This window comes from Desulfosporosinus cupriresistens (genome assembly GCF_001707885.1).
Lineage (GTDB): Bacteria > Bacillota > Desulfitobacteriia > Desulfitobacteriales > Desulfitobacteriaceae > Desulfosporosinus.
Map to the genome: position 1 here is coordinate 1 of NZ_MASS01000039.1, position 40458 is coordinate 40458.

Below are 40458 nucleotides of genomic sequence, written 5' to 3' on the forward strand. Positions count from 1 at the left end.
CTCCTTCATTGCTCTAACTTCGATTTAAAAAGCAGCTATCAGAGTGCGCTTTCTGATAGCTGCGCAAATAATATTTGTTAAATTTCTTCGGAGAAAATCTGATAAATCGGAGCCCCTTCACATTGTGCAGGGTACCGCAAACCGAGCAATACTGAAATTGAAGGTGCAACGTCAACTTGTCGGATAGTACGATCTGTTGTAAAGGCAGACTTGATGCCGCTACCTGCAGCTACAAAAATCGGCGAAACGGATGAATCAAAATATCCTTCTGAAGTTGAGATACTATCGCCATGCAAGCGATTGTAGCCTTCTTCAATCGAGAAGAAAATATCCCCACATTCCGGTCCATTAGCACCAATTAGCACAGCATCTTTGTTTCTAAGGCAGATGCCGACAACACGTTTACCTGTTCGATCATCTCTGTAATTATACAAATCAGAGATTAGTTGTTCTTCTAAATCGTATTGATCTTTTGGATCCACAATCCCATATTTGTCACGGCCCTTGAGATTGAGATAGATATAGTTACTGCGAATCTGAACAGCTCTTGTCTTTTCCCAATCGACTTCCCTTATAGAATTGCCATTTTCGTCTTTTTTCATGACCGTATAGCCCAGATCTTCCATGACCTTTGTATTGAGACCACCATATTCCCCTAAGATAGGAGGTACGTTTTCCCCAACAATAAGACCATGATCACTTACAACTAACACAGTCCAACCTTCGTCTAATAGATACAGGAATTCGCCAAGATAATCATCTGTTTGCAGATAGAATTTTTCAATAAACCCTTGGAACGTTTTTTCATCAGTATGATCCCATGGTGGCAGGGTCTTTCCTAGATGCCATAATTGATGACCTGCACAATCAATATTATGAAGATGAGAAAATACAACATCATAGCCTTTTTCTTTGATGCAATAATTCAGACAATCTGCTTGCCATTTGTCGTAAATTGCCCAAGACGGTTCAAAAATTTCATGTACCAATTCATCATCTTCCCCGCCGATTAAGCTGACCGGTGGGACCTCGCCAACATTATTAACAACATCTTTATAGAGAGATTTTTGATGCCATAATTGGTCATTAGCAATATCCAGAGCATTGCTGATCCATACTCTAACTTTATTGCCGGCTGGATCAAGTTCTAAAATCTTCATAGATCGGCAGCCAGGCTTAGTAACTTCTTTTTTGGTAACATCATCAATAATCCCTGTTACCATAAGATCTCTTTCTAAGGTAACGATCGGCGCTTCTGCTTTCTTGTTCTTATAAATAGCCACTCGATCATATTCTCCAGCTTCATTTTTGAGAATTAAAGCAGGGCGTCTCATCACACCACCAGAAGTGAGGATCGTGAATTCTTTAGCCCCTTCAGGAGCATTTGCCCAACCTGTAGCATCTTTGAGCGGGGAATTTACAATATCATAAGCTACCTTACTACCAATAACTACTTCTGTATCTTCATCATCCATAACGTAGGTGCGAATTTCGCCCCCTTCACGAGCTGTATCGCCCCACCAAAGTTCCATCATTTCATCATCGACTTCATTGTCCAAAGTGCCTTCCAGATCAGCGATGATGCAACCAACACCTGCCGGTTTATCCACTCGTGGTGCATATCGCACTTCTTTAATATCGGGTGTAGCCACGATAACCTTTTCCCAGTCAAGTTGTGCAACGCCCATATTAACCGAACCTGGTTGCGTTCCATCTACAACACTCAGATTTTCGCTATGAGAGGTTGGAGGCCAAGAACTCCCAGGCCAATGCCAAACGAGTGTCTTCAGGCCAGCTTCAGCGGTGATATTCCAGATTTGTTCGGCGGTGCAATTGCGAGAGTCCATATTATAAACTACTGCATCAAGACTTTCCGGCGATTGCCTCCAATAACACGTGATGCCATGGGTTCCTGGATAAGCGCCTGTAGCGAGCGTCGTCCAACAAGGCGGTGTGATCGTTGGGATTGCTCCGAGTAGATGCAAATCTTTTCTAGCAGATCCACGTTCAATAAATTTCTGTAAGTTAGGCATTTTCCCTTCAGCCAAGAATTTCTGACTGATTCTGGGGTCCATTCCGTCAACACCTAATACCAATAGTTTCTGGGTAAGCGCTGTTCTTTTCATAATATTCTATCCCCTCTTATCAATTTTGGATTTATAGCGATCTTAATCCTCTGCTTTATCAAGGGTACAAATTTCTCTTTTTCAAAGATTTGGGCCTTTAGTGTAAGGGGCATTTGCAATGCCTCTTACACTAAGCTGAGCAACATTCCTCGTCGGACATTAGACGCATACAATTATGATAGGTGTTTTAAGCACCAATTTCATCGAGTGAGCGACCAGCGGTCTTCTCACCCCAGATTCCAGTAACGACTGCTACCACTAAGAACATAGCACCAATAATAAAGAATAACGTTGTATAACCAAAACTTTTATAAATCATAGGAACTACGATCATGGCCCCGGCAGTTAGAAGCCTACCGGTACTGTAAATAAAGCCTGTCCCACTGTTTCGTATATGTGTGGGGTATGATTCTGCCAAGTAAGACCACATCACAACGAAAACGCCGTCCATAAGCACCCTGATAACAAAGCCTATCCCTACGATGACCATCGGGATTTTAAGAGTACCAAAAGCAATTGTCAAGACACCAACTAAGATGCTGTATATGACGATGGGGATCTTTCTACCGCCTTTGTCGGTTACGGTAGCTGCTAGATAGTTACCAATGGGACTTCCAAAGGACACTAGAGCTGACATCCACAGAGCATCTTCCAACGTGAAACCAAATTCATTCAGTAAGGTAGGCATCCAAGCGAAAAACATAAAGTACCCTACCGTGATACAACAAACCATCGTGATTAGCACGCCAGTTTTTCGAGCATACTTTTTACTGAAGACCTCTTTTAGTGCTGTTACGGTTCCTATCTCTTTTGGTTTGACAGCACCTTCTACAGGGATACTTGCTTCATCATTAATATCAACTTTAATTTCGGGCATAAATCTCTGGATAATGACTTCTGCCTCAGCATATCGCCCTCTAGAGATAAGCCAACGTGGAGATTCTTTTAACCACATCAGACCTAAGATTAAGATAATAAACCCTGTTCCACCAATGAAGAAAATATGTCTCCAGCCATCTGGGCTACTTGGAACAATTCGTTCGGCTACTTGTCCAATTAACGGTACACTCAGTAGACCCGTTGCTAGAGATATTGCCTGCCACTTTCCTCTCGAAACAGATGGTAATATTTCCGTGATATAGACCATTGCCACAACGACCATTGATAATATACCGAAACCAGTCAATGTTCTAAATACTATGAATAACGCTTTGTTAGGTGCCAAGCCATTTAATATTGAAAATGTAGAGAAAAATGCCACCGAATATAAAAATGCTTTTTTCCTGCCAATAACGTCCGATAGCCACCCACCAAACCAACATCCAAACAACATACCGACAAAAGTGCAAGAATTGACTATTCCGATCCACTCCATTGAAACACCCCAGTGTTTCGTAAGAGCAGGAGCAACGAAAGAAAACGTAAATAAATCCATTTGGTCAAAAGCATAGGCTAGAGCAAGAATAATTAAGAACTTATAATGTTCTGAACACATACGCGCATCATCAAGGTAGCGCTTCTTACCACTCGGAGTTGCATCTACATTCGCACTCTTCATTACTGCCATATATTTACCTCCCTATTTAGTAAAAATTAATATTAAACTGATAAGTTCTTAGATCTTTTACTTTATTACCCTCCTACTCTCCCGATAATTTAAAGTTCCGGTATTTTCTTGTGATTTCCCGCACTTACAAGCCAGATTATATGCAATTCATGTTTCCCTGTAAAATACTTAGTAATTATGCCCCGTATAACTGGTCAATTATAGGTTGATAAGTATTTTTTATCGCAAATATTCTGAATTAATTCTTTTTCCTTATAATGGATTATCGCTTTTCTCCTTCTTTAACTTAAATACTATTGTTATTTGAATTACTCATAGTATAATGAATTCTAAGAATTGCATTCTTGCCTTAGGCGTGGTCTGTATAAATATGCTATCAAGGACGGTTAAGAATATGCGTTTTGAACAATTAACTTATTTAGTTGCAGTCCATGAATCTAAGTCTATTTCTCTTGCAGCCGAGCGAACTCACATTTCACAGCCTGCTCTTAGTTCTGCCATCAGTAAACTTGAAGATGAACTTGGTGTAGTTCTGTTAAAAAGGACGAATTCCGGTGCCTATCTAACCGAAATTGGGGAACTAATTATCATAAAGGCCAAGGAAGTGCTCAATACTGTTGACGAGATCAAATCCATCGCCCACGGTGACTCCATAGAGTTAAATGGAAACATCTCAATTGCAGTAGAGCCAAGTATCAATATTACCGTAATGCCCGACATATTAACTACTTTTAAGCATAATCATCCTAAAGTAAATGCCCTGCTCAAAGTCGGAGAATCTAATAATATATTGCGGGATGTTGAATCTGGCAAGGCTGACTTTGGTATCATTTTAAAAACTGATGCGTTTTCTAAGTCGAAAGATCTTAACTATAAAGAACTATTTTCTGATGAATTTGTAATCATTACAGGAAATAACTGCGAAATTGCTAAGAGATCAACGAAGATGACTTTAGAGAAGGCGCTTTCTTTGCCAATACTTTTATACAACACTGAGTACATCACTAATTGTGGAGTATCTAGTGTGTTGCAAAAGTATGGTGAGATTAATGTTTCTTATAGAGTTGACAACTTAGAGATGATGGAGAAAATCTTATCTCAAGGCAAAACCCTTGCTTTTGTCCCTCAATTTATGGCTGATGAGTATGTAAAATCTAGTAGTATAAGAAAAGTTAGTATAAGTGATGCCCGCTTAGAGGTTTCAGTGATCTTAATTTGGTTAAATCGTCATCATCTTTCAATGGTCGAGAAAGAGTTCATCAAAGTTATCAAAACCGTATGTTCAAATTTTTCCACAACGAAGATGTAAAATGACTCATGGTACTTTTGCCGAGATAACATTCGTTATCTCGGCCTTTTTATGTCACCATGCGCGGAAAGCTGGACATAAGTTATGCTTATGCTTAGACACACAAATTATCTAAACTTCAAATTCTTTTGAACTTATAGGGGGCATATTTACTAAGTATTTTACTATCGCTAGTCATGATCTTATAATATAATCACTTGAGTAACATTAAACTACATGTTTCTGTTCAATTATATTAAATATTTCTTATAGGTGGAAATACATTGATAAACAGCAAATAAGGAGTTTAAAAGTAATGGATCAGAAAACACAATTACTTTTACAAAGGAAAGATCTAGCCTTTGCGAAAAAGGGTATAGGCCTAGGATTATTAACCGGTGCAGCTTGGGGCTTAGACGGGGTGTTGATGGGGATGGTGTTGGGTTTAGCACCATTCACTAACAATATGAGTATTTTCGCTGCACCTTTGGTCGGGGCATGTCTTCATGATGGATTTGCCGCACTATGGTTGTTTATTTATAATGTCATTAACGGTAAATGGCGTGATTATGCGCGCACCTTAAAAACTCGACCAGCCAAAATGATAATAATAGCAGCTATTTTAGGGGGCCCCATTGGAATGTCCGGTAATTTGCTGGGAATTTATTTTGCAGGTGCCTCCTATACTGCAGCAATCACAGCCGCTTATCCAGCGATTGGAGCTATTCTGGGATCTATTTTTCTTAAAGAAAAGGTATCACCCCGCGTATGGGTTGGCATAATATTCGCCATTATTGGCTCATTTATTGTTGGGTTTGTGCCACCGGAAGGGTCAAACTATCCCCACTTTTATCTCGGTCTTGGATTAGCCGCGGTTGCCGCTGTTGGTTGGGCAGTAGAAGGCGTTATGTCAACTTATGGAATGGATTTAGTCGATTCTGATATTGCCATTGGTATCAGGGAAGTGACTTCGTTTATTGTATATATCCTTGCCATATTACCTTTGTTTGGAGGAATCGCTTATCAGATTCTTTCCGTTAGTTTTACGACACCCTCTGGCTGGTACATTGCTGTTATCGGCTTGGTTGGTGGAACTTCCTTTTTATCCTGGTATCGGGCGATGAATATGACTGGAGTTAGCAGAGCTATGGGGTTAAACGTAACGTTTGCCTTATGGTCTGTATTTTTTGGGTGGTTGTTAAATAAATTACCAATAACACCGAACCTGATTATTGGAGTTGTGATCATTTCCATTGGCACCATCCTTACAATAGGCAATCCTAAAGATTTAGTTAATTTAAGAAGTCGATAGGGAGGTTTACCATGAATCAGATACCCGTTAAATTCAGAGTAGTACAAGTAATCTTCCTGAATGCGGGAGTCTCGGATCAAAAAATATTCGAAATGCTCAAACATGAATATCCTCTTGATCGGAGCGTTAATGAAAAAGGCATCGAGGACTACCTTCTTTCGTTAAAGGCTGCTGGCCTCATCGAGTTAACGACTGTAACTTTAAATAATAATAAGCTTAAACAGTGTTATAAAATCACTGACTATGGGACGAGCCGCATGAAATACATTAGCTAAAATAGATCATCGTCATATACATGATCCCACTGCCGATGAAGAAACGAAAGCAAAAGCCTTTACGTAATGCACACAAAGGCCTTTGCTTTCGCTAATATAATAACTAAAAAGTTCAAAGCTGCACTTCTTTCGTTTTCAACCTACCTGCTCACCCATTATTACGCAGTTGAAATTAAGATTCCGGGCATTGTCAACATTATTGACGGAATCATATTTCTTACAATTAAAGAACATGCTATGAGTGTAAGGAAATTGCAACCCGCTCAATGTATTAAGACAGTTATCTTATTTAATGAAAGGAAGCCTGAGCATGGACATTTCCCTTGAAAACATAATTAACGCTAGGGAGACACTAAAAGGAGTTACCTATAAAACGACGTTAGTAAACAATCCGCTTCTTAGTGACATGAGTAATAATCAGGTATATGTAAAGATGGAAAACCTTCAGCGTACGGGCTCTTTCAAGCTTAGAGGAGCGTACAATAAGATTGCCCATTTAACAGAGGCAGAAAAACACCTGGGCGTGATTGCCTCTTCTGCTGGCAATCACGCCCAAGGTGTCGCCGTTGCTGCGACCATTTATGGCATCAAGTCAACGATTGTCATGCCCAAGCACGCTCCCTTGTCCAAGGTAACAGCAACGCGACGATATGGTGCAGAGGTCATCCTTCACGGTGAAGTGTATGATGAAGCTTACGAAGAAGCCCTCCGAATTCAAAAGGAGACCAAAGCGACATTTATTCATCCCTTTAACGACCCGCTGGTGATTGCCGGTCAAGGAACCATCGCCTTGGAAATCCTTGAAGATTTGCCTAATGTTGAAGTCGTTGTTGCCCCGATTGGTGGCGGTGGTCTGATCTCGGGGATCGCCCTGGGACTGAAGACTTTAAAACCAGATGTTAAAATCATTGGTGTACAGAGTAAAAACATGCCTTCGATGGCGGTATCTTTTTCCCAACGTCAAATGGTGACAGTTAATGGCACCCCGACCATTGCCGATGGGATTGCAGTAAAAACACCTGGCAATCTGCCGTTTGAACTCATTAAGAAATATGTTGACGATATAGTAACCGTAGATGAGGATGAAATCGCCAGTGCTATGCTTTTTTTTCTAGAAAGTGCCAAAGTTGTTGCGGAAGGTGCGGGCGCTTCTCCGGCCGCAGCGATCATTCATCGTCTTGCCCATTACAAAAATCGCAAAATGGTTGCCATCCTGAGTGGTGGAAATGTTGATGTCAACATCCTCGCTCGTACGATCGACAAGGGGCTTGTGAAAAATGGACGGAAGTGTTTCCTGACAACCGTTATTTCTGATCGCCCTGGGGCTCTAGCTCAACTACTACAGTTCATTGCTCGTCTGGGGGCTAACGTCCTTGCGGTTTCACACCGACGAGAAACCTTAGATATTCCTATAAGTTATGCTAAGGTAGAACTCGAGTTAGAGACCACCGATGCTGCCCAAGTCCAAACAATTAAGAAACTTCTTGAGGAAAATTACTACCGCATTGAAATTCAATAATATGGTCACAAAAGCAAACGCCCTAGCCGATAGGTTAGAGCGTTTGCTTTTTGGAGCAACTTACCTCAGTAAGCGTAAGCCACTGATAATGACAATGATTGTACTTCCTTCGTGTCCGATCACACCGAGCGGTAGATTTATATTCCCGAAAAAATTAGATAATATAAGTAACAACATGACTGTAACTGCAAAAGTCACATTTTGTTTAACCACCCTAGTCGAGCGACGCCCTAAGGCAATGGCATAAGAAACCTTAGAAATATCATCAGCCATCAGGACCACATTAGCTGTCTCTAATGCTACATCAGTTCCGGCAGCGCCCATTGCGATACCCACGGAAGAAACCGCCAAAGCCGGAGCATCGTTTACACCGTCGCCGACCATGGCAACTTTGCCATATTCCCCTAACTTTTTTATTATATCTACTTTATCTTCTGGCAGAAGTTCGGAATATACTTGGTCGACACCCACCTGATCACCCATTATTTTGGCAGTTGAAGAGCTATCTCCCGTCAACATCACAACTTTGATTCCCATTTTTTTCAGTCTATTTATTGATTCTTTCGCTTGCGGTCGCAGAGTATCCTGAACCGCTAAGACGCCGATTCGTTCTTTTCCTACCTGAACAAAGATCACCGTATTCCCTTGTTTCTCCAGTTCCCGAACCGCCTTCATTTCCTCTTCGGATATTTCCCCTTCACTCAGATCTAATTTCCCGATTCGATGTTCCTGACCCTCCACTATTCCCTGTACTCCAAATCCGGGCACCGCTTCAAGTTTTGAGGCTGTACTCAGGTGGAGATCTTTTTCCTTCGCTTCGCGGATTATAGCCTTAGCAATAGGATGTTCTGACCACGTTTCCAAAGAAGCAGCGATTCTTAAGACCTCATTTTCAGTATAGTTTCCATAAGGTATCACATGAGTAATTCTTGGTATTCCCTCGGTGAGAGTTCCAGTTTTGTCAAAAGCCACCACACTCACATCACCGATAGCCTCCAGGTAGGCCCCTCCTTTGAATAAGATACCTTGGCGAGCTCCGTTCGAAATCCCGGATAATACGGCCGGCATTACCGAGGAAACCAGCGCACAAGGGGAGGCTACGACGAGAAAGATCATAGCCTTGTAAATTGCGTCACTCCAAGACAAGCCTAATACTAAAGGTGACAAGACCGAGATCAAAACTGCACCTGTGATCACAATTTTTGCGTAAATACCTTCAAAACGCTCCATGAATAATTGACTGGGGGGTTTTTCGCTTTGCGCTTCTTGAACCAGATGGATTATTTTAGCAAGCAAGGTTGCCTCAGCCGTTTTGGTCATTTCGATTACTAAGGCTCCTTGTCCATTCATAGTTCCAGCAAAAACCTCGTCCCCTGCCGACTTGTCTATGGGAATCGATTCCCCGGTTATCGATGATTGATTCACAGAGGAATATCCCTCGCGCACAATCCCATCTGTCGCGATCCTCTCTCCCGGCCTGACCAACAAGAGATCACCTTGTTGCAAGTCTTCGACTCGAATCCTCTTTTCCAGGTTTCCATGTAACACAATAGCCTCTTCCGGGCGTAGCTTCATGATAGACTTAATTTCGTCATTCGTTCTCTCCAGAGTATATCCTTCCAAGGCACCACTTAGGGAAAAAATTAAGATTAAAATAGCCCCATCTCTCCAAAATCCGATACTAGCCGCACCAATTGCCGCTACGACCATAAGCAAATCGACATCTAAATCTTTTTCCTTGAACAGGGTTTGCAACCCTTCCCAGGCTTTTTGGTATCCACCTATGATATAAGCTAACAGGTAACAAGGAATTTCCAACTCCGTATGATCATATTTGCCAGAAAACCAAGCCAGAATAAGAAATCCTAAACTAATAACTGTTACAATCAACCCTTTATGTCGTGACCAAACTATGTTACAAGACGTTTTCATTTAAATTCTCCTTCATATCCCTATATTAACATAAAAAGTAATTTTAAGTAAAAACAAGCACCTGCTTCTTGACACCATCAGTTCACTGACCGATGGTGTCATCATGAAAATTCCCAATGCCTAAAAAGTTTCTACATTGATTTTCTTTAAGGTGTTCAAAAACTGCTTGATTTCATCGTCACTTAAAATGGACGTCATTTGCTCTGTCAGATGCAAGTGGAAGTCATGATGTTCCTCAAAGGCCTTCTTACCTAGGTCAGTCAAACTGATTAAATTTACTCGCCTATCTTCTTTCGTCGATTCACGGCGAGCAAAATTCTTCTTTTCTAAGCGATCAACCGTTACCGTCGTTGTTCCTGTCGTAACCCCCAGCTTCTGAGCTAAACCTTTCATATTAATTTTTTCATGTTCACCAAGCACCTCTATAGCATGGGCCTCAGAAACCGTTAGTTCACTGGATCGCACAATTGAATTCTCCCAGGAAGAAAACCCATTAAAAAATGCCAAGAGTTCATGGGTCAACTCTTCATTGATAGTCATTAAAACTCCCCCTCCCTATTGGTAAGTTTCTCATAATGTCTTATGATAATAACTTATGATATTAATATTGTTTGATATTCAAGATATATGATAACAAAAATAATCTTCGCTGACAAGGGGATAAGCAAAGAGATGCTACATTCTCTGTCCCAGGCATCAATCTTTATCCGTTTAATCCAGCCAAAGGTCCTGGGTATGTGTGGCACTGTCATAGTCTTGACCATGAAGACAATGAAATGATGCGCCCCTATAAAGCAAGGAATCCGTTTGAAATTTGCTAACTGATTCAGTTAGAGACTGAGACGATTAAATAAAGACCTCCCGAACGTTAACTCAAGAGGTCTTTATTAGGTTAAATTATTCAATTGAATTATCCAATCATTATGGAAAACTCGCACCTTTTCTAATACAGAATCACCTCGATTCTTTTCGGTTTTACATTTTTACATATTGTAAATATTCATACGCCGTAGTGCCATTAATTTATTTAAAATGCGCTAGTAATATCCCAAAGGCAAGTGTCGCACCATCTGTAAATTTGAGGGCTTTTTTCATTCCATAGTTATGTACAGTAGACAGAATGACAATATTGGTTGGACCTGGTGTAAAAGGAACAATAATGCAATGGCAAAAACCGCTGTAATGTTCATAAAGCTTACTCCTTAACGATACTTTAGAGCATTATAGCGTTTTAATTCACCCTTCGTATAGGACATTATTGCAGGTCACATCGAAGCTGGTAGCGGTGAAGATAAACTTGCTAGCTTCTTTAATTTGCTCGCTAGATACATACCAAGACCGATTACGCTCTCCATATGTAACAGATGTTCAACGGACGGTTCGTAGAGGATCGTGGCATTGGCCCGAACATCTTCGTCCCCTTCCCATATAATCACACACAAGGGGATTTCGGGAAAGGCCTGAAAAGTTGCAGATGAACTGCCAAACGATGCGGGTTTTCCGCCTAAGGCGGCAGCACACTCCAATAATTGATTGGACTGATGTCCGAACGCCTTGATCAAACCCAGGATTGCGTTTTTATGAAACGCAGGATAAAATAACATCCCACCATTGGGTATTTCTTTGAGACTCACCCATTTTTTAGCGGTTTCTTGAGGCGGTCGCGCATAAGCCAGGTAATTCAGCATGATTATGGAAGCCATTATTTCCGGGACCTGTCCGTCTGTTTTTCTGTAGACCGTTTGGTCATTCCAATCCAATATATACTCAGAGTCAAAAAACGTCACGACAAATTGACGAGTTTCGCTACTGTAGGTCACATTAAGCTGGGTCGCAATTTCTTCCGGCGCCTTTCTCTTTAAATCCCTCCAGTATTTGTCATAAGCAATTCGGTAATTAGTTTCCATCTCAGATACCTCCACTTTCATTAAGTTCGCGAATACCTCCGAGAATCCTGTCTTTACCAGTCTGGCCTTAATTCTGCTTACAATAATTCTTCTCTAATTTCTTGCTTGACAGATTCAGATGTTTCCCTGCTGAGATTTTCCTCCAAAATTTGTTTAGCTGATCTGCCGCCTATTTTTCCTAAAGCCCAAGCGGCGTAACCACGTACTAACTCTTCAGGATCATTCATGGCAACTGCCAAATCAGGCACAAATGCAGGGTCGCCAAGATTGCCAAGAGCAATGGCAGCATTTCGCTGAAAGTATTTCCTCTCTTTTATATAGTTGTACATCAAAGGTTGTATCCTTGTTGAGTAAAACTCATCCGTCATAATGAGCATTTGAGACAGACTGAAATCTTGGGCTACTTTCACTAAAAACTCATCGTCCGGCAGCTTTGCTTGTAACTTTCTCTGATTGCGGGGACACACCTCTTGGCAAATGTCGCATCCATGAACTTGGGTTCCCATTTTTTCCCGAATTTCAGGTTCAATGTGGCTGCCAGCTATTCGCTCTTGCGTCATAAATGTATTGAATGCAATGCAACGGCGTGGATTTAACTTTAACGGTTCATATATAGCTTGCGTCGGACATGCTTTCATACAAGCGAAACATCCTTCTGGACAACCAATCTCCACCGTAGGACTATCATAATCAAGCTCTTGATCGACAACGAAAGACGTAAGGTAGATGAAGGAACCAATACCTTCGGCATAAGCGAAATTATTTCTACCGTAATTCACTATGCCTGCTTTGGCCGCGACCAATCGTTCAGGCAAACTAATCTTGTCGCCCACTTCACAGCCAAGTTTACGCAGAAATCCCCTCATTAATTCTGGTCTAGCGCCATTGATCCGTTCAGGCGGTGCGTTATAACACCTAGCTTGATAAACCCGGCCAATTTTATCTGTTAATTCCTTAGGAAAGCTTTTTTGGGAATAGTCATAAACTGTTGTAATGATCGATTTTGCCGTAGGCATCACTGAGCGAGGTTCTGCGGCAACCAACGGACGAGAAGGTCCCTTGAGATAAAATGAATACATTTCATGTCTATTGGTTAAATCGGTGATGTATTCAGGAAAGCCATCAGCAGGTATAATGCCGACCTTGCTATACCCAATGTCCAAGGCAAATTCTTTGATTTGGGTTGTAAGTGACATGCTCATTCCCCCTAGTTAGTTTAATCTTGATGTTTTAACAATGTTTACCGCCACCGTGCAATTTCAGCAAAACTTAAGATGCAATGCAAAACTTATGTGAAATATGTTCTGTTGTTCGAGTCAGTAATCATTTGATGACTCACAGTCACATATTAATATTAATATTAATATTAATCTTGCTCTCTCCTTTCGTTTCATTGATGTTTCAGTAATTGAAAGTTATTTGTGTATATACACGTAATTAGTCGCTATCTACTTCTCTAAATGCATTTCTACCCAAGGAAATTTATAAAATAAGTGCTTCCAGTTTGGAAAGTGATTTCTCAAGACTCTCCAACTCTTCTACCCCCAAATATTCCTCCAATGATGCTTGGGCTTCACTCCATAGCTCCAAAGCATTAAATAACACAGTTTTACCGACCTCTGTAAGGATCACCTGCCTAGAGCGTGAATCTTCTCCGGGATTAACCGCTATTAGACCGGCATTGATCAGTGGTTTCATATTTCTGTTCAAAGTAGTTCGGTCAATGCGCATTATTTTGGCCAACACACTCATATTAACTGACTCCAACCATTCGAGATTCCGCAATAACGAATACTGCGTAACTTTAAGTCCACTGGGTTCCAAGACTTTTTCATAAAATTGAGTTACCGCCCGAGAAGCCCGTCTTATATTCAAACAGTGACATGGACTAGAAGATTTTGGTTTGGATCCGATATGTTTCATCGACTTAACGCCTTTCTCTATGATCTATGCTAAAATTTAGTGTGTATATACACCTATTAGTTTTAATATATAACCTATTACTTGTTCTGTCAATATTTCCAGTCCATTGAACATATCACAATACTGTGCTCCGGCAATTTATTGAAGGAATTCCTAGGCCTGTTTATTGGAGGAGATACAACAATGAAATTTGTTAAATGTTACCAATTATTTTCTTATTGCATATACTACATTAAATATAGGAGGTGGTTTTCTGATGTATGGTTGTGTAAAACCGATTTGTTGTCCGCCACAATATTGCGTGCGAGACTATTACACTCAACGAGTTGTTCCTGTAATTCATCCAATAGTGACTATCAACCGCCAGAATATTGTTGATGTTCCCCAGCATTATTATCAACCAACGACAAGAAACGTTGTTGTCGACCGAGGTTTCCAAGGATATCCAGCTAACCAAGGTCTTGGTTATGGTGGCTTCTATAACCGCTTATTCTTTTAATAGATTGAAACTTCATCCAATGCCACGCTTGAGATAAGCGTGGCATTTAGATTTATCTTAACTTAGAGGCAACAATATCTCCACTCGAACCCCTCGCTCCCTCCGATTTGCAGCGACTATCTTCCCTCCATGTAGATCAAGGATACGGTGCACAACGGATAGCCCTAATCCGGTCCCTTTCTCCTTGGTCGTAAAAAACGGGTCATAAATATAAGGCATAGCGTCTGGCGAGATACCTGGTCCCTCGTCACTCACGGCGAAACCAACAAATCCCTCCCGATTAACCCCCTCGAGTTGAATAACACCACCTTCTCCCTGGGCATCGATAGCATTGAGTATGATATTCAGGATCACTTGCTTCATTTGATCTGGATCAAATTCAACCTCTTGCTTGTCCACTTGACCCCTCACTTGCTTCAAGACAATGCCGTGCTGCCTTAAGGCAGGATTGAGCAGATTGACACCTTCGTCCAAGAGTTTTCCCAAGGACATTCGTTTACGTGCTAATTCCTTGGGACGGGCAAAAGACAGAAAATCGCTGACCAAGCGATTTAGCCGTTCACACTCTTCCAGAAGCACTCGACAATATTCTGAAACCACTCCATCACCGACTTTATCCTGAGCGAGGAGTTGGATGCTCACCTTCATAATCCCTAAGGGATTGCGTATTTCATGAGCCAACCCAGAACTCATATGCCCCAGGGCCGTTAATCGTTCTGTTTGTCGGATCTCCTCCTCCAAGCGTTCACGCTCCAGGCCCTCTTTCTTTAACTTCTCCACCAATTCCTTTTGAACAGTTAAAGCGATTTGATATTTGCGTTTTGCCCTCCGCTCCTGCCCAGTAAGAAATCCTGTCAACCAGCCAATCACGTTGATCAAGCCAATTTCTACCCATTGAGTATAGATGGCAGATGGGTTCATGGCATGGAAATGCGTCATAAACGGTAAGATGAGGAGCGTAATGACCAAGCCGGATAGGATCCCCCCAGCAGGACCAAAGCGCATGGCAGCATAAATCACTGGAAGGTAGTACGCGAATTGCAAAAGGATGTGGTAATTCATTTCATAATGGTAATTTGTGTAGTGAACAGCCGTTAAAATGGCCATGACAAGCCCGATCGCGATGAGGTCAAAGAGGATGCGGGCTTGATTTTGATCAGGAGATTCATGTTTCAACAAACGGGCCTCCTCTCTACATACCCCTGTGAGGATCTATTCCGTATTTTTCTAAACGGTATAAAAAGGCATGCCTAGAAAGGCCTAACTGTTTTGCAGCCTGACTTTGGTTTCCCCCCGTGTGTTCCATAGCCTGCTTGAGAAACGATTTCTCAAACTCTTCGAGGGAAATCCCTTCTGTTGGCAGCACAAAACCTCCGATGTTCTTCTCCAATTTTGGTGGAATACCCAAGAAGGGCAAACTATCCATCCCAATCTCTGCCCTTGAGAAATAATTACCATACGTTCTACGACATTTTCTAGTTCGCGCACATTTCCCGGCCAAGTATAGGCCTTAAGTTGAGACAGGACTCCTGGACCAAGCGTCTTGCTTCCACCATAGGTCCTGAGTTTTTCCAAGAAATGTTCAGTCAGCTCAGAAATATCCTCTCGACGTTCCCGTAAAGGGGGCACGAAAATCGGAAATACATTGAGTCGATAATATAAATCCTCTCGAAAGCGTCCTTCTTGAGTCTCTTTAAGTAAATCTCGATTCGTAGCCGCGATGATCCTTACATCGACCTTAATGGTTTTTTCTCCACCAACTCGTTCGAACGTACGCTCCTGGAGTACCCGCAACAGTTTAGCCTGAACATTAAATGACAACTCGCCAATTTCATCAAGGAAAAGTGTCCCCCCATCCGCTAATTCAAATCGTCCTGTTTTTCGGACATGGGCCCCTGTAAACGCGCCTTTCTCGTGTCCAAACAATTCACTTTCCAATAGGGTCTCTGTCAGCGCTGCACAATTCACCCGGATATAAGGTCCGTCAAAGCGCGGGCTTAAGGTATGAATGGCATGAGCCACCAGTTCCTTTCCTGTGCCCGACTCCCCATGAATGAGAACTGTTGCTGGCGTCGGGGCAACTCGTTCGACCAAATGCTTAACAGCCTGCATCTCCGCGCTGTTGCCCACTAACTGCCAACCACCGTTCTGAACTTCCCCCTTCAAATAATCCACCTGCTCGCGCAAGCTTCCCACTTCAAAGGCCTTAGCCACGGTGATCAACAGTTCCTCTATATCAAAAGGTTTCATCAAATAATCCTGAGCTCCAGCCTTCATGGCTTCAACTGCTGTGGAGGTGCTTCCGTGGGCAGTCATCATGACCATCAGTAAATCTGGATAGCGCTCTTTCAACTTGTGCAATAAACTTAAGCCGTCCATCTTCGGCATTTTTAAATCCACAAGGACAAGATCAGGACGCTCCGCCAAAGCCCTATCTAAGGCGAATTGTCCATCCTCCACCGTTTCAACTTCGTAACCAGCTTTTGTTAAGGCCCGTTCTAGAACCCAGCGCATATTAGCCTCATCATCAGCCACTAAAATCCGACGCACTTTCTCCACTTCCTTTAAAATCATTACTATATTAAGGGTGTCCTTTTTTAGCCCTGGCTTAACTCCAAAAGCGCATAGTCAACGCAGCAGCAACAACCCATAGAATCTAATCTTACTGAATGCTTAATAGTCTTTTAATAGTATGTAGCTAAGAAGCCAGTGTGGGATAAGACACACTACACTGTGTTTTATCCCACATCAATGCTAATTATCCATCTAGTCTTAAGACTTTATAGTTTCTTTCAAGTTTATTAATGACTAAGAAAAATTTTTTGTAACTTACTTTAAAGTGTTACTAAATCTAGCCTGAAGCAGTTTCAAGATCCTGTTATATTGAATCATATTCATAAACAAAGCGCAACTTGGCATCACTTTTGCAATAAGATTGACCGTCAATATTTTTAAAGGAGCGTGTACCATGAATTACCTAACAAAACCAATGAAGAAAATCCTTCTTTCCCTATCCCTATTACTCTTAACTCTCTTGTTTGCTACTAATACTCTAGCTGCATCTGGCGAACTCGAACAAGACGCTGGACCCTATCATGTAACTATGCAGATCAATCCTGAAAATCTTTTGGTCAACCAAGCTGGAACCATGACAATAATCATAAAAGATAAGGTCACCGGGCAACCCGTGACAGGCGCCAAAGTAATGATGAGCAAATCAACAATGTTGTCCAGTAGCACTGGGGATAGTAGCATGGCTGGCATGAACATGTCCTCCAGCATGGATAAACAAGAGGGTACAGCCATGCAAGAGCAATCCTCAATGAGTGGCATGGCTATGGGCCTTGGTTCCTACATGGTAGAAGGAATGATGTTTAACCAACCCGGGCAATGGACCCAATCGATTACTATCACATCGTCTTTGGGCGAAAGCACTGTTAACTTTCCTATTACTATCAGTAAATCCGGACCTAACCTTGTCTTAATTGGTAGTGTCGCTGGTGTTGTCGTAATTGTTGGACTAGTTGCGGCACTATTGAAACGAAAGAAAAACTAGGAAAGTAGAGGCCATCAGTATGTCAACTAAAAAACAACCACTAAACCTCCTTAATTACTCATGGCTCAAACGTTTTCTGAAAAGCTCTTTATTCCCCAGGGTATTCCAATGGATTACCGTTTTAGTTTTTGCGGTTATCATGGTTGAAACCTTAGCAGGCCCCTCAGTTGCCCATGATAACTTTGGTACCGCCGCAACTTGGGTACTTTGGTGGCCATTAATCCCTTTTTTCTTTTTTCTCCTCGGTCGGTTTTGGTGTGGAATTTGCCCATTTGCCTGGGTAAGCGATCTAACTCAAAAATTATTTGGAGCCAATCTCAAGGTTCCCAAATTTATCCGTAAAAACGGTCTCTGGATCATCGATATTACCTTTATCTTTATCACCTGGTCTGATCACGTTTGGGGAATCGTTGAATCACCCCGAGGATCTGGAACCCTCCTTTTACTCATCTTAGGTGGAGTCATGGTCACTGCTCTGCTCTTCGAACGCCGTACTTGGTGTCGGTATCTCTGTTTTCTAGGTAGTTTGTCCGGTAACTATTCCCGCGCAGGTATGTTAGAACTCCGAGCAGACAAAGACACTTGTAAAACCTGCAAAACAAGAGATTGCTATAAAGGCAATGACAAAGCACCTGGTTGTCCGATGTTTGAATTTCCGATGGCCATGGAAAACAACGCCAACTGTAATCTCTGCGGAAGCTGTATCAAAAGCTGTCCCCATGACTCAATTCGCCTAACCCCCCGTATCCCTACCAGTGAGTTTTGGTCCATGACCAGAGCCCGTTTTGAAGAATCGTTCTTAGCGATTGTCATCGTAGGAATTGTTTTTGTTCAAAACGTCACGATGTTAGACTTTTACCCCTCCTTCTTAAAGTGGGTGGAACATACATTAGGTATCGCTAATCAAGACATTACCTTTACAATTCTCTTTATTTTAGCAATGGCGACACCCGTGTTGCTACTTTTCGCGGCTACTGCAGTTTCTAAACGTTTCACAGGTGAGACTTTACGTAATGCCTTTGCGCGTTTTGGATATGCCGTCATTCCACTGGACCTCGCTTCTCACATGGCCCACAACTTGTTCCATCTTCTGGCTGAAGGGAAGTCAATCTACTACACCTTCATGGGGCTCTTTGGTACGCATCTTGAGGGACCGACCGCCTTCGTTTCCGATCCAACGATTCAAATTATGCAATATTTCTTAGTAATCGCTGGAACTCTCGGTTCTCTTTACACTGCCTACAGAATTGCTAAAAAGAACTATGGTGTGAGTAAAGCCTTGTTCGTCTCAATGCCGTATCTAATTGTTATCTTGCTCTTCGGTATTTTGAACTTTCTTACCTTTACCGTAAGAATGGGAATGCGAATGTAATTCAAATCTTTAATTTAAATTTACCACAATATTCTTCTTTATAAATTGGATAAGTAAATGTATAATCAACTTGCTGTTTTCAATTTAGTTATGATTTAAAAGTTACTTTGATCAGAATCCGGTAAAATAACAACTTCTAATTAAAAAGATTGATTTAGCAACTATATTTTAGCAAGGAGGATATCAACCTGAAAAATAATCGCGAAGACAAAAAGCAGAAATTCACTCAACAAAAGAAAAGCAAAGCGGGTTTTTTCAGTATTGTGGGCATTGTAGCTGTTATGATTGTTATTGGTTCCTATTTTTTATTTAGCAATAGCAATAATTCAAGCGCCTCTACTAAGGCCGCTGCAGATACCGGACAAAAAATAGATTATAGCCCGAACGATAACCTAGAGCAAACGGTGATTGCCAGCAAGGTAGAAAATAGTAAAGAAATTGTAACTACCCTAAGTATGGTAAAAGAAAAGAAGTTCATACGGACAGAATACACTGCCAACGGCAAGACTGTTCCGTTGGCGGCCTTCATCCAACCCGATGGTAAAGTAATGGTGGCTGTAAGCTATTGTGAACCTTGTAAAGGAGATTCCTTTCATATTACTGGAAATCAAATAATTTGTAACACTTGTGGAACAACTTGGGATCTCCAGACATTTAAAGGAATAAGCGGCGGCTGCCAAGATTATCCGCCTCAAGCATTAACCTACTCTTTAAACGGCGATAACCTTGAGATTCCCCAAGCTGTCCTAGATACCTGGTCACCCAGAGTATGATCTAAAAACACTCCTCATAGCAAATATAATGATTATGCTATAACGCACTCGTTCTTACGAGTGCGTTCACTCTAATAATTGTAGGATCATGAAAGATTTGCTTTAGCACTACTGCTTACTTATAATAATGTAACGTTCCTAAATATATCTTGTGATTTGGGAGGAAATAACCAAATGTCTTTAATAAGGGTCTGTGAAGCCACCAAGACCTATCGAGGTGGAGACGGTGTTGTCGAAGCCTTAAAAAATGTTAATTTAGAGATTGCAGAAGGCGAATTTTTGGCTTTAATGGGTCCGTCAGGTTCTGGGAAAAGCACTTTACTAAGTATTCTTGGAGGATTAAATCCGCCCACCTCTGGTAAACTCATCATCGACGATATTGATGTTTATGCTTTAGCACCAGAACGATTAGCCGATTTCCGGCACGAATACGTCGGTTTTGTTTTTCAACAATATCAGTTGATTCCCTATCTCACTGCTCTAGAAAACGTTATGCTCCCTCTGGCTATCTCCTCTAGACCAGGAAAAGAACAAAGGGAAATGGCTCAGGCAGTTCTAAATAAAGTCGGCTTAACTTCAAAATCCCTGCGTCTCCCCAGTCAGTTGTCCGGCGGTGAGCAAAATCGGGTGGCTATTGCTCGAGCCATTGTCAATCAACCAGCAATTATTTTTGCCGATGAACCTACCGGAAGTCTGGACTCGAAAACGGCAGTGGATCTGTTGGAATTATTCCAAACCCTTAATCGCGACGGTCTAACCATTATTATGGTAACTCATAACAAAGAAAACTTAGAATGGGTCTCCCGCACAGTTTATATCCGTGATGGTGTTTTAGCTTCAATGCCTCAAGAGACCTAAGGGGGAAACTCAATGCGTTTAACAGATATAGCGTTTCAAAACCTGCGCCGCCGTAAAATGCGCTCCACTTTACTAGTGCTCAGTGTAATTATTGGGGTTGCTTCAATTATCTTCCTCTTCACGACAACCCAAGCCATGAAAGAAGATGTGGCTAACAAACTGGATCAATTCGGTTCAAATATCCTTATTCTTCCTGATACTGGACAAGCCCTGACTTTTGGCGGTATAACCGTCGAGGCTCCGACTCAAGTCAAAGCACTCGACATGTCCCTCATTCCACTTATGAAAACGATTAAAAACAAGGAAACCTTGGCTACCATTGCCCCCAAGCTTTTAGTCGACACGACTATCAAAGGACAAACCGTTCTATTACTGGGCGTAGATTTCCTACAGGAATTACACCTTAAAAAATGGTGGACAGTAAACGGCCTCACTAAAGACCAAATTCCATCTGCCAACGAAGTTATATTAGGAAGTGACGTGGCTCGTTCGTTGAGTTTGAGCATCAACCAAACCATCACGATCAAAGGACAAGATTTTAGAGTAGCAGGAGTCATCCAACCTACAGGTTCTGCAGATAATGACCAAGCTGTGTTTATCGACTTGGCTGTACTCCAAAAACTGGCCAACCGGCCAAATGCTATCAGTCTTATAGAAGCCGCTGCTTTTTGTTATTCTTGTCCCATCGATGAGGTAACCAAACAATTAACCGCTATATTACCTGGCACCCAGGTAACTGCTTTAAGATCAACCCTTGAATCTCGTAATGATACGCTCAATAAGTTCAACTTATTCGCCAGAAGCGTATCCATTATTCTCTTCCTAGCTAGCAGTCTAGTTATTACTTTGACTATGAAGTCCTCTGTTGAGGAACGGACCCGAGAGATAGGAATTTTGCGGTCGATCGGTTTCCGCAAACGCCACATTATCCAAATTGTTCTTACTGAAGCAGGTCTTTTAAGTATTTTAGGTGGGCTTTTAGGTTACCTTCTTGGGATGGGTGCGGCAGTGAACTTTGGATCCGTTTTGGTCAAATCTCAAGTAGCAATCCCATGGCAATCTAATTTGCTCCTCTATGCTTTAGGGGCATCTCTTCTAATTGGCCTAGTAGCAAGTCTTTATCCAGCTTGGAAAGCAGCAAGACTTGACCCTACTGAATCTTTGCGTTATATATGATTTTGGAGGTACTATATGACACTTACTGACATAGCAATCCAAAACTTACGTCGGCGTAAAGGGAAAACTGCCTTTTTACTTCTAACCTTCATATTGGTGATTGGCATCACGGTTACTCTGAATACGCTGGCAAAAGGCATGCAAGATAATTTACAAAAAAGTTTAACCCAATATGGTGCCAACGTCGAAATTACTCCCAAGTCTGAACATTTTACACTCAGCTACGGCGGTCTCTCCATTCCGGGAGTTAATTACGAGATTAAAAGCTTGAATAATAACATTTTGGCTAAAATCAAAACGAGCACAGATCTCATGATCAATGGAATCGCCCCCAAAATTATTGGCTCGGCAGTGAGCGTCAGTAATCATTTTCTGGTCATAGGAGTGGACTTTCCCAGTGAATTAAAGATGAAGCCGTGGTGGCATATTCAAGGACGACAACCCGCTGACGGAGAAGTCATTATCGGTTCGAACCTTGCTCGTCAAGAAAATCTAGTTGTTGGGAGCACTCTAGAGCTCAACCACCAAACATATCCAGTCGTCGGAGTAATGCAGGAAACTGGCGGCTCAGAGGACAATGGTGTTTTTACAAATTTCGATACATCTCGAGCCATTACCGGAATTGATTCTTGGTCCATGATTGAGCTCAACACCTCTGACCCAGATAAAACGACGGTCAGCTTAGCTAAACTCTTACCAGAAGCCAACGTCGCCGAAGTATCTCAATTAGTTCAGGGTACCAAAGAAAGTGTTGACCGCTTTTCAAATTTTTCCTTAATAGTTTCTTCTTTATTAGGGATTATCGGGGTTTTGATTGTATTCGTTACGACGACAGGAAACATCAATGACCGAATTGCCGAACTTGGGATCCTTCGAGCCATCGGTTTTCGCCGTCGCCATATTCTTTCCATCCTGATCCAAGAAATTTCCTTGGTTAGTCTCTCTGGGGGTGTCCTGGGATTTTTCTTGGGCTTGCTTACCCCCACTTTACTCGGCCCTATAGCTTTTCAAAAAGCTGTTACTTTTCAATTACACCCCTTAATGGCTTTGCTCTCTATAGGCGCTTCGGTCTTAATCGGTATAGTCTCCATTGTCCTTCCAGCTAGACGAGCGATTCTGTTAGATCCTTTAGCAGCACTCTCCTATATCTAACAGAACTAGTCTCCGTAAGGCTTTTATAAGCCTAAGGGGACTAGTTCTGTTAGCAGTGTACTCCCAATTGTAGATTATTGCCGAAACCTGCCTTTCCCTTATATAATGGGTCTTTGAAAGGAGTTGCATAATGAGAATTTTACTCGTTGATGACGAAAAAAAAATTACGACCGTGCTCAAGGCTTACCTTCAACAAGAGGGCTTTCAGGTCAGCACGGCTATTAACGGGCTTGTTGCCCTGACCATGTTTAAAGAAAATAAGTTCGACCTCCTCATCCTTGATCTAATGCTCCCCGGCATGTCTGGAACAGAAATTTGCAGTGAAATTCGCAAAATATCCTCTGTCCCCATCATCATGCTCACGGCAAAAGTTGAAGAAGAGGACCGCCTTAATGGATTGAGCATTGGCGCTGACGATTACATCACCAAACCATTTAGCCCCCGCGAAGTGGTTGCCCGTGTTCGAGCTGTTTTACGTCGAACCAATAATGAAACTGCACCTCTGGCTGATGTAATCTCCTATGATAACGGTCTTACCATTGATAATATTCAACATGAAATTCGGCTTCATGAGCAAGAGGTCTTTCTTACTCCAACTGAGTTCAAAATCCTAGGGGCCTTAGCGAAACACCCCGGTCGAGTATATTCACGCGGACAATTGGTAGAAATAGTTCAGGGGCACAACTTTGAGGGCGATGACCGCGTGATTGACGCTCATATTAAAAAGATCCGTCAAAAGATAGAAACTACCCCAAGTGATCCTCAACTTATTCTGACGGTCTACGGCGTCGGGTACAAGTTTAATCCCAGCAAAGGGGCATAAAATGCTTAAAAAACTTTTCCTCTCCACGCTAATCATTGTACTTTTTACCTTGATTCTCAGCATGCTTTCTGTAAATCTGGTCTTTCATCAACAGTTCAGCAATTATCTAACTAAGACGAACGAAACCACTTTAGAACAATTACCTACTCGTCTCAGTGTTCTTTATCAGAGCAAAGGAGCTTGGGATCTTGCGTCTCTGAGTGAAATCAGCAATTCCCTGCCTGTTGGCACGAGTGTCACCTTAACCGATCCTAGCGGCAAACTCATAGCTACGTTGAACAACCCGATGGAAGGCATGATGCACACTCAAGGCAGTATGGGGATGAGTATGATGTCCTCTTCTTCTATCACAAGTTGGAAAACGATGACCTTAACGGTGTCCGGACCTCTCGGGACAATAGCTACCGCCCTCATCCGTTATCCGGCTACCGCCCAAATTCTGAATCCCCAAGATGTCCTCTTCCAGTCCTCAGTCTTTCGTTCTCTCCTCCTTGCTGGAGGGTTAGCACTTCTGTTCGGGATAATCCTCAGTTACTTCACAAGCCGTCGTCTCGTCGCGCCGCTGAAACGTTTAACTCAAGCCGCCGATCGCATCGGTCAAGGGCACCTGGATGGGCGCGTGACTATTCAAGCCAAAGACGAGGTGGGACAATTAGCCACCGCTTTTAACGCAATGGTGGACAATCTAAATCGCCAAGAAACTCTGCGCAAACAGTTTGCTGCAGCTATAGCTCACGAACTACGTACACCCTTAACCTCCATTAAAAGCTATATTGAAGCCTTTCAAGACGATGTCCTTCCTGCTGATCAAGAAAACCTCTCCTCCATTCATGAGGAGATTGACCGCTTAGTTGACCTGTCCAGCGACCTCAAGGATTTAAATGTAGCGGAAATGGGTGCTTTAACTCTAATCCTCGAACCTGTGAATCTGGGCCATCTTCTGGAGAAAGTGATTCATAGTCTTCATCCTCTTATCCAGGAAAAGCAATTAGCCCTGATATGGAATGCCCCAGCAGAGCTCGTGACCACGTCGGGGGATGCGCGCCTCCTAACAAGGCTCTTCTACAATCTCGTTCACAACGCCTATCGGTACTCAGATATTGGCGGTCAACTCACCGTTGCTCTTACACAAACATCCGATTTCGCTGAAATCAAAATCAAAAACACAGGTCTAGGCATCTCAGAAGACGATCTTCCATTTATCTTCGAGCGTTTTTATCGTGCTGATAAATCCCGGACCCGTGAAACTGGGGGAACCGGAATTGGTCTAGCGCTGGTTCAACAAATCACGGACCTCCATCATGGAACAATCTCTGTGCAGAGTGATGTCGGCAAAGAGACAGAATTCACCGTCAAGCTTCCGAAAGGCCTAAAGGTGGCTGAGGGTTAAACACCCACAGCCACCTTTAATTTCATTTAACATCAATAGTATTTAGAATCGGTCCTTGCCAGTTTTCAAACCAAACTTGACCCGTGTATCCGTTAACGTCAAGCTCTGAGTAATCCTTGCCATCTTTTTGAATCATAAATTCATAATAGCCTGGAGCTAGTTCCGCTTTTCCAATTGAATATCCTTGGCCCATTTTAGTTACAGCCTCTTGCGCATTCTTCGTGGCCTGCTCTTCAGTTACCGTAACATCCCCAGTGTTACTCCAATTCATAGCTCCGTATTTGGTGTTCCACATGATATTCGGGCCCATCTCAGGAATGACCTGTCCACCATTCTTATAAACTATAACTTCATAGGCTTCAGCTCCCGTCTTCGCCTCTTTGAGCTCTACTTCATAACCATTGGAAAATTCATGAAGTTCTGCTACAACCACATCTGGGTTAAGTTTTTGAGTATAAGCTTTGGTAATAGCTATAGCTTGATCCGATGTAGCGACTTGACCATTAGTGAGGCTAACACCTAAACTTTGGGCGTTATAACCTCCCCCCATCATACCGTTATAACCTCCACCGTATCCATTTGTACCTGAGCCACCCATCATACCATAGCCCCCATTATAACTATTTCCACCTAGGCCGCCCATCATGCCGTAACCCCCACTATAACCATTTTCACCTAGGCCACCCATCATACCATAGCCCCCACTATAACCATCTTCACCTAGGCCACCACCCATCATACCGTAACCTCCATTATAACCATTGTACTCTGGAGTAGTTACGCCATTAGAATTATTGTTCGTGGAAGACGATGTTGTGTTTACAGGTTGCCTTGTTACAGCATAACGAACATTAGGTGTGCTGCTTCCGTCGGTAACGGTTCCTTGATTTGGAGTTGTAGCAACTCTGAGAGCTAGACCAAGTGGTTTTCCAACTGATTGAGCAACTACCGACCCAGGGTTTAGGACAAATGCTCCACCTAAAAGGGCCATCATACTTGCAATTGAGAGTCCAACAATCCATTTTTTCTTTTTCACCATAATTCCTCCTTTAATTTCACTCGAAGAGATTTAACCGCCACTCTGTCTTTATGTTCCCTAGTATATCGAATCAATTCGAGTATGCTGTGAATGAGTTGTGAATTTCTCATGAATGAGGTCTCCCAAGGCTGAACGATTCACGCATAAATGCGGCGGCCTCTCCGTCTCGACGTTTGTTCAAAGCGCTGACTGCTTCCAAGCTTATATAAATCAGAAATACATGGTAAAGTAATGAGAGAATACCTTATAGTCGCTAAAAGTGTAACGAGAGGGGTGACGCATCAAGATGAAGATGAAGAATAGAGTGCTGATTTTAATAACCGTTGCCGTTTTATCTATCATGGCTCTGGTTATACCTAGATTTACTGGTCAATCAGAATTTCAGGTAACCAACCAACCGTTGGTTGCTTTCCAAGCAGTGCAGAAATCCGACACGCCAATCTTCCTGGAGTTTTATGCCAAGTGGTGACCCACCTGTAAGAGCATGGAGCCCGTGGTGCTGGCTCTAGAGAAAAAATATAATCATAATATTGATTTTATAATCGTTGATATTGATGATCCTCAAGGACAAGTTCTCTCTAAGCAATTTAACATCTATTATATCCCCGCCTATTTTGTGATTGATCAACAGGGGGATATAACTTACAGTGCTACTGGTCCTCAAAGTGAAAATACTTTAGAGAATGCCATAACTTCAGGAAATCCGACCAATAACTGGTCAGAATCCTTCTTTTACGAAACGATTCCTAATGCTTTGACTACCGGCGGATTATCCATTTTAATTCTAATTTTCTTAGGGGGATTACTAACTAGCCTAAGTCCCTGTATGTTATCAATGTTACCAGTCATGTTGGGATATATTGGTGGTTTGGAAAAGCCTTCCAAATTTAAAGGCTTTAGAGCTTCAACCTCTTTTGTCTTAGGTTTAGCCGTTACATTTGCTATGTTGGGTGTAATAGCCTCGCTGTTAGGTAAAGCTTTCGGTCAAATCGGTTCTGTATGGCTTTATATTATGGGCTTCTTTGCTATCTTCATGGGATTGCAACTAATAGGGATTATTAATTTCAATTTACCAGGTTTAAAAACTATGCCAAAACAAAACGGTAGATTTTTAGGATCTTTTGGAGTTGGTTTATTGTTTGGTCTAGTTGCTTCGCCCTGTGCTACTCCAGTGTTGGCAGTCTTGATGACTTATGTTGCTGGTCAAGGCGTACTATGGTATGGTGCTTTATTGCTCTTTATTTATGGTCTAGGTCACGGGTTACCATTGATTGTTGTGGGTACCTTTACAGCTGTTTTGAAGAGTCTACCTCGTTTACAGAAGTGGGGCCACTATATTAGTTATCTAAGTGGCGCCTTATTAATAATCCTGGGCTTATATCTTTTCTTACGAACAGGTTGGTGAAAAACAGAAGGAAACAGCAGCCATCATGATTACCGGCAACTGTTTCCTTCCTTAAGACCCATCGGCGTAATGAAAGCAGAGTGGGAGACAAAATTTATCGTCGAATCTCCTTAAAATCCGATTCCTAAACCGAGTCGCTTAATCTGATCTGTCATATAATCAACTGTGACACCATCCGTAGAAAAAATCATTTCGATTACTTGTGGGCGACTTAAGTTTTTATCTTCACAAAGTTTGTCCAATCTCTTCAAAACCTCAGAATCTAAGCTAAGAGTGATTCTGACTTTTCTTTTCATTTTCATTTTGTTCGCTCCTTTTAGTATTAATTGCTATAACCACTATTCTACCTACAATACTGACTGACAACAACCATTATTTCAACGATGATTGTTCATTGTTAATAATCTTCGAGCCTCATTACATTTAATAATGCATAAAAGAGACTGAAGCTCAGTCTCTTAGTGCATTATTTCTATTCAGTTGCACCCACATACTTGAATGAAATTGAGAGTTCCTATGTTAAACAATTTTAACCGTATTTCTAGTCTCTGTGTTCAAATTCCTGCACAGGAATTTCGGACATTAAATTTGCTTTCTTTAATAACGTGAAAGTCATTCTTTGCAGTTCATCTGTCTTAAGTTTGTAAATCAGCTCCCGACATTTAATGTATTTATCAAAGGAGAGAAGCGCAAGATTATCTATTTTTGATTCAAACTCCAGCAAGTCATCAGAAAGCTGGCTTTGTTTGATTTCCTTTTCTAATTCTTCCCGGACCACCTTTTTGAGAAGAAAAACAAAGGACATAGCCTTCGAAGGGGAAAAATCCTGAACTGCCCTTACCTTGATTATGTCATCGAGAAATGGTAACTCCTCATTAAACTCATTCCCTTCCATAAGGGCTTCCAGCATACTCTCTATCCCCAGGGAAACAGTATATCCAACTGGATTAGCAAACTGATCCTTCTGCTTTTTCAAGAAACCAGAGGTATCAATAGGATAAGTCTCGATTATCGCCTCAAACCACCTTTTCAAAATAGATGCTTTCTTTTGTTCGAGAAGATCTCTTAGCCTCGTATCCATTTATCACCACTCCAAACATCGGTTTTTTGATATTATTTCTAAAATAAATCCTATTATGTAACCCTAGTACGTTCAGCAGATCAATCATAAGAAAAGAGACTGAAGTTACTTCAATCTCGTGGTAATCAATCTACCTATTTCCCCTCTAGATCCTGTTTCCGGCTATGATATTCGGCTGAATCTATCTCGCCACGCGCATAGCGTTCTCTGAGGATATCTAAACCACTATGATTAGCCTGTGCCCCTGTATGAAGCTGCGCTGCGTTGCGACGAAATACATAAACACCTAATATAATAATCCCAATTCCTAAGATAAACGGTATGAACATTCCCATACCCATCCACCTAAAACCACTGTATCCATAACCGCCATTTCCCCATCCACCCATCATATAACCCCAACCACCTAACATCTGAATTACTCCCTTCTAATAACTTTAAAAATCCAGAATTTTGACCTCCAAATACCTAAGTAAAGCTATCTTTTTTAATGGTTATTAGCTGTTTTTGCCCGATAATTCTTGTTGCCGCTCAAGATATTCCTCTCTATTAATCTCACCGCGCGCATATCGTTCATTTAACAAATTTAGTGAACTATCTCCGTGCGGGTGATGGTTCATGCAGCATGCCCGTCCAAAACCTGACGAATTAAACATGCAGTAAGCAACGATGAGCAATAGAATAAAACCAAACATCATCTAAGATTCCCCCTTTAGTTATTTCTCTGAAAAACGATGATTTACCCGATCACAATCTTCCCATTATTTATGATTCAACACCCGCTAGAGCCTTGGCTCAGCAATTCCATTACCTTTGTATCTTGCCCAATTTATATTTTTTCTGCTGATTTTTTCTAAATTAATATTCCTCCCATGTAATTCTCGTTTGATGGTTGTCTCTTATCGATTTACTAATCTTCTATGTCCTTAGTATAACTCCCTAATACGCTAAACCCATGAAAAAGTTATGAATTTCTCATGAACAAGAGAACCAGATAATAAATAAAACTTGGCTGTCACCCACGAAGACACTGTCTTCGCACGTGTTAGCATTCTTGTTAGCCTTGGCGCAGGCCGGCCGCCTTAGTTGCGCTTATGCTACAGAAAGAATGTAACGAAGTTACTGATAAGTATTAAAAAAGAAACAAGGACCCCGATAATTAATCGGAACCCCTGTTTCTTTCTGAGCATTATCATAAACTTACCCTATAACTGGCACATCTTTAAAAACTTTGATGCACCATCTTAAGCTGTTGCCGACGAGCCAAAATCGAAAGCGAATAGTTCAGTACGAAATAGGTTAAAGCAATCATCCCAAAAACCGTAAACACTTGGCCAGTTGAACCGTATTGCCCTAAAATAATCATACCTTTACCCGTAAGATCTTCTATGCCTACACCCCAGACAAACGATGTATCCTTGATAACCGTTATAAACTGGGATACTAAAGGAGGAATCATCTTGTGCATAGCTTGAGGCAAAATAATATGCAGCAAAGTTTGGCGATAGGAAAATCCCTGTGACTTTGCGGCTTCCCACTGTCCTTTATCAATGGAGTTTAAACCTCCTCGAACAATTTCAGCAATGATGGCCGAAGTAAAAACCGCGATTGCTACGATCCCGGCATTAACCGGTTTCAATGTAGTCATAAAGCGAAAAACCAAAATGAACAGAAGCATAGGAATATTTCGGACACTTTCAATATACACTACAGCGATTCTTCCCAGCACTGCTTGTTTGGAATACCGCGCAATACCCAGAAGAGTTCCAAAGAAAAAACTAAGTAGAATAGCCATGATGGCAATGTAAAGTGTCGTCAGGAGCCCCTGCCCCAGAAAACGAAATATTTCAGGCTTAAGGACGTCTTGAATCATGCCGACACCCCCGTTTTACCTTCTAAACGACGTGTTAAGGTGGCTAAAGGCAGGCACAAAATAAGATACAGTAATCCAATGATAACATAAGCAGGTCCATAGTATAGGGTGTCGCTGGACCAAGAGTCCGCATGATACATCAGATCACCGCCAGCAATCATGGCAAGCACTGACGTGTTTTTAATCAAGTTAACCGCTTGATTGGTAAGGGGCGGTAAAACCAGTCGCGCTGCTTGCGGCAAGATAACATAACGCATAGCCCCCCAGAAACTAAACCCTTGCGATAAGGCGGCTTCCATTTGTCCTCTGTGAATCGAGTTAATTCCTGCCCTAACCACTTCAGCAATATATGCACCGTGATATACACCAACACCTAAAACACCTACCGCGAAAACAGGCAGCATTATGCCCAAGTGAGGCAACCCATGATAAAGGAAGAACACCTGAATTACAAGAGGTGTGTTTTGAATAAATTCAACATATATTCGATTGATTACCTTAGCTAATGTCCACTGAGAGGTTCCTAGAACCCCAAAGACAACCCCAAGTATAAGAGCCAAAGCCAGGGCCAGGAGTGCTGAAAGGATTGTGTTTTTAAACCCTTCAGCAAATACCGACCAGTCACTAAAAAGTGCTACCCATTTAAACCATGCAAAAGGTGAGACCACTATTTAAGACCCCATTTTTGGATCATTTTATCGAGTTCTCCGGATTTCTTTAAGTCAGATATTGTTTCATTGACCACTTTAGCTATTCCATCATTTCCCTTTTTAGAGGCAACTCCATATTCTTGAGGACTAAAACTTTCCGGCAATATAGTCGTTGAATCATCCAAATATCCAAAGAGAATAGAGCCATCTACGGAGAAACAATCCACCCGGCCAGAATCCAGTGCTGTTTTAATTTCAGGATAAGTTCCAAATTCCAAGAAAGTGACTTTGGCTCCCACCTTATCTGCTTCAGCTTGCACGGCTTTCTTACTGGTGGCGCTTTGTGCTACACCAATCTTTTTCCCGTCCAAATCTTTTAAACTGCTAATACCTGAATTCTTTTTAACCAACAATCTTACTCCATCGGTAAAATACGCATCAGAGAAGTTATAACTTTTCTTACGCTCTTCTGTAATGGTAAATGTCGATATATCCATATCAACGTCCCCGCTATCTAGAACAGGTCCACGTGTTTTTGCTGTAACAGCCGTGGTCTCGATCTTCTCTGTTCCTAAAATTTTCTTGGCTATGGCGTTAGCTAAATCAATTTCAAATCCATCGACCTGTCCCGTCTTAGGGTCTTTATATCCGAACTTTGGAACATCAACTTTAACCCCAACTTTAAGTACACCTCGGTCTTGGATGGCCTTGACATCAGCAGCTACAGCACTGTCACTGCTTGGAGTCGTAGAGGCAGTCGCCCCACATCCTGTTACCAAACCCAACATTAATAACAAACTTGTTAAAATTATTCCAGCTTTCTTCATTCTTGAATCCCCCTCTAATCTAGTTGCAGCCAAACTGCACTTTCTCTAGAACCTCTAAATAGGTCCCGTCTATGAGGACGTCTGAGTATAAGTTTAGCGCAAAATTCTACTTAAAAAAGACTTGGTACGCTCATGGGTGGGGTTGGCAAAAAAGCGTTCTGGGGTATTTTCTTCCACAATCTGTCCATCATCCATGAAGATGACGCGATCCGCAACTGTTTTGGCAAAACCCATTTCATGAGTGACAACAACCATTGTAATTCCTTCATGGGCCAGATCAACCATTACATCAAGGACTTCCTGGATCATTTCTGGATCTAAAGCCGATGTCGGTTCATCAAAGAGCATAATTTTAGGCCGCATGGCCAAGGCCCGAGCAATGGCTACACGTTGTTGTTGCCCACCGGAAAGTTGCGATGGATACACGTTGGCTTTGGCTTTTAATCCTACCCGATCAAGATAAACCATTCCAGCCTCTGTTGCTTCCTCCTTAGGAACACCTTTAATCAACATTGGCGCAAGGGTTAAATTCTCTAGTACCGTTTTGTGTGGATAGAGGTTAAATTGTTGGAAAACCATAGCAACCGACTGACGAACTTTAGCCACCATTGCCTTATGGGCCGTAATCTCCACTCCATCAACCGTTACTTTACCTGAGCTAGGCTTTTCCAGAAGGTTCATGCACCGAATCAATGTACTCTTGCCTGATCCACTAGGGCCAATGACGACCAATTTTTCCCCCGACTTTACCGTCAGATTAATCTCTTTGAGGACATGCAAGTGACCAAAATGTTTATTTAACCCTTCTAATTGAATCAAGCGGGTTCTCCTTCCTTTTTTTTACTCTTTTACCATTTTAATTAATCTAAAATTAATCATTTATTTTAACTTAATTCGTGCTTATATATAAAGATTCCTTCATTAGTTTGCTTATAATACTGTATACATGAAAAATAGTCACCTTTCCTTATGTATGTACGCATGTTTTTGACAGCCTTCTCTTAAGGTCGCTTCAACTTAACATCCATACATACCTAGGTTGACAAAAACTCGCCCATGTTCTAAACTACAAATGAGCTGACATTGAGAGCGCGCCGACTGGCGCGACACCAAAAATGGAGAAAACACCTGCTATGGACGGCAGGTGTTTTCGTTTTTAAATTAAAGACGAGACTGCTTTTCAACTGCTCGTCGCAACTTCTATGAATCACTAAACTCCTTCATTTCGATATAACCAAACAATTTGTCCGAGAATCTTAAGAGTAGTAAGCCGACCCCAACGTTTGCCAAAATGATTCCCAACTCCAAGGCAACTTCACTCCGCAATATCCAGTAGAGGCCCCCTCCGACAAGGCCTGCGGGAATTACAATAACTACGACTTGTACGAAAATCAGTAAGGGATAGAATATCTTGCGATCCAATGATGAAGGGAGAAGAACAGTACCTAAGATCACAGAGTTCCCCAGTTCAAAATATACAGAAATCACAATCAGGGAAAGTGCAATGGCTGTCATCCATACCTTTTCGTCGCCCATAGCCATTAAGGTGTAGCTAAGGTTAAGCAACAAGACATTGATTGCAAAACGTACCAGTGGCAAGAAATTAAGCGCTAATATCTTTCTGTAAAATGTTCCGGGGAGGACGTATATATACGGTAGCGCTAATTCTGAGCTAACAGGGCTGGTCGTGCTGGTAAGGAGTAGGAAGTACGCGATAACTCCATTAAAGGTAAAAAGCCACCCTGTGGGATCGTTACCCCTCTGGCTAACCATATAACCAATGGCTACACCAGCCACTAACACCAGCGGAGTCAAATAACCGAAATACTCATTAAACCCTGTAGAACGATAATTGACGATTTGTTTAAATAGAAAGGACTTGCTTTCGGCATACGTACCCTGAACCACGACCTGCCTTTCCCTACGAAGCTTGGCAAAGGCATCGGAAAATTGTGGACGTCGACCGCTCCTTTTAAGGCTACGGGCTTCCTCAATTTTGGCTGCATGATCAAGGACATCTTCATAATAGTCTTTAGCTAATCCAAACACTGTAAAATTCACAATTCCCAAAGATAAGACGATCCCCAAGAGAGCTATATAGGTGTCCAGACTGGCCCCATAAAAAGCAGCATAAGCAACCCGAAGTACCCAGCCCACAACTGGAAATTGCCACACCCCTGCGCCCCGGTATCCCGTCATTAAATTTAGAATGCTAAAATCTCCTCTAACCTGCCAAAACCAACTACCAATCAGCCATACCAGAGAGCAGGTTAAAACGCTAACAGTCCAACTACCCTTTTTGTACCGTACAGAAAGCAAAAAGACTAAAAATGCCAGCGGAGGTAACAGTAACGCTAAGGAGACAAAGGATACATAGACAAAAAAGACACCTTGAGTCTGAAGCCCCAAATTCAAAAGTGTTGGGGTAAGAAATAGCACCGGTAGCACAGACCGCGCTAACGAAATGGGAATCTTTTTTAACATACTCCAGAACAAAATGCGTTGAGGTTCTAGCGGAGATGGAAAAAGCAAATTCACATCTCCCATACCAAACGTATAGGATAGCTTTTTAAGTGCCGAATAAAGGGTGAAGAAGACAAGGGCCCCTAACAAGAGAGCAAAAATACCCAATACAACTTGGACAACCGTATCGTTGATCTCGATGTGGTTGTTTTTTCTGTTTATTCGTTGAGGAATCATAACGAGGATGATCCAAGCCCCAAACAAAAAATAGCTAATTAATTTTTTGGGTGTACGTCGAATTTCTACGATATAATTTAAAAGCTTCCGGATATCAAACCTTAGCATCAGCAAGTAATCAGACATCGGCTGTCACCCCAAGGAAAACTTCCTCAAGGGAAGCGCGCTCTTCCCCCAACTGGTGTCTCAAGTCTTCCAGACTACCTTCGGCAATAATTCTCCCTTTCTTGAGCACAATTACCCTGTTACATACGGTCTCAATTGGATCGAGCAAATGCGTGCTAATGAATAACGTTTTCCCTTCGTCTTTCAACTGATGAATCAGATCCTTTAAATATTTGATTGCCTTCGGATCCAATCCTACCATAGGTTCATCCAGAAAGAGCATCTGCGCATTGGAAACCACTCCACAGCAAAGTGAAAGCTTCTGACGCATTCCTTTGGAAAGCGTTTTTACGAATTCGTCTTTCTTGTCCCAGATTTCAAACATCTTTAATAACGATTCGGCATTTTCCTCCCATTGCTCGACCTCGTATGCGCTGGCGATAAATTGAAGATGTTGCCATACTGAAAGCATACCATAAAGCTGAGGAATTTCCGGAACGTAGGCACTCGTTTTCCTAGCCGATCGGGAGCCACGGATATGTCCATTGATGCGTATCTCACCACCAGATGGTCGCAATAAACCAACAATACATTTAATCAATGTGCTTTTTCCTGCCCCGTTAGGGCCTAGAAGACCCACAACTTCCCCACTACGAAGCATAAAGTTCAATTGGTCCACGGCCATGTGCTTTCCAAATTTCTTAGAAAGATTTTGCACAGAAAGCATCGGTTGATTGAGGTCAGGTTCTGTCATTGTCGTCCCCCCTTACCATGTTTCTGAAACTCATGCTCATTACATTAGAGAGAACCCTATCAAGAGTTCTCTCTAATGTAATGAACTATAATTAGCCTTCCCTAAATTTCTTCTATACACGCTTCAACAAATCCATTAAATATAGCCTGGCAATGCGCTTGCGCTTCCATGCTCTCTGGGTGCCACTGAACCCCTAAGCAAAACTTAGCGCCCAGCATTTCAATCCCCTCAATAATGCCGTCTGATGCACTAGCATTTTGGATAAATCCTTGTGGAATTTCCGATACCGCTTGATGATGGAGACTATTAACTCCTATTTTTGTTGCTGCAACAAGGTGATAAAGCAGAGATTCCTTTACAATATCCACATCGTGCCATACATTTTGGCGTGGGGCAGTTTGACGATGTTCCAGCGCCCTAGGAAATTGACTAGGAATGTCTTGATAGATTCTTCCCCCAGCCGCGACCGCCAAGACCTGAATGCCTCGACAAATCCCCAGCATCGGAAGATTTCGTTGCAGGCACAGCTGGGTGAGCAAAATTTCGCTCCAGTCCCGTTCTGGAAAACATGCACCAATTCCTCGGAGTGGGTCTTCTCTTAGATATATGGGAGAAATATCGCCTCCACCTGTTAAAAGCAAACCATCAAGAAGACTTAAAACGTCATTGCCTTCTGCCTCTACGCAAACAGGCGGAAGAATAACCGGGATTCCACCCGCATGTCTAATGCTTTCCACATAATAATGCCTTGGAAATGTTTTTAATTCCTCTGAGCAATGGGCCGCTGTGACTCCTATCACTGGTTTTCTTAACATCCCTTTAGCTCTCCTCTCCTATGTAGAAAAAACAAAAACAGCGTCGGTATTTGTCTCCGCCACGCTGTCTCCCTCTCCCTTGAAGCTTTATATTAAATATCCGCAAGCCCTAAACTTATTTCAATGGCTTGGTCTACCCTAAGCATCACTTCTTCATCCAAAACCGCTACTTTTTCCTTAAGGCGGCTTTTATCTATCGTCCGAATCTGCTCCGTCAGAATGACAGAATCCCGTTCTAAGCCACTTCGTTTAGCTCTCACTTCGACGTGAGTAGGTAATTTTGCTTTCGCAATTTGTGAAGTGATCGCGGCAATAATTGTCGTTGGGCTAAATTGATTCCCTATGTCGTTTTGAATCACAAGAACCGGACGAGTTCCTCCCTGTTCTGATCCGACAACGGGGTTAAGCTCTGCGTAATAAATTTCCCCGCGTTTTATCATCATCTCCGACACTCCACCATCGTTTCTTCATAATACTCTAATACTTCTTGTTCCGTTGAGAACAACTCCCTGGCTATAGACAAATTCAGTTGCGCCATTTCTAAGTATCCTTTACGCATCTGCTCGTGGATTCCTTTTTTCCGGCGTTCGTGAAGGATGCTGTTTAATGCTTCTCGAATAAATTCGCTGCGATTGCGTTTCTCCACGGTGACGATCCCATCCACCTCCGCGAGCAAACTCTCCGGCAAACTGATCATAATTCGCTTACTTTCTGCCACATTAGCACCCCCAAGTCATTTAGCCAAAGCTATACTCTATTATAGACAGTAATGCAAAAAAGTGTCAACGAACTGGAAGGATAAATAAGCTTAAACTCACTAAAAACGGGTCTTTTTCAACATGTAAATAATGGCAGAGGGTTATTTTCAATGCAGATTTAAATGAAAGCATCGTTCACTATTGATAGTATAACAGTATATCACTCATGATATACTGTTTTTTTCACTAAACCAACTGCCAAATTGAAATTATGCTTGCTTCAATAACCTTTTTACTATGGCCTCATGCGCCAACTCTTCCAAACGGTCGTCAAGTTCCACTAAACGAGTGCCAGGTCCACGTCTTTGAATCGCCAGTTCCAACAATAAATCGGCAAAGTGTGGGTTCTTTGGAAGAAGCGGACCATGCAAATACGTTCCGAAGACATTACGGTAGCGTACCCCTTCTACACTATCATCGCCATTATTTCCATTCCCAGCTAAGACTTTACCCAAAGGCATAACCTCTTCGCCCAAATATGTTTTACCTGAGTGATTCTCAAACCCAACCAACGTCCTAAATTTCGAGTTAACCTTAAGCACTCGTTCATCAAGTTCTACAACAACATTACCAATTAAACGCTTCGCTCCGGCGATGGTCCAGACATCTAAAATGCCTAACCCTTGAATCTTTTCCCCACCAGCCATCTGATAAAATTTCCCTAACATCTGATAGCCACCACAAATGGAAAGAACCACAAGTCCGTTCTCTATAGCACTTCGAAGTTCCTTTTCCCGTCGCATTAGATCCTGCACCAGCAGACCTTGTTCACGGTCAGAACCCCCACCAAGAAATAGAATATCTATCCCCGTAAAGTCCAAGTCTTCACCTAAAGAGGCTTTTTGAATTACAGGCTCAATCCCCCGCCAGCGACAGCGAGCAGCCAATGCTAAAATGTTACCCCGGTCTCCGTAAAGGTCGAGCAGATCTGGATAAAGGTGACAAATATTTAGATTCACTTAACTTGCCCCCTCTTCAAGATCCTTGGTCTTTAGATGAGTCAATCCCGCATTCTTTTGGCGATCTTCCAGAATCTCACGAAGCGGGAAAAGTAAGGTATAGGTGGGCAAGATAAAGATGGCCTCTTCCACCGCCCAATTCGTTTGCAAAAGATCAAGGGCTCCAGTCAAATCATGTTCAAGTACAAGCTTCCCTTCGGAAACTCCAGCATATTTGAGCCTTAAGGCCATGTCTTCAGCACGAAGCCCTGTACAGATCACTTGGTGTATACGAGCCTCATGCAATCCTAGTCGTTCAAAATTGACATCCCACAGCCAGGAAATGTCCCGGCCATCAGCGGCTAAGTCATTGATCCCAATTAAAATTCGAAGGGGTTTATCAAGACCAAGCATAGTCTGAATGACTTGATCAAACCCAGTGGGATTTTTTACGAGGGTTAAGGTGATCTCCCCTTCCTGCAAATGAAAACGTTCCATCCGTCCAGCTTGAGGAATAAACCCCCGTAACCCCTCTCCAATCAAACTGTCGCTTAATCCGAGTTGGCGAGCCGCAGTAAGTGCTGCTAAAGCATTATACAAATTATAGTACCCTTGGAGAGCTATAGCAAATGGAGTTACCTTAACTTGAAACAGCAGTAAGCCTTCCAGAGGACGGACGTTTTGGGCCAGTATTTTAGGCTCAGGGCGATGAAATCCACAACCCAAACAATTATAAATTCCCAATTGTCCGTAGTGAAAAAGCGTATAATCGAGTTCAGTACCGCATAACGGACAAAATCTCGCTTCCCGAGTTTCCTGGCTCTCGCTCACACTATCCGGGGTGCGTTCCACCCCATAATAAACAACTTCAGCATGGTTCAATCCAAACTGGGCAACTAAAGGATCATCTGCATTAAGCACAAGAACGGTTTCTTTAGGCAGAGACTCTCTAACCAAACGGACAGTTGTATCTAACTCACCGTAGCGATCCAGTTGATCACGAAAGAAGTTGGTGATTATCGCTAAACTGGGAGAAACCTGTTCACAAAGTTTAGGCACAGTAGCTTCATCCACTTCCAGTAAGGCTAAACTCGCTCGAGATGACCCACTCCAGCGAGTATTCTGGATCAAAGCACCCGTAATACCCGTCACAAGATTCGCCCCAGCTTGATTAAACGCAAAAGCTTTTCCAGACCCACGTAAAATACTTGCCAATAGGTTCGCAGTCGTCGTTTTACCATTGGTCCCAGTGACCATTATAATTCCTTCCGTATACGCTACACTCAAATGTCTCATGATCTCTGGATCAAGCCAATGCGCAATTTTTCCAGGTAAGGTTGTCCCCTTTTTCCCAGTAACTCGCAGAGCCACCGTGATGAGCTTTCCCACCCATAAGGCAACCCAAAAATGCCACGTTCGTTTCATAGTAACTCCTTTAATTGTTGTCTTATTCATTGTAGCACTCTTATTTGTATTATCAACCAAAAATAGTTGAGAACAAACATAGAAACCTCTGGAACCTTATAGAAGATTCCAGAGGTTGTAGGTACCCTATCATCACCGCATCAAAATAACGATATCTTTCCGACAATTATATTAAAAGGCCTTAAAACCATTAATACTTTGATTTACAAACATATCCAGCACTGGACCTAATACGAAGCTTAGAAAAAGTCGAAATCCCTCCGCTAAAACAAGAGCCACACCGACACGGATTAAAAGGCGTCCTCCACGAGACGTTGATCGGTTCAAGATCCCATCAAAATCAAGGGCTCCAGCGGCACCCCAGCCTAGTATCAAACAGAAGATAAAAAAAGCATAACTTATACCCGTGGTTAGATCAAACACATCCTTACCCCCTTGCCACAACTTATGTTGCAACAAAGAGTTTTATGTTTAAACTGTGCCTAATATTTCAAGCTAAATAGGTTCTCTTAGTTCTAGAATTCCCAGTCAGAGACTTCGCTTTAGCGTTAGCGAATCCTTCATAGCGAGTGGTTACCAAACTTTGAACAACTAGTTTGGTCCACAAGCGCCTGGATGCACGATGCTAAAGCGAAGTTTT

At 42.2% G+C, this 40458-nt stretch carries 40 protein-coding genes and 2 pseudogenes; 16 read left to right on the forward strand and 26 right to left on the reverse strand.

What is annotated here, in order from left to right:
• Positions 1-77: 77 nt before the first annotated feature.
• Together DSBG_RS14580 and DSBG_RS14585 are read right to left on the reverse strand one after the other, a co-directional pair.
• The gene (locus DSBG_RS14580) at positions 78-2126 is read right to left on the reverse strand and encodes an alkaline phosphatase family protein (RefSeq protein ID WP_068965031.1); all 2049 of its coding nucleotides are present in this window, start codon (positions 2124-2126) and stop codon (positions 78-80) included.
• A gap of 187 nt (positions 2127-2313) precedes the next feature.
• Positions 2314-3693 (reverse strand): MFS transporter, encoded by a 1380-nt coding sequence (locus DSBG_RS14585; protein ID WP_083236886.1) that lies wholly within the window; start codon positions 3691-3693, stop codon positions 2314-2316.
• Between the two features lie 394 nt (positions 3694-4087).
• Between DSBG_RS14585 and DSBG_RS14590 the strand changes: the two genes are divergently transcribed.
• From DSBG_RS14590 to ilvA, 4 genes are all read left to right on the forward strand, one after another.
• Positions 4088-5002, forward strand: a complete 915-nt coding sequence (locus DSBG_RS14590; protein ID WP_068965032.1) for a LysR family transcriptional regulator — start codon at positions 4088-4090, stop codon at positions 5000-5002.
• A 295-nt stretch (positions 5003-5297) separates the two neighbouring features.
• Positions 5298-6293, forward strand: coding sequence for a DMT family transporter (locus DSBG_RS14595; RefSeq protein WP_068965033.1), 996 nt, complete (start codon positions 5298-5300; stop codon positions 6291-6293).
• Between the two features lie 11 nt (positions 6294-6304).
• Positions 6305-6568, forward strand: coding sequence for a hypothetical protein (locus DSBG_RS14600; protein ID WP_068965034.1), 264 nt, complete (start codon positions 6305-6307; stop codon positions 6566-6568).
• Positions 6569-6878: 310 nt separating this feature from the next.
• Positions 6879-8087: a threonine ammonia-lyase gene (gene ilvA, locus DSBG_RS14610; protein WP_068965036.1), complete on the forward strand. Its 1209-nt coding sequence runs from the start codon at positions 6879-6881 to the stop codon at positions 8085-8087.
• Positions 8088-8147: 60 nt separating this feature from the next.
• Here the strand turns inward: ilvA and DSBG_RS14615 are convergent, their stop codons facing one another.
• Both DSBG_RS14615 and DSBG_RS14620 read right to left on the reverse strand, forming a co-directional pair.
• Positions 8148-10019, reverse strand: a complete 1872-nt coding sequence (locus DSBG_RS14615) for a heavy metal translocating P-type ATPase (RefSeq protein ID WP_068965037.1) — start codon at positions 10017-10019, stop codon at positions 8148-8150.
• Between the two features lie 120 nt (positions 10020-10139).
• On the reverse strand, positions 10140-10559 hold the full coding sequence (locus DSBG_RS14620; RefSeq protein WP_068965038.1) for a MarR family winged helix-turn-helix transcriptional regulator: 420 nt from the start codon (positions 10557-10559) through the stop codon (positions 10140-10142).
• Between the two features lie 143 nt (positions 10560-10702).
• Here DSBG_RS14620 and DSBG_RS22570 point away from each other — a divergent pair.
• A pseudogene (locus DSBG_RS22570) lies at positions 10703-10840 on the forward strand (multicopper oxidase domain-containing protein); the annotation flags it as partial.
• Positions 10841-11284: 444 nt separating this feature from the next.
• On the opposite strand, the gene DSBG_RS14625 reads toward DSBG_RS22570, so the two are convergent.
• From DSBG_RS14625 to DSBG_RS14635, 3 genes are all read right to left on the reverse strand, one after another.
• Positions 11285-11926, reverse strand: a complete 642-nt coding sequence (locus tag DSBG_RS14625) for a DUF3786 domain-containing protein (RefSeq protein ID WP_068965039.1) — start codon at positions 11924-11926, stop codon at positions 11285-11287.
• 77 nt (positions 11927-12003) lie between these two features.
• Complete coding sequence (locus DSBG_RS14630) at positions 12004-13122, reverse strand: epoxyqueuosine reductase (protein ID WP_068965040.1); 1119 nt, start codon at positions 13120-13122, stop codon at positions 12004-12006.
• 286 nt (positions 13123-13408) lie between these two features.
• Positions 13409-13849 (reverse strand): MarR family winged helix-turn-helix transcriptional regulator, encoded by a 441-nt coding sequence (locus DSBG_RS14635; protein WP_068965041.1) that lies wholly within the window; start codon positions 13847-13849, stop codon positions 13409-13411.
• Between the two features lie 256 nt (positions 13850-14105).
• Here DSBG_RS14635 and DSBG_RS14640 point away from each other — a divergent pair, with 256 nt between their 5' ends.
• On the forward strand, positions 14106-14348 hold the full coding sequence (locus DSBG_RS14640) for a spore coat protein D (RefSeq protein WP_068965042.1): 243 nt from the start codon (positions 14106-14108) through the stop codon (positions 14346-14348).
• A gap of 57 nt (positions 14349-14405) precedes the next feature.
• Here DSBG_RS14640 and DSBG_RS14645 read toward each other — a convergent pair whose 3' ends face one another.
• The gene (locus tag DSBG_RS14645; protein ID WP_068965043.1) at positions 14406-15527 is read right to left on the reverse strand and encodes an ATP-binding protein; all 1122 of its coding nucleotides are present in this window, start codon (positions 15525-15527) and stop codon (positions 14406-14408) included.
• Between the two features lie 13 nt (positions 15528-15540).
• A pseudogene (locus tag DSBG_RS14650) lies at positions 15541-16898 on the reverse strand (sigma-54-dependent transcriptional regulator).
• 418 nt (positions 16899-17316) lie between these two features.
• On the opposite strand from DSBG_RS14650, the gene DSBG_RS14655 reads away from it, so the two are divergent.
• The 8 genes from DSBG_RS14655 (at position 17317) to DSBG_RS14690 (ending at position 25448) form a co-directional block, all read left to right on the forward strand.
• A complete protein-coding gene (locus tag DSBG_RS14655) occupies positions 17317-17904 on the forward strand; it encodes a hypothetical protein (RefSeq protein WP_068965044.1) in 588 nt (195 codons plus the stop codon).
• Between the two features lie 19 nt (positions 17905-17923).
• Positions 17924-19276 (forward strand): 4Fe-4S binding protein, encoded by a 1353-nt coding sequence (locus DSBG_RS14660; RefSeq protein WP_068965045.1) that lies wholly within the window; start codon positions 17924-17926, stop codon positions 19274-19276.
• Between the two features lie 188 nt (positions 19277-19464).
• Positions 19465-20049: a DUF2318 domain-containing protein gene (locus DSBG_RS14665; RefSeq protein WP_068965046.1), complete on the forward strand. Its 585-nt coding sequence runs from the start codon at positions 19465-19467 to the stop codon at positions 20047-20049.
• 174 nt (positions 20050-20223) lie between these two features.
• Positions 20224-20907 carry an ABC transporter ATP-binding protein gene (locus DSBG_RS14670; RefSeq protein WP_068965047.1) on the forward strand — a complete coding sequence of 228 codons (684 nt, stop codon included), beginning with the start codon at positions 20224-20226 and terminating at the stop codon, positions 20905-20907.
• A gap of 12 nt (positions 20908-20919) precedes the next feature.
• Positions 20920-22083, forward strand: a complete 1164-nt coding sequence (locus DSBG_RS14675) for an ABC transporter permease (protein WP_068965048.1) — start codon at positions 20920-20922, stop codon at positions 22081-22083.
• Between the two features lie 15 nt (positions 22084-22098).
• Positions 22099-23235 (forward strand): ABC transporter permease, encoded by a 1137-nt coding sequence (locus tag DSBG_RS14680; RefSeq protein ID WP_068965049.1) that lies wholly within the window; start codon positions 22099-22101, stop codon positions 23233-23235.
• Positions 23236-23365: 130 nt separating this feature from the next.
• Positions 23366-24058: a response regulator transcription factor gene (locus tag DSBG_RS14685; RefSeq protein ID WP_068965050.1), complete on the forward strand. Its 693-nt coding sequence runs from the start codon at positions 23366-23368 to the stop codon at positions 24056-24058.
• Position 24059: 1 nt separating this feature from the next.
• Positions 24060-25448, forward strand: a complete 1389-nt coding sequence (locus tag DSBG_RS14690; RefSeq protein WP_068965051.1) for a sensor histidine kinase — start codon at positions 24060-24062, stop codon at positions 25446-25448.
• Between the two features lie 22 nt (positions 25449-25470).
• Here the strand turns inward: DSBG_RS14690 and DSBG_RS14695 are convergent, their stop codons facing one another.
• Complete coding sequence (locus DSBG_RS14695; RefSeq protein ID WP_068965052.1) at positions 25471-26487, reverse strand: PepSY domain-containing protein; 1017 nt, start codon at positions 26485-26487, stop codon at positions 25471-25473.
• Between the two features lie 292 nt (positions 26488-26779).
• Between DSBG_RS14695 and DSBG_RS23180 the strand changes: the two genes are divergently transcribed.
• Positions 26780-26956, forward strand: a complete 177-nt coding sequence (locus tag DSBG_RS23180) for a hypothetical protein (RefSeq protein ID WP_176716286.1) — start codon at positions 26780-26782, stop codon at positions 26954-26956.
• 15 nt (positions 26957-26971) lie between these two features.
• Complete coding sequence (locus DSBG_RS14705) at positions 26972-27892, forward strand: cytochrome c biogenesis CcdA family protein (RefSeq protein ID WP_068965054.1); 921 nt, start codon at positions 26972-26974, stop codon at positions 27890-27892.
• A gap of 110 nt (positions 27893-28002) precedes the next feature.
• Here the strand turns inward: DSBG_RS14705 and DSBG_RS14710 are convergent, their stop codons facing one another.
• From DSBG_RS14710 to DSBG_RS14785, 16 genes are all read right to left on the reverse strand, one after another.
• Positions 28003-28194 (reverse strand): ribbon-helix-helix protein, CopG family, encoded by a 192-nt coding sequence (locus DSBG_RS14710; RefSeq protein WP_068965055.1) that lies wholly within the window; start codon positions 28192-28194, stop codon positions 28003-28005.
• Positions 28195-28433: 239 nt separating this feature from the next.
• Positions 28434-28973, reverse strand: a complete 540-nt coding sequence (locus DSBG_RS14715; protein ID WP_068965056.1) for an RsbRD N-terminal domain-containing protein — start codon at positions 28971-28973, stop codon at positions 28434-28436.
• Positions 28974-29107: 134 nt separating this feature from the next.
• Positions 29108-29386, reverse strand: a complete 279-nt coding sequence (locus DSBG_RS14720; RefSeq protein ID WP_068965057.1) for an SHOCT domain-containing protein — start codon at positions 29384-29386, stop codon at positions 29108-29110.
• Positions 29387-29470: 84 nt separating this feature from the next.
• Positions 29471-29671 carry an SHOCT domain-containing protein gene (locus DSBG_RS14725; protein WP_068965058.1) on the reverse strand — a complete coding sequence of 67 codons (201 nt, stop codon included), beginning with the start codon at positions 29669-29671 and terminating at the stop codon, positions 29471-29473.
• Positions 29672-30195: 524 nt separating this feature from the next.
• The gene (locus tag DSBG_RS14730; protein ID WP_068965059.1) at positions 30196-30846 is read right to left on the reverse strand and encodes an amino acid ABC transporter permease; all 651 of its coding nucleotides are present in this window, start codon (positions 30844-30846) and stop codon (positions 30196-30198) included.
• On the reverse strand, positions 30843-31514 hold the full coding sequence (locus tag DSBG_RS14735; RefSeq protein WP_068965060.1) for an amino acid ABC transporter permease: 672 nt from the start codon (positions 31512-31514) through the stop codon (positions 30843-30845). The genes DSBG_RS14730 and DSBG_RS14735 overlap by 4 nt, the downstream gene beginning before the upstream one ends.
• Complete coding sequence (locus DSBG_RS14740; RefSeq protein WP_068965061.1) at positions 31514-32323, reverse strand: transporter substrate-binding domain-containing protein; 810 nt, start codon at positions 32321-32323, stop codon at positions 31514-31516. The genes DSBG_RS14735 and DSBG_RS14740 overlap by 1 nt, the downstream gene beginning before the upstream one ends.
• Before the next feature lie 93 nt (positions 32324-32416).
• Positions 32417-33142, reverse strand: a complete 726-nt coding sequence (locus DSBG_RS14745) for an amino acid ABC transporter ATP-binding protein (RefSeq protein WP_068965062.1) — start codon at positions 33140-33142, stop codon at positions 32417-32419.
• Between the two features lie 381 nt (positions 33143-33523).
• Positions 33524-35149 carry a putative ABC exporter domain-containing protein gene (locus DSBG_RS14750; protein WP_068965063.1) on the reverse strand — a complete coding sequence of 542 codons (1626 nt, stop codon included), beginning with the start codon at positions 35147-35149 and terminating at the stop codon, positions 33524-33526.
• Positions 35142-35882 (reverse strand): ABC transporter ATP-binding protein, encoded by a 741-nt coding sequence (locus DSBG_RS14755; protein WP_083236887.1) that lies wholly within the window; start codon positions 35880-35882, stop codon positions 35142-35144. Before DSBG_RS14755 ends, DSBG_RS14750 begins: the two co-directional genes overlap by 8 nt.
• Positions 35883-35983: 101 nt before the next feature.
• The gene (locus DSBG_RS14760) at positions 35984-36697 is read right to left on the reverse strand and encodes a gamma-glutamyl-gamma-aminobutyrate hydrolase family protein (RefSeq protein WP_068965064.1); all 714 of its coding nucleotides are present in this window, start codon (positions 36695-36697) and stop codon (positions 35984-35986) included.
• 92 nt (positions 36698-36789) lie between these two features.
• Complete coding sequence (locus tag DSBG_RS14765; protein WP_007778968.1) at positions 36790-37140, reverse strand: type II toxin-antitoxin system PemK/MazF family toxin; 351 nt, start codon at positions 37138-37140, stop codon at positions 36790-36792.
• Entirely contained in the window at positions 37137-37415 is a 279-nt protein-coding gene (locus DSBG_RS14770) for a CopG family ribbon-helix-helix protein (RefSeq protein ID WP_009619218.1), read from the reverse strand. Before DSBG_RS14770 ends, DSBG_RS14765 begins: the two co-directional genes overlap by 4 nt.
• Positions 37416-37664: 249 nt before the next feature.
• Positions 37665-38414, reverse strand: a complete 750-nt coding sequence (locus tag DSBG_RS14775; protein ID WP_068965065.1) for a type 1 glutamine amidotransferase — start codon at positions 38412-38414, stop codon at positions 37665-37667.
• A complete protein-coding gene (locus tag DSBG_RS14780; RefSeq protein ID WP_068965069.1) occupies positions 38415-39818 on the reverse strand; it encodes a MurT ligase domain-containing protein in 1404 nt (467 codons plus the stop codon). It lies immediately after the preceding gene.
• A 171-nt stretch (positions 39819-39989) separates the two neighbouring features.
• A complete protein-coding gene (locus DSBG_RS14785) occupies positions 39990-40241 on the reverse strand; it encodes a hypothetical protein (protein ID WP_068965066.1) in 252 nt (83 codons plus the stop codon).
• Positions 40242-40458 lie beyond the last annotated feature (217 nt).

Coding starts and splice junctions, on each gene's coding strand:
- DSBG_RS14685 (WP_068965050.1), top strand. CDS start 23,366: ATGAGAATTTTACTCGTTGATGACGAAAAAAAAATTACGACCGTGCTC.
- ilvA (WP_068965036.1), top strand. CDS start 6,879: ATGGACATTTCCCTTGAAAACATAATTAACGCTAGGGAGACACTAAAA.
- DSBG_RS14750 (WP_068965063.1), bottom strand. CDS start 35,149: ATGTCTGATTACTTGCTGATGCTAAGGTTTGATATCCGGAAGCTTTTA.
- DSBG_RS14695 (WP_068965052.1), bottom strand. CDS start 26,487: ATGGTGAAAAAGAAAAAATGGATTGTTGGACTCTCAATTGCAAGTATG.
- DSBG_RS14725 (WP_068965058.1), bottom strand. CDS start 29,671: ATGATGTTTGGTTTTATTCTATTGCTCATCGTTGCTTACTGCATGTTT.
- DSBG_RS14625 (WP_068965039.1), bottom strand. CDS start 11,926: ATGGAAACTAATTACCGAATTGCTTATGACAAATACTGGAGGGATTTA.
- DSBG_RS14780 (WP_068965069.1), bottom strand. CDS start 39,818: ATGAAACGAACGTGGCATTTTTGGGTTGCCTTATGGGTGGGAAAGCTC.
- DSBG_RS14635 (WP_068965041.1), bottom strand. CDS start 13,849: ATGAAACATATCGGATCCAAACCAAAATCTTCTAGTCCATGTCACTGT.
- DSBG_RS14590 (WP_068965032.1), top strand. CDS start 4,088: ATGCGTTTTGAACAATTAACTTATTTAGTTGCAGTCCATGAATCTAAG.
- DSBG_RS14740 (WP_068965061.1), bottom strand. CDS start 32,323: ATGAAGAAAGCTGGAATAATTTTAACAAGTTTGTTATTAATGTTGGGT.
- DSBG_RS14720 (WP_068965057.1), bottom strand. CDS start 29,386: ATGTTAGGTGGTTGGGGTTATATGATGGGTGGATGGGGAAATGGCGGT.
- DSBG_RS14710 (WP_068965055.1), bottom strand. CDS start 28,194: ATGAAAATGAAAAGAAAAGTCAGAATCACTCTTAGCTTAGATTCTGAG.
- DSBG_RS23180 (WP_176716286.1), top strand. CDS start 26,780: ATGAAGAATAGAGTGCTGATTTTAATAACCGTTGCCGTTTTATCTATC.
- DSBG_RS14660 (WP_068965045.1), top strand. CDS start 17,924: ATGTCAACTAAAAAACAACCACTAAACCTCCTTAATTACTCATGGCTC.
- DSBG_RS14580 (WP_068965031.1), bottom strand. CDS start 2,126: ATGAAAAGAACAGCGCTTACCCAGAAACTATTGGTATTAGGTGTTGAC.
- DSBG_RS14640 (WP_068965042.1), top strand. CDS start 14,106: ATGTATGGTTGTGTAAAACCGATTTGTTGTCCGCCACAATATTGCGTG.
- DSBG_RS14760 (WP_068965064.1), bottom strand. CDS start 36,697: ATGTTAAGAAAACCAGTGATAGGAGTCACAGCGGCCCATTGCTCAGAG.
- DSBG_RS14670 (WP_068965047.1), top strand. CDS start 20,224: ATGTCTTTAATAAGGGTCTGTGAAGCCACCAAGACCTATCGAGGTGGA.
- DSBG_RS14715 (WP_068965056.1), bottom strand. CDS start 28,973: ATGGATACGAGGCTAAGAGATCTTCTCGAACAAAAGAAAGCATCTATT.
- DSBG_RS14655 (WP_068965044.1), top strand. CDS start 17,317: ATGAATTACCTAACAAAACCAATGAAGAAAATCCTTCTTTCCCTATCC.
- DSBG_RS14680 (WP_068965049.1), top strand. CDS start 22,099: ATGACACTTACTGACATAGCAATCCAAAACTTACGTCGGCGTAAAGGG.
- DSBG_RS14595 (WP_068965033.1), top strand. CDS start 5,298: ATGGATCAGAAAACACAATTACTTTTACAAAGGAAAGATCTAGCCTTT.
- DSBG_RS14620 (WP_068965038.1), bottom strand. CDS start 10,559: ATGACTATCAATGAAGAGTTGACCCATGAACTCTTGGCATTTTTTAAT.
- DSBG_RS14705 (WP_068965054.1), top strand. CDS start 26,972: ATGGAGCCCGTGGTGCTGGCTCTAGAGAAAAAATATAATCATAATATT.
- DSBG_RS14765 (WP_007778968.1), bottom strand. CDS start 37,140: ATGATGATAAAACGCGGGGAAATTTATTACGCAGAGCTTAACCCCGTT.
- DSBG_RS14675 (WP_068965048.1), top strand. CDS start 20,920: ATGCGTTTAACAGATATAGCGTTTCAAAACCTGCGCCGCCGTAAAATG.
- DSBG_RS14585 (WP_083236886.1), bottom strand. CDS start 3,693: ATGGCAGTAATGAAGAGTGCGAATGTAGATGCAACTCCGAGTGGTAAG.
- DSBG_RS14600 (WP_068965034.1), top strand. CDS start 6,305: ATGAATCAGATACCCGTTAAATTCAGAGTAGTACAAGTAATCTTCCTG.
- DSBG_RS14615 (WP_068965037.1), bottom strand. CDS start 10,019: ATGAAAACGTCTTGTAACATAGTTTGGTCACGACATAAAGGGTTGATT.
- DSBG_RS14690 (WP_068965051.1), top strand. CDS start 24,060: ATGCTTAAAAAACTTTTCCTCTCCACGCTAATCATTGTACTTTTTACC.
- DSBG_RS14755 (WP_083236887.1), bottom strand. CDS start 35,882: ATGACAGAACCTGACCTCAATCAACCGATGCTTTCTGTGCAAAATCTT.
- DSBG_RS14630 (WP_068965040.1), bottom strand. CDS start 13,122: ATGTCACTTACAACCCAAATCAAAGAATTTGCCTTGGACATTGGGTAT.
- DSBG_RS14730 (WP_068965059.1), bottom strand. CDS start 30,846: ATGATTCAAGACGTCCTTAAGCCTGAAATATTTCGTTTTCTGGGGCAG.